The organism is Spirochaetota bacterium (genome assembly GCA_040756435.1).
GTDB lineage: Bacteria > Spirochaetota > UBA4802 > UBA4802 > UB4802 > UBA4802.
In genome coordinates this window covers 1-57,671 of the sequence record JBFLZD010000016.1, presented here as the reverse complement: position 1 = coordinate 57,671, position 57,671 = coordinate 1, and the positions used below count along the sequence as shown (strand labels likewise).

Below are 57,671 nucleotides of genomic sequence, written 5' to 3'. Positions count from 1 at the left end.
AGTATTATTACCAGCAAAGATATTGAGCAGGGAGGCTATCGGTTTGTAAGTGATGTGCTGCAAACGGTTTCCGGACTTACGCTTGTACAAAATGGAACGTTAGGTGGCACTGCAAGCGTATTTATTCGGGGGGCAAAGACCGGTAACACAGTGGTGCTTATTGATGGAGTAAAGGTTTTAGACCCATCAACTATCGAACGAACATTTGATTTTGGAACCCTCACCACCGACTCAATTGAGCGCATTGAGATTATCAAGGGGCCTCAGAGCGTACTGTACGGATCAGACGCAACCGGAGGCATTATCAACATTGTGACAAAACGGGGTCAGAGCAAATCACAGGTTACCGTAAACCTTTATGGTGGTTCATATTACACCACACAGCTTTCAGCAAATATTTCAGCAGGCGATAGTTCATTCAATTATTCCATTACTGCCGGACAGCTTTCCGCTGAAGGGTATTCACGTGCAACAAAACCTTCCTCTGCCACTACCCCGTATGATAAGGATAGCATGTATCAGCGCTATGCATTGGGTAAATTTGGTTATACGCCATTTACTGCATTGAGCATTGATGCCGGCTTCACAGCAAAGGAAACTGATCTTGATTTAGATGATGCTGCCTTAACTGATGATGCAAACTCTTACGAAAACCGCAAAGAGGTATCCGGCTACATACAGTTTGAGCACACAATTGCATCATTCTGGAAACACAGCTTAAGTGCCAGCGTTTCCCGCACAATACGCTCATATGATGATTTTGACGATGACGGTAGTGTAGGTTTTGCCGATTTTGGAGCAAAAAACCGTTACACAGGAACTATCGCCCATACTGAATGGCTCCATACATTCACACTTAAAGACAGTAACATACTGAATATAGGTATCAGCTTTGAAAAAGAATTTTCAAACCTGCAGGATTACCTGACTCCATCAAAAACCACCAATGATACTGATGTTATTGGCTTCTTTGCTCAGGATCATATAAATGTAGGTAAAATGTTTTATCTAACTGCAGGGGTCAGAGCCGATAAAAATGCTATCTTTGGCTGGCAGCAAAGCTATACAGTTTCACCGGCTGTTGTTTTCCCTGTGGTAAAAACAAAACTTAAAGGTAACTGGGGCAAAGGCTACAAAGCACCAAGCCTGTATCAAATCTATGGTGATGGCGGCGTATATACTGATGAAAATAAAGATTTAAAGCCAGAAGAAAACACCGGTTACGATGTCGGTATTGAACAACCATTGTTTGATATCCTTACCGTTGGTGTTACTTATTTTGAAAACAACTATCACAATATGATAGACTATGATTCCAGCACCTGGCCGGGAAAATATATTAACATTGGCAGGGTTACCACTAAAGGCTTTGAAGGATCTTTTACACTGCAGCCGTTTAAGGCTCTGACCCTTGGAGGTGGATATACGTATACCCAAGCAATTGATGAAAGCACTGATACACAGCTTTTGCGCAGACCCAAACATCAGGGCTACGCCACTGTAAATATATACATTGGGAAATTCAGCATATCATATACTGGCACCTACGTGGGAAAACGTAATGATTCTTATTTTGATGCTGCTACATTTTCCACTGTGGCTGTGACGCTGAAAGGATATGTAAAATCAGATATTGCAGCACACTATGCTCTGACCCCACAGGTTACCATACAGGCAAAAGCTGAAAATATAACCAACAAACACTACCAGCATGTGTACGGGTACAATATGCCACAGCGTAGCTTTTATGTTGGATTAAAGGCAACGTTGTAAAATATTTAATTATTATTACACACAGAGGGTGTTCTAAAAGACCCCTCATTACAATTACTTTACACCCACGTCATTGCAAGGAACAAAGTGACGAAGCAATCCCATAGTTGCGAGCGCTGCAAGCGCGTGGCAATCTCATCCTCTGTGACATTGAGATTCTTCGTTACGCTTGCAATGAGATTGCACTCACGTTATTGTGTGCACCAAGGTTTTTTTGAGACAGCCCCGATAATTTTTTTATGGCATTACACCCACCCCGCAATTGAATAGCGCTTGCGGTATATTTCATCGTAGTGCATAAATCTTTTTACCCTTTCGGCAAATGTTTTCCCTAACTCTTTAAAATAGTCATGGTAATCTATTGGCACTCCTACATCGGCATCCTCCTGTAAATATGCTTTTATGCTGCTGTAGTGGTATTTTGTAGGGTCAGAGCATAGGTTTTTCCGTACCGGATTATACGCCAAATACCACAACAACCACAACAAATAGTGAAACCCATCACGGGCAAACTCTACAATACTATCCTTATAGCGCTCATTCCAGAAAGGGCCGGTTCTACCAGTCATTTTATTATAAATTTCAGCAAACCGTGCCTTAATATACTGCATAATGCGCCCTATAGGTGCTCCATCATCTACTGTGTGAATAACCAAATGGATGTGATTGTCCATAATACAGTAGGCAATAAGCTTAAACCGGTATTTTTCTTTTGCTCTGCGTAAAATTTCCACAAAACAGGCTTTAAAGTACTCTTCTTCTAACATATTTCGCCACTCTATGCAGCGAGAAGTAATGTGATAGGTTAACCCTGGCATCTGTACACGCAATTTCCGTGCCATACGTATTCCTCCATTGATGTAAAATATTGTGTGAAAAAGGGTATTTCTTACTCTATACAACGCATGAAGCAGAAAAAATTAAAAGGATGTAGGAAAAAATTTGTACTTTTTGATAAAAAAGTTATAAAAAAATTGCAAACCATGGGGTCAGAGCATATTATCTTCATCACAACATCATCAAGAAACCCCGAAGGGGTGATACATTGTAAGGGATCAGAGCCTAGACTCTAGAGACAAAGTGATGCATCACGCAGAGTACGCAGAGTTATGTGAGAAATAGTGGGATTTGGGGTCAGAGCCTCACCCTCCCCATCTCTGCGGTCTCTGCGTGAGACAAACCGATGCATCACGCAGAGTACGCTGAGTTATGGGAGAGATAGTGGGATTTGTGGCAGATCCTTAATGGATAGGATGATACGTAAGATCCTTAGTGGGGTCAGAGCATATTATTTTCATCACAACATCACACTAACCCCGAAGGGGTGCTATTATTGTAAGGGGTGAGCATTGTGATTGGATCCTGAATCAAGTTCAGGATGACTTGTTGCCTATCTGTCATTCCGGTCATCTCTTTTTGTCATTTCGAGCAATTGTTTATGTCATTTCGAGCGCAGCGAGAAATCTTTGCCTCCTACTTTAAGATTTCTCAGCACTTCGTTCCTTCGAAATGACAAAGTAATACGTCATTCCGGGCTTAACCCGGAATCTTTATCCTCACCATTGAGATCCTGAATCAAGTTCAGGATGACTACACTGAATCGATCCTGAAATAAATTCAGGTCATGGTTCAGGATGAATCCCTGGTATTCAATATATAACCCCGAAGGGGTGATACTATTATACTATTGTAACAGGGTCAGAGCCTCACCCTCCCCATCTCTGCGGTCTCTGTGTGAGACAAACCTATGCATCACGCAGAGTACGCAAAGTGTGCAGAGTTATTGGAGAGATAGTGTATTTGGGGGTCAGAGCCTTATAAGTAGATCCTGAATCAAGTTCAGGATGACTTGTTGCCTATCTGTCATTCTGGTCATCTCTTTTTGTCATTTCGAGCTATCCTTTATGTCATTTCGAGCGCAGCGAGAAATCTTGCCTCCCACTTTAAGATTTCTCAGTCACTTCGCTCCTTTGAAATGACAAAGTAATACGTCATTCCGGGCTTAACCTGGAATCTCTTGTTCCCACTAATGAGTTCCTGAAACACGTTCAGGATGACATGCTGTTATTAACTAAAAAACCCCGAAGGGGTGATATTATTGTAAGGGTCAGAGCCTTATATCCCTATACATCAAAATATTTTGCACAAAATAAATTGACGACGGTATATAAAAACAATATCTTGTTAAAAAGAGACGTTATGTGTGACGACTTTGCAGGATAAATGTCTTTAAAACATTTACCCTATAAAGACACCATACATTACGTCTCTCATAGTGTGAGTACATGTGTTATAATGACACTATGCCTGGCGTTTTTTGAAATGCTTTGAGACCTATGCATTGCTTGTATACTGCACTTGGATTGTATATACTCATAAAGATGCCATGCCGGGCATCTCAAAGTTTTGTATTTTAACTACGATACTATACATTGTTTACTAAAAATTGGAGGATCTTATGAAAAAATCACTTGTAACAATAACAATTATAAGCATGATATTATATGCAGGCATAGGATGTAATCAGGATAATCCCACAGAGCTTGCATGGATAAATGATGCGGGAAATCCTATAAATGATATTATATGGGCAGATGGAGATGCAAAATGGAGTAAAAGTGGTGGATATGCCGATCAATCTCAAACAGAATCCAAAGAGGTTAATAAACTTGAAGGAACAGTTGTTGCAAGTATTGATGAAGGTTCAGGATTTCAGGAAGGAACTGTAATTATTGAAGAAACAAATTCAAGTTCTCTTACATTAAACGAAGGCTCTTCTGAAGTATATACTATTGACTCGGTAACCCCATAGTAATAAAAATTAAACCGTCATTGCAAGGAGTCGCATTGGAACGACAAAGCAAGCCCTTGATGCATACAACTGAGATTGCCGTGCTTTGCTCGCAATGACAGAAAAGATATAGCCTGTCTCAACGAAATTTAGACGTGGCAATCTATATCATCAACTATTAAAATAGAGGGATAATTGTAAAAACGTCAAAAATTGAAAAATAATGATCAATGCATATTCAATACAAACGGAATATAGTATACCTGTAATGTATTTATGAAAAGAATTTAAAGATAAAGGCAATACATTACGTTTAATTTTTTAGAAAAGAAAAGGCATTTTCATAATAAAGATGGAATTTATTTTATACAAAAAAAGTAAATATGATGTGAAGTCATTTGAAAATAAAATACTGTTTGTAACATCACTTTTTAATTGCAAAAATTCCCTTTGTGTGATAGTCGATTAATAACGAATTCTACACGTTTTACATTGAAAATATCGCTACACTTTAATTTTAAAAGTGCAATTTTTTTATGGATAATGCCATCTCAAAATTTTATAAAAATTGGTATCAGATTTAAATTCAAAATAGTGGAGCAAAGCATGAAAATCAATAAATTAATGAACGCAATAATACTAACTAAAATTACGCTATTACTCTCCATTATTTTCTCCTACTCCCAGAGCACACCCCCGTATACCTGGCAGCAGATTTCAGGCAACTGGTCGGTGGTATCCGATAATAAAGAATCATACCTGCGCGAAAACAGGAGCAAATCGTATTCCTTTGACTACAGCCCGTTAATAAACTTAAATTCACTTATCAGCACCAGTGACTATGATTTCACTTCCATTACCCACACCGTTGCCATTTACTCACCTGCGGATGGTGCCACCTATCTCACATTTTTTGCTGCATCTGATTACCGACAGTTTTACGCAGTTCAATTTACCGGTACTACCAACAGTATCACCACCATACAAATCATAAAATCCGACATCAAGGACACCACACTGCCAAAGCAGGCAAAGGGTAATTTTACCATAACTACTCTTGCCACAAAAGAAATAAAGCTTGAATATGGCAGAGTGTACGCACTGACAATCACTGCTGAAGGCAAAACAGTAACTGTAGCAATAGACAATGCACAGGTACTATCGCACACAATTGATGAAGAGCTTGAAGGTGGGAAAATTGGCTTTGCTTCAAAGAACTGCATCCCCATCATTGATAACCTCAAAGTGTATAAAGGTAAAGAAATTATCTTTGAAGATGACTTTTCCAAAGAATCAATTCGCAAAATAGTACTACAGGGCAAAAAACTCACACCCCAGGAAGTTGAAGAGCGTAAAAAGAAAGACAAGAAATAATATTTACAAAAAAATACTTGCAACTTTTTACCACAATTTGCAACGTATAAAATAGAAAAAAATCACGTGCAGGGTATGGCATGTATACCATTCATATCTTTTTTTTATTTGCTTTTGGGCTTTTTATTGGATTTATTTCATCAATTCCTGTTGGCGCTGTCCAGCTTGAAGTCATAAAAAAAGCCATTAACGGCCATTTAAAGCCGGCAATATCGGTAGCAATGGGTTCGGTTACTTCTGACTTTATCTATGGTGTGCTGGTGCTCTTTGGCATTGGCGGATTTTTACATTACCCCAAGGTTCAGATCTTTACCTATTCACTTGGTATTCTTGTTATCATAGCGCTTTTGTACCGTTCATACCGTGAACACAAGCACATACCCCCTGCGCACAAGCCTCATATTCAGTACAAAAAACGCACATCGTTTCTTACCGGATTAACCATTGCCATTACTAATCCCGGCATGATTGTATGGTGGGTTATTGGCTATAAACTTCTTTTAGATTTGCAGCTCTTTGAAACTATGTCCGTCCCGCTAAAAGTCACATTTCTTGTATCCTGCTGCACGGGACTTGCAGGCTACCTTACATTGATTGCATTCATGATGAACAAATTGCAAGAATCAATTTCTGACAGGCTTCTTGACAAAATGAATATCGTCATCATGATTTTACTTGTGTTTGTTATCATATATTTTTCATTCAAACTGTATGGGTTATTTACCAACTCCACAATTGAAATTTTATATAATTTTTGAGCGATAGTTACCAGCAATATACACTGCTATCTGCACAGGCTTTATACTTTAAAAAATTTTTTATAGGCGATAGTTACTGGATATGGACATCATTGCAACGCAACAGTTTATTGATGCATTACGAAAACTTGCGGACAACTCTACTCTTGATAAAGAGTTTTTTGCCCTGCTATATGATTTTTTTGACGATGCGGGTGCATCACTGCTATTGTCAACCCCTGATGATTATTACCTTTTATATTTTGATTTACCCGAAGCCATTGACGATATTTTGCCAACCAATGTTTCATGGCTGGTAGAAAAAGATGAAAAATCAACTTCACTCACCATGTTTGCTGATGGCAACCAAATTCAAACGTACCATACATTTCATTTTGCTAACAATCCTGTGAACGCCTATTTTTTCAAATCATTACAGGACACCAAAACATTAACAATTAATTTTTTTGCAATGCTGTATGGCTTTATGTATAAACTAAAAACCATAGAATTTACCCTTCCCCAAGCAATACTACAACAGATAGAATAACACAATGCAGGAAAAAGCAAAGGAATATATTGAATACATCAAAAAAGGTGAAATGCCTCCTGACACCAATCAGCGAAAAAAGAAATTTTCACGCATCTTTTTGCTCATTAACATTATAGTGTTCATCATCCTGTTAACACTCATTATCCAGAAAAAAGAGCCAACTGATTATATCTATCAAACCGTTGCAGTAAACGGCGTTCAGGTGCGCTTCTCCATTATTCATACCATCAACCAGCCAATCCTGGCATCGGTAACATTTACCAGTAACACATCATCTCAGCTTTCAGTAAAAAAGCCACCTGTTACAGTAACTATCGCCCATAACAATGAAGAAATACTGTCACAATCTTTTGAATATACATCCACAGCGCTTGCCATAACACCACAAAAACCAGTAACGCTGACAGCCGCAATTCCTATTGAGCCAGTCAAAGAATATGCAAAAAAACATGATTTACTAAAACCAAAGCGATATGTTTATCACAGTGTAATTCCATTAACAGTGAAATTTACACTGCACACGGTTATGGATTATTCAGTTGATTTACAGCTACAATGCAAAGTGAGCGCAAAATGAGACCAACCTGGGATGAATATTTCATGATGATTGCACATGATGTTTCCACACGTGCAACATGTATACGTCGCAAAGTTGGTGCAGTCATTGTGAAAGATAAACGCATATTATCCACCGGCTACAACGGCGTACCAACGGGTATAACACACTGCACTCCTGAAACTTGCCTTCGCAACATCTACAACGTACCATCAGGCGAACGCCATGAGCTGTGTCGTGGCTTGCATGCTGAACAGAATGCCATTATACAGGCTGCTTTCCACGGTGTTTCAATAGCTGGTGCCATTATCTATGTTACCCACCAACCATGTTCCATATGCACCAAGATGCTGATAAACGCGGGTATTAAAACATTTATATTTGAGCACCCCTACAACGATGAACTGGCAAAAGCCATGATGGATGAAGCAGGTGTTGAAGCAATAATTTTCAAGCGATAAATTATTTATTTTTTGCCATCTCTATTTTTATTGCCATTTCCAATATATACGCTGGGGGGATGCCTGGTCTTAATTTTGTGTTGTTAATGATGATTGTGGGGGTTGCATGAATTCCAAGTTTACCGCCCAATGCTATATCATCCTGCAAAAGTTTGTTCACTTGTGGTGTATTTGCTTTTGCTTCAAGCTGCGTAAAGTCTTTCTTTAATCCAGTAATAACTTCTTTTATTACATCATCATCAACCCTACCCGTGTGGGTCATAAGCTGCATAATATATTCGTGGTATTCTTTGTCACCATACAGGGCATAAGCAAACTGTGAAGCAATGCATGAAGCGCCATCTTTTGCATGTTTAATAAACGTATTGCAGGTTCCATCCAGCGGAAAATGCCGCAGGTACAGGGCAACAGTTCCTTCATATTTCATTGCTAATTCGTTAAGAAGTGCAATAGCTCTGTGACAGGCCCCACAGTTAAAATCAAAGAATACAACAATATGCACAGGATTTTCTTTTGCTCCTGCAAAAGGTTCTATGTCGTCAACTGGTATGTTTACTTTTTCATATTGTTCATAATCTTTTTTAAATTCTTCTATAAGCTTACTTTCTCTTTCTTTTTCTTTTTGATTATATGCATATTTCAGTGAAGCATTAAGTCCATACCCCAGTCCCAGTGAAATGATACCAGCTATAGAAACTATAATCATAATTTTTTGTACTTGGGTATCCTTCATCAACGCAATGACATCAAAATCATGTATTGTATTAACGGCTCTTTTAAAACCATTGTACAAACGGCGTATATGCATACCCACCAGCACAAGCAATATACCGTTGCATAACCACAGTATCATGCAAAATGAACAAAATTTTTTAATTTTACCAAATGATATAAATCCAAGCACAACTGAAAGTAGCACAGCAAATATGGTAAGCCACAGCATACCAAATTCAATTATACTATGACGCCAGTATTTAAAATACACAATGAGTATAGCAATAAAAAATAGATAAAACGAAAGCCCCCATGCTGACAAAGGAAGGCCAAATAACACTGCATACGCACTGGTATTGACAGCATTACAATCAAACATGGTGCCAGCAGTGCATAACGCAAACAGTGGTGCATCAGGCACAAGTGGGAAGTAATGAACATATAATAAATACAATGAATCAATGAAAGCAACAATACAGGTAATAATCATTGCAAAAAATATATTTTTATTTTCCATACAGCACTCCTCAAAGAATAGTCTTTTCTATAATATCTTCAAAATACAATCACAATGTAATAGGGAAGCAATCTCTATTATGATATGAGATTACCGCGCTTTGCTCGCAGTGACTTTTCCCACCCAGTCATTGCGAGGGGCCGTCTCAAAAGAAACGGCAGGTCACGCAATGAAGCAAGTGCAATGTCATTGCAATTGTAGCGCTTGCACTGAGCATGTCAAAGTACCTGTACTGAGTGCTTCGACGAGCTCAGCAACCACTTGTCGAAGCGAAAAAATCTCAATGCTGCAGAAGGCAAGATTGCCACACGCCTACGGCACTCGCAATGACGGGCTTGGCCGATGTGTCATTGCGAACGAAGTGCCTGTGCTGAGTGCTTCGACGAGCTCAGCAACCACTTGTCGAAGCGAAGCAATCTCATTGCCGCAGAAGGCAAGATTGCCACACGCCTGCGGCGCTTGCAACTATGGGATTGCTTCGTCACTTCGTTCCTCGCAATGACAGGAATGCAAAAGTCATTGCAAAGAGATGTCTTTTGGGACACCACCGCAGCAATCCATTGTTGGCTTTATAAGAGTGCAACCCTTACATAAAGGTTGCCAAGCACTTTGGCTGAGTTCAGTAACCGCTTGTCGAAGCATGAATGCTTAGTCCCAAAGAAATATTCAGGGAAAGCGCTTTGCTCGCAGTAGCAAAATGTAATTTCGTCATTGCAAGTCCTGAAGCACTCAGAACACTTGACGACCTTATTGTGAATATCGGTCACTGGATGCATGCTAAGTATGTGTATCAAACTGACCGATTACCCCCTCTTACAAAAAATAGCATTTCACCAGAACCTTTTACCTATGTCAACTTTTATACAATATGGCTGATACTCTAATGGATTCATATATACTATGTACCACTGCTTGCCTTCTTGCAGAATAGCCTTTGCCGAATAATACATCATACTTGTACCGTGCAACTTTGGTGGCGTATATACAATTTCCTTTTTGGCATATGGCAATGCTTCTATGGTTTGTGCTTTGCACATTACGATATTGCCGGTAAAAAGCTGGCAATACACTATACAGAATGCCTGTAACCCATCGTCATACGTCAGCGAACATTCGCCAGCGACATCACCGTAAAATCTTTTTGCGGCAGCAAGTTCCTTATCCCAGTTGCTATCGCCTTGTAAAAATTCATAATGATTTTGCTGTAGTATATTGTCCTTATGTACCCGTGCAATAACCAGTGAACTTTTACTTTTTTCACTGATGTGGCCCACTACATAAACATAGTCATCATGCAAAAGAACCGATGCACCCAATGCAGGGACATTGCCCACAAACATATTTTTTTTACGGATAAAATGAACGGGTTTCCCAATTTCCCATTGGTTGGGAACATTCCAGTATGCAATTGAACTTTCTTTTGTGGTAAATGATAACGGTTTACCGGGGTCATGTATATATACATGAGCATAATACACATATACAGTATTACCAATACGAATCCCATCAAATGCCCATAATCGGTCCCTGGATGGATTTTCATCAAAGGTGTTTTTTATGAATTGTGCTATCTTCCCATGTTCCCTGTAATATTCAAATTGCAATTTGGTCACATTGGTAGCATTAATCTTTTTGGTAAAAGCTAAGCTATTAGAAATCATCCCTTCATCAGTAATAGTATCGCCAAATGTCCATACGGTATACTGCCTGTCAAATTCAATTGGCGTACAGCCATCCTGCCCTTTAACAAATTGCAGGCGCGAAGGTGCAAAAACTCCATACTCAGTAACACTTGAAATTGTACCACATTGAGTATACCACAATACACTGAGTATAACAGTAAGCACAATACAAAGTGTGCAATATTTTTTTCCCAAAAAAATCACCTTTGGAAGTTACTGTTATTCCAATCCATACTTTCGTGGCTGTGAAAACCTGTAATACCCGCTTTCTTCTTCATTCTTTATTGTTTCTGCTTCATCGCCAAAATATTTAATCCTGAGACTATCAAGCTGCTTTTCAAGCTCGGCACCCTTGTATTTTTTTTCAAGCTCAGCACATTGCTGCATGTACTGCATTCCAGCATCCCAGCGCTGATCGCGTATTGTATCTAACTCTTCCCAGCGTTGCAGTGCAGCACTGTCAAGCCCCATAGCTTTACGCACTTCTTTCAGGCTTTCCTTTCTTTCCTGTGGTGTCATGTTTGAAAGATCCTTCTGTACACTCTCAACATCAAGGAATGAATTCATCAACTCCTGCTGTTTGCGTGCTACAAATGTGTCAGTGTTGCTTTTATATGCTTCCTGAATACTTTGTTTATAAAGCGATAGTTTTTCATGAAAGGGCATATTGCCTTCCTGAATTGTATCCAGTGCAGTATAAATTGGTTCAATTCTTTTTTCTGATTCCCATACCTGATCTGCATCCTTACCAAAAATTTCGTATCTCTTTTCCCACAGTGCGTTCCGTTTATCTTTTGAAGACAATTGTGCCAGATCTTTTTCATTTTCTTCTAACCATGTGTTATATTTATGTAATTTTTCAAATATATCAAATATTTCATTTTCCATGCCGGGAAATATTTCGCGCAGCATTGCATACATATATACAACCCAGTCATCCGGATACATTTTCATAAGGTAACCCATAAGTTTTTCAACAAGCATCACCTGGGTATGCTTGTGATGAATGGTTTTTCCATACTTGTCCCTGAAATATTGTACAACATCCTGCATATCAAAGTCGGTTTGCAGGCGCGCACGTAATTCCTCATCTGCTTGAAAAGCCTGCAGTAACATATTTACCGGTGGTACAACGCCACCATTTTTTATATAATCAATACGTGACTGGATGGTATCGGTTTTATGGAAGAATATAAAATAGATAAAAAGTAGTGCTACAATAGTCCCCAGAATATAGTATCTTTTTTTCATAGATTAACCACTCCTTTTTATAAAATTATATATTGTATACCCTGTCATTGCGAAATGTCCCATCTGGACGACAAAGCAATATCTTGATGTATACAACTAGGACTGCCACCCTTCGACAAGCTCAGGACAAGCGCTTTGCTTGCTGTGACGGAAAAGTCATTGCCAAAAGCCGTCTTAAAAACAAACCATAGAGCTCACAATGACGTAAGTGCAATGTCATTACGAGCGTAGCGAAGCAATCTCTATTGCATCATAAGACTGCTTTGTGAATAGTTGTAACCTATTGCATTCAATAACTTTACTCTTCCACCATTACATATTCTGTTTATAACATTTTTTTTCAATAATTATTTTAATATATATCATGACAAAAAAAATCCTTCCCCAATAGCTTGAAGAAGGATTTTTTATATTTAACTAAAAATTATATATCAATCATAGTATGCTATATAGTCAAACACCGCTGCATAAAACTCCATCTCGTCAAACATATCAGGACCAAGCCCAATAACATCCATATGATCCTGATTTATTAAATCAGCTCCAGAAGTCATTTGGAGCGCATTGGGATAGTTGATATTGCCAACATACCCCAATGAAGTATCAGTGGTAAGATAATCCTGGCCCAAAAATACTTCATGATATTTCAGTCGATATCCCATCTGCTGTGCATTGATACCAACCATTCCATCATCATCAAGGTCATCTTTAATCCCATTGCCACAGCCTGCTACACCATCATTATCACAATCATCAACACAATAGCCATTGCCATCAATGTCATACAACACCTTGATAATCAGAAGAAGTGGGTTAAGATCCAATCCTTTCTGTGCAGTCATTACCGAAACATATCGTGATGCATATAATGATGACACAGGATTATTTTCATTAAATTTTTTTGCTCCTGTTATTTTGCCATCATTGGCATCATAATCTTCATATACAAACTGTTTTAACGCTTCTACTGTATCATTCCCTGGTTTATATATAATATCTCCATACAGGTTAAATATGAATTTGATAATGTCACCTAATGTCCCCATTTCAAGAACATATTTACCCAGTGGTGATCCTCTATGAGGTGAAGAAATGCTCATAAGCACTTTCACAACCTGATACCCTTTTCTTTGATACAAAACTTTTGCTGCTTTGCGGATATCCATGCCACCCTGAGAATGCCCTACTAAATTTACATATTTTGCACCACTTGTTGCCATGTAACCTTCAATCTGATCAGCTAACTGAGCACCACGATATTCTGAATTATGCAGAGGCTGTACCTTGGCCACAAATGATTGCTGACCATTATTAATATTGGAATTACATGTTACTTCAAGAAAGGCATCACATGGGTCACCCACAAACACACCAAAATCATCACCCCAATAATTGTAACCTAAAATAGTATCAAAACCACCCATTCCATGAGCAAATACTACTGGATATGTTGTTTTATCAACAGCAGCAAAAGAAGTCTGGATAAAAACAAATAAAAACATACATAAACTTGCAGTTGTTATTAATACCCTTTTTAACGACATGCCAACCCCCTTTTTGTAATATTTAGTTTATTGATACCGACTATTCGGTATTTAGATTAATGCCACTTTTTTGTCAATAAAAATTACATCCAGCAAACAAAAAAAACCCTTTCCTGCACAAGAAAGGGTTTTTTAAATCATAGCTTTACAAATATATTAATCGTAGTATGCTATATAGTCAAACACTGCTGCATAAAACTCCATCTCGTCAAACATATCAGGACCAACACCTATAACATCTAAATGATCTTGATTAACTATATCAGCAGCTGAAGTCATCTGAGCACTATTAGGATAATTTATGCTGCTTACATATCCCAATCCCGTATCGGTTGATAGATAATCCTGGCCTAAAAATACCTCATTTAATTTTAACCTGTAGCCCATCTGCTGAGAGTTGATGCCAACAAGACCATCATCATCTAAATCGGTACGTGTCCCATCACCTTTGCCTGCAGCACCATCATTGTCACAGTCATCGGTGCAGTAACCATCGCCATCAATGTTGTAAAACCCATTTCGAAGCAGGAATAATGCAGGATTTACATCAAGACCTGTTTGTGCAGTAATAATTGATACATAGCGTGCAGCATACGTTGAGCTCACAGGATAAGAATTATTAAATACCTTCATACCGGTTGTTACACCATCACTGGCGCTATAATCATTATAGACTATCTGCTTTGCTGATGCGTAACAATCATTCCCCGATTTATAGACCACATTGCCATAAATAGTTGCAAGTGCAGCCATAACACTGGTTACACCAGGCCCTAAATCCAGAATATACTTTGCAAGTGGCGAACCACGGTGGGGGGAAGAAATGGAAAGTGCCACCTTAACCACCGTATATCCTTTGCGCTGATACAATACTTTTGCAGCTTTTCGCAAATCCAATCCGCCCTGTGAATGACCAACAATATTTACATAACGCGCACCACTGGTTGCCATATAACTTTCTATCTGGTTGGCAAGCTGTGTACCACGGTATTCAGAAGAATGGAATGGCTGTACCTGAGCAACAAATGATTTCTGACCACTGTCAATATTGCCATTACATGTCACTTCTAAAAATTCATCGCAGGGATCACCAACAAAGACACCATAGTCATTGCCCCAGTAGTCATACCCCAGAATGTTATCAAAGCCAGCCATACCATGAGCAAATACTACTGGATACGTTGTTCGTGGTACTGCTGCAAATACCCCATACGGGGTCAGAGCAATAGTAACAATAAATACTGCTATTAATAGCAAATCTCTTTTCATAAAGCCCCCTTAATAATATACCGTCTATATGGTATAATTAAATAGGATATATCAAAAAAGTCAACTATTTTTATACCGACTGGATGATTTTTATATGTTTTTTGAATATATTTTTAAATTCTCATTTCCAAATTTTTAAAATCATACTACTGTAGAAAAGGAGAACAAGGGATGAAATACATTTCATTACAATCTCTATTTTTAGCTGTTCATGATTCTTTTTTTGAGCAAAACACCATATAATTTCAATACTATTCAATCAATGGAAGTGACATCACCATATTTTTTTTTTCAAAAAAGCTTTAGCCTTGTTATCAATCAATAGTTTATCTGGATAGTATTTTTCTAAAAAAGCCACTACGCGGGGTGTCTCTTCTAAAAATAAATTTTGATTAATTGATGTTTTTTTCCCATAAAAAAATTTTTTTAAACCTTTTAGATGCAGATCAAAATCTTTTTTATATATGAAATTGAAAACTATTTTTGCGGGTTTGTTCCTATTAAAAAATTTCATTGCTGGAATATATACAATTGTAATAATTTCGATATTATCTTTTGTAATTACTATAGTTTGTTGTGCTTTCCCTATTTTTATCATTATATATTCCGGAGTGATTTCAAAATAACGGATACCTACAATCCTGAAAATAATATATACAGGCACAAATATTTGTATCATACTATATACAAAAATGGCAAACCCAGTAAAGCCATTGAGCTCTTTCCAGTATAATACTAAAAAAAGCCCACAAAAAAATACAACGATAAACCAGAAATCAAATGAAGTTTGTGTAAATGTTAAACGTTCATGAGAATTAGCAATATTATTATCCCTGTCTACCATATCTACCAAATCTTAAAATCAACAGTTATATTTTCTTTTCGGCTTGTGGGGTTTTGCCTTCCACCGGTTAAATCCCTTGTTCGCTGTGCTACATAACTCATTAGTTCACTCACTGTTACAGTACCATCTTTGTTGCCATCTGCTTTTTTCTTTGTTAAACCTTCAATAATGCTAAAGGTAAACACTCCATTTTTCCATTGTGGTGATTCATACGCATATTCTTCTCCGCCAGCAGAAGATATCACCACTGCACCATTATTCCGTCTCAAATCTGCAAATAATTCCTTCATTAAAGCAAAGCTATTATTGAGTCCTATTGTATTTTCTTTGGTTTTCACAACAGCAAATCCTCTTGTTTTTACATATTTATCTACATTTTCCTGACTTTGCTCTAATTGCATTTCATCGTTATCAAGCTCACCTGAATGACATGCATCTATAAACAGTAGCTTTTGCCGTGCGGGGATCCCATCAAGAAGATCCTCTAATTCTTCATAGCGCAAACCTCTATTCTGTGGGTTGGCAAAGTCAATATCATGGGTAGCTATATAATAATTAAGATTATCATCAAGAAGCCCATGAGATGCTACAAATACTATTACCTGATCATCAGGCATTGTATTGTTTAATGCGGATTTTACTCCCAGTATCTTTTCACGTATCGCATCTTCGTTTAAAAATAAAGCAACCTTAATTGAGTTGTATTTGTCCTTTTTTAACTCAAAAAGCTTTACAATATTCTGTGCATCTTTATCCGCATAGGTAAGGTTATACGCTTCCTGTTTAAATTGTGATACACCAATACCTATTATATATAAATCGGGCTTGGATAAACGAGTAGGATTATATACTACTTCTATTCTTTCAGCCAGCGATTCAACTCCTTTTTCATTAAGCACCGATATAGAGATTTCATTTTTACCAATAGACAATGGAATGGTAACAATTTCTTTAATAGTATTGCTTTTTTCTTTGAGAAGTTTACCTTTTACACCAAAAAGAGGAACCCCATTAACGTTAACAAATACACGTTCAATACCATAACGCACATCCCTTGCAATAAACTGCAATGTAAAATCAGGTTCATTAGTTTTAATTGGCCCACCAGTGGGAGAAGTTATGGCAACATACGGCATATCGGAAGTAAAAACTTTTTCAAAGCGTGATGGATCAAAACTCATTTTTTGTAATCGCTTTTCATAGGCTTTGCGGTAAGCAGCAACTATCTTACCAGGTGCCTTCCCTAAACGCTCCAATACTATGTCAGGTCGATTAAACTGCAGATCAAATTGATCAAATCCAAATACAAAAACTTTCAATTCTTTTTCATATTTTTGAAATTCTTCTGAGTTTTTATTGTTGATTTTATCACCTCTAATAGGTTTCGTTTGTCGTACAAATTTTTCAAATTTAACAAAATGTATATTTTTAAGTGTACCTTTGTTACAAAAGTAATAGTTATCCGGTGTTACAACAGCCCATTCGTTATTTTCCGTTGCAATACATTGTGCTATTTCATTACTGTGCACCAAATCCCAGATCCTTACCGCACAATCTTTGCCACCAAAAACCAGGTATGCATTATCCTTTGAAACTGTTACTGTAAAAACATCACTATTTGCATACAATACTTTTAATGGCAAATAGGTATGTAAATCCCATACTCTAATAGTAGTATCCTTGCTTCCCGATAGTATGGTTTTACCATCCGGTAAAAATGTAACACAACGTACTTTGTCTGAATGCCCGGTAAATATCTTCACGCATTTCCCACTTGCAACATCCCACAAACGCACAGTAGTATCCCCGCTTCCCGAAACCAGCAATTTTCCATCAGGAGAAAATGCTATTGATGACACTCTTAAATCATGCCCTTTCAGCCTTTTGACTTCTTTTCCAGTTGCTATCGCCCATAGTATTATAGTCCTGTCATATCCAGCTGAAGCTATTAATTCCCCATCTGGAGAAAAAGCAACAGTATCCACTGTACCTTCATGCCCCGTAAACGTGTGGACTACCACTCCACGCTGTACATCCCACAGTTTAACTGTTGTATCATCACTTGCTGTCACAAAATATTTCCCGTTGGGGGAAAAGGCAATTGAATTAACAGCCTGTGTATGACCTTTATATGTTTTTAGTAATGTTCCACTGTGTACATTCCACAACTTAACCGTACCATCATAGCTTCCTGAAGCCAGCACATTGCCATCAGGGGAAAATGCTACGGTAAACACACTATTGCGATGACCGTACAGCAACCGCATGTCATTCAACTTTGATACGTTCCACACCTGTATAGCTTTACTTTCAGTTCCTGCAGCAACATATAAACCATCAGGTGATATGGCAACGGAATATATCCAATCACTATTTTGTGAAATTGGTATAGCTTCATTGCCGTGTGCCACATCCCATACTTTTATTTTATTATCCCATGCACCTGAAACAAGATATCCGCTCTGGGGCAAAAATGCAATGGATGACACAACATTTTTATGCCCCAATAACGTTATAAACTCCTTTTTAGTATCAAAATCCCATACTTTAATTGTATAATCCAAACTTCCAGAAGCAATAAGTTTTCCATTGGATGAAACGGAAACAGAAGATACACCGCCTTTATGCCCTTGAAATGTATGAACCAACTGTTGAGCATATACATTCCATACTTTTACCGTTGCATCACTACTTCCTGAAATCAGAAATTTCCCATTGGGCATAATTGCAATAGAAGTAACTTCACCTGTATGCCCTATAAATGTTCGCACCGGCTCACCAGTACTTATTTCCCATAGTTTAATAGTGCCATCTTTGCTTGCTGATACAATATATTGATCATTAGCAGAAAAAGCTAAAGAAGTAATATCTGATTTGTGCCCATAAAATTTTTTTAATGTTTTACCTGTTGTCACATCCCACAACGTTATTTTTCCATCTTCTCCACCTGAAGCAATAATTTTCCCGTCATGAGCATATGCAACCGCTTTTACATAAGACGTAGTGTCAAAACGTTGTACAATTTCCCCTGAAACAACATCCCAGAGCTTTATAGTTTTATCTGCACTTGCTGATACAAGGATAAATCCATCAGGTGAAAATGCTATTGCTTCGACAGTATCGCTATGGCCCGCTAATGTACGCAACAACCGTCCACTTGCAACATCCCAGAGCTTTATTGTTGCATCAAGGCTTGCTGATGCAATTAATTTCCTATCAGGTGATACAGCTACTGATGTTATCCATTCACTATGACCAAGCTGCACAACTACTTGAGGATTATCGATAGTTAGCGAGTAGGCGTGAAGAAAAAATAAATGAACAAAAAGAGTAGTTACAATCATTTTCTTTATGTTCATGGCTGACCTCATTGAATATTTTTTCCATTAAAAGAACAATTTATTATGAATGTCAACTTTTTTGTACAGTAAGTTTACCTGCCTAAGGGAGATTCAAGAATAAAGTGCAACACAAAATTAAAATAATATAGCGTCAAATGTAAAACATCATTAAAGTAGATGTAGTCAAAAATAAAAAATAAAAGGAGGTATGATAAAAAGGTCAAACTGGTTACGTCAGAATGAGGATCTCTAAAAAATAGCACGATGAACAGGCAAGTTATCGTTCGTCATAGTATGTGGTCATATAGTCCGGGAAGTAGACAGTATGCGGATATACTTTTACCAACGTAAAAGTTTAGTTATGTCTTATGTTAGTCAATTACCTTTAGCTATGACGGCTATTGGGTGGCTAGTTTCACCAATTCTGGGGGTGGTCCCCAATAAAATTGACAACACGGGATGCCTTCTTCTAAATAAAATGAAAATGTGTAGCCGCTAAAACGATAGTTATCGGTATTTTCATCACTGTCTAAGGCAGCAAGATAATCATACAGATAATTCTCTACACAATAGGCTATAATCTTAGCCAGTGACATCTTACAGACTTTCCTCACATCCATCACAAACTCATATTCATTCTCATACAAATACAGATGCACCCGCTTCCAGGTGTGATATCGCTTTCTATACTGTAACCTTTTATAGCTTTTTACAGGGATCTTTTTATACGAAAACACATAGTTTATGAAATTTATAATAAACGTATGAAGCGATAGTTTACGGATAGCGGCATTTTCTTGTAAAAGCTCTACGTGTTCATAGGCAATACAGGTGGTAGTTTCTATATTCATACATTTCCTCCAAAGTATATACATGACACAACAATACTGCTATGTGAACAAATTGCAACAACTAATTGAATATTTTAAAAAAATGATTTAAAAACACATCCAAGGTAGTCTAAAGGATGGAAATCTTCATATGAGATTTTACAGGGATGGCTTAATATTGCCCTTCAAAATTGAACTTGCACTTAAATAAAATTGGATTTATTTAAAATGGCTTGATTTATTATATACTCAACGGCATCGTGGCATTAGCTTATGCATAAAGGATTTATCCCCATGAAAAATATTTTTTTCTATTCCGAAGATCTTGCACAGGTTGAGTACTCGCCAACACATCCGTTTAAGCCAATGCGTGCAAAACAGATGATGGATTTATTGAACCGATATGGGCTGCTTGAAGATACACAAATACTAGAACATCCCTTCCTTGAAGAAGATTTGCTATATCTGTTTCATACCCCCGATTACATCCAGGCACTTAAAACATGCGAACACGGTGAATTTGACATTAACCTGTTAACCTATGGACTGGGAACTCACGATAACCCTATTTTTAAAGGTGTATATAGTTTTTCACTACAGGCCTCTGGTGGAACGTTTTTAGGTGCAAAGAAATTAGCAGAAACGGGTGCAACATTTGCTTTCAATCCCATTGGTGGCTTTCACCACGCCATGCGCGACCATGCTGAAGGTTTCTGTTATATTAATGATCTTGCCATAGCATTGCATTATCTTATCAAAAAGGGACTCAAATGTGCCTATATAGACATTGATGTTCACCATGGGGATGGTGTGCAAAGTGCTTTCTACGATGACAACAGGGTGCTAACCATATCCATCCATGAAAGCGGACAGTTTTTATTCCCCGGAACTGGTTTTGAAAATGAAATTGGTGAGGGCCCCGGATACGGGTATAACGTTAATATCCCTCTTTTAAAAGATACCGACGATGAAATTTATCTTTATGCCTTTGAAGAAATAGTACCACCACTACTTCAGAGTTTCAAACCTGATGTCGTATGTGTTCAGGTGGGTGGCGATAGCCACAAGGATGACCCACTGGCGCATCTTAACCTCACAAGCAACGGGTATGTAAAAGTTCTTAATATCATTAAGCAATACTCTACTAAAATATTAGCAACAGGAGGTGGTGGTTATAATCTGTATAAAACAGCAGCACTGTGGACACTGGCATGGTCCACATTTGCAGGTGTAAAACCTGTGGATAATTTTATGGGTGTCGTTGGCGGCATGATGTTTGGACCAGAAATGGATGCAGGTTCACTGTACGATACACCGTATCACATTGGCGGATTGACAAAAGAACAATGTTTTGCATATGCACGCGATGTTGTGGATTATATAAAACAGATGGTATTTCCCATTCACAACATATAAGGAACTTCTAAAAACTGTTTTTTTGGATGTTCCCTTGTGGGAACAATATACTACAAACGTTTGACGGTAGCCCGGGCCCCATTCAATGCCACCAGAATAGAAGCATAATATCCGCTTTTAAACGTTCCTGCATTAACCACGGTGGTATTGCCCAACTGAGCCACACCATGCGCTTCATGTATGTGCCCGCAAATACATAAATCTATATTATTTTCCACACAGAACTTAGCAACTGCTGTACTTCCAGCATTGGTTTTAAAGATAGTCCTATCGCACACATTCTTTGGTGGATTATGCGATATAAGCACCTTAATTGGTTGATTTTTTATATGTTCAAAACCTTTAGATAAAAAGGTATATATTTCATCCTCAGTGTATTCAACAGGAGTATGCAGTGGTGTTTTAATGGAGCCACCTACACCAAAAAAGCCAATATCATCAACTATCGCAAAGCCTGCATGAATGGAATACGGTGCAAGGAATTGCTGGATTTTACTCCCATCCCAGTTGCCATGAACTGCTAAAACAGGTTTATTTATATGGGCGATAGTATCTTTATAGGCATCCCAGCGTGTATACCACTTTAGTGGACCAATGTCCCCTGCAATGACAACAATATCGCTGGATTCAATCTCAGGCTGCAAGCAATAAAAATTCTTATATCCTCGATGGATATCACTGATAGCGCAAATTTTTAGCATTTTCTTTTATCACAATAGATTTTTTTCAGGCAAACTTTAATGAGGAATCCTGGTAGGATATGGATAAATGTCAAGAACTATACACCATACTGTGGAATTTATAGTGTACTATGAATAATTATATACCTCTGTCCTCGTCAAATATTTCAGCAGGTATTAATACCCCAAAATATTTGATTGCAGCTACAAGTCTGTCACATTCGTCAACCTGTGGCAGCGTTGCACATTGAAAAGGTTCTTCATATTCCCTGTAGATGAATAATTGTGCATTTTTCATGGTAATAACCCTGTATTAATCATCGTAAACTAATATAGCATAAATTACCTTAAAATCAAGCTGAACTTTACAAAAATTATTTAAAATATATTTAAATTTGAATTTACAAAATATGAACAAAATATAAATTAGTGTACAGAGGGTGTCCCAAAACAATCCGTGGAGTTCTCAATGATGCGGGTGCAAAGTCATTGCGAGCGTAGCGAAGCAATCTAAATACCACAGGAGACAAGATTGCTTCGTCACTTCGTTCCTCGCAATGACAGTATGGCAAAAGTCATTGCAGAAGATGTCTTTTGAGACAACCCCGTACACTATATTCATTATGAAATTTTTTAAGGAATTATTACCGTATACTTTTATTTCCACACTGTTTCAATATTTCTTTAATGGATCAAATTAATTTTTTTGAATAATCCAAATATCACTTGCCATACATCTTTATTTTTTCATAGTGTATATGTTATTATGGCAACAGAACATACATATATGGAATTTATATTTATTACTCTTACGGTATCCCTTTCAGGGGTTATGGCTCCGGGACCCATGAGTGCAGTAACCATTAATCACGGTACACGCTCCAGGCCGGCAGGATTAAAGGTTGCTACCGGACATGCAATTATTGAACTGCCGGTAATCTTAGCTCTGTTTTTTGGTATCAAGCTCATAACACAGTTCACCGACATCACAACGTATATTACATTGGCAGGAAGCATTGTGTTATTCATACTTGCCACACTTACAGTAAAGAGTTTACGGAAAAACAATAGCTCTGTACAAACTTACACACCAATGATTGATGGAATTGTCCTTTCAGCATTTAACCCTTATTTTTATGTGTGGTGGCTTACTATTGGACTATCGCTTATACAGAAGGCAATTTTATTTGGTGCAACGGGACTTGCTTTATTTTCAGTATTGCATTTAGCATGCGACTATATCTGGCTTTTACTGTTATCAATTATTTCATTTGCCGGGGCTTCTTTTTTAGGCACAAAATTCAAAACAGCAGTAAGCATCATAACTGTGGTAATGCTCTACGGATTTGGGATATTTTTTATGTATGATGCACTGAAGCAACTGTGAAATGGTTGAAGAGTTTATACAAAAAAAGCACATTACGCATAAAAGAAATAACACCGCAAGAACACATGCCAGGTGGAATGGAAACTAAACGCATAAAAAGATACACTGCTAACGAGGGATAATCCTTTTTACTGAGCGGGTGCTATCAAGCGTCAGATCTACCGTAAACGGACGGGTAATCTTTTGCTGTTTGTCGTTTGTCAAAATTTTAACTATGGGCCGCAAGTCTCCGGTTGAATGCAACTCTTCAACCTGTGCCACCTCACCTGTGGTAAGAAGCACAAGCGTCCCTACAGGTATTAACGGTTCTTTTTGTAAAACCGGCGTCATATCGCGCACAAACCGTGAAACCAGAATCGGATTAAATTTAACCCGTGATTCTTTCATTATAGAAAGTATTGCCTCACGTGACGAGTAAGCCCTTTTGTAAGGGCGCGGAGTAATAAGCGCATCATACACATCACAAATTGATGTAATCCTTGCCCCTATTGGGATTTCCTCATCCTGCAAATTCTTTGGATACCCTTTACCATTATAATTTTCATGATGATGCAATATCACATCAAGAGCATTGGAAGGTATATGATCATGTTTAGCTACATATTCATAGCCATATTCAGGGTGCTTTTTAATAACCTCAAATTCATCACTGGTTAACTTTTCCTTTTTGTTAAGAATCTCTTTTGGAATCATTAGTTTACCAACATCATGTAAAAACGCACCAAGCCCAATTTCACGGACCAGTTTTTCTTCAAGTCCATGTTTGGAAGCCATAGTCATGGCAAGTATTCCCACATTGACCGAGTGGGTAAATGTATAATCATCATAATCCTTGATCTTCATTAAGTAAAGAAATCGATCTTTATTCTGTTTCACATACTTGTGCAATGATAACACAAAATCTTTTGTTTGCTCCAGATCAGGTCGTGCATTTGTTCTAACTGCTTCAAATAACGATTCCCATATATCCTGCGCCTGTTCAGTGAATGCTGTTGCATCATTATTTTCAACTGGCGTATAGTATATACGCCTAACCCCTTTTGCCTTCAGCGTATCAATAATCTCGGCTGTATACACAGTATACGCAGGATATAAAAAATTATTTTCAGAATCAAAGGTGTCTCCAGAAAGTGTTGCACCCGGAACCATAAATTCAACAATGACCTCTAAACGTTTAGCACTATCTTCCATACTTACAACACCTTATTTATGGTAAGCTACTGCATCTCCAATTGCAATAATGGCATCATTGTTCCCTCGCACCTCCAGTCGCCAGGAACTTATTTTCCTGCCCGCATGAACCAGCATGCATTCAGCAAATATCCGCTCGCCATCCATTGCCGCCTGCAAATACTGCAATGTCATGGTAAGGGCAACCGCCATAGTCCCCATTGAGTTACTTGCCACGGCAAATGCCTGATCAGCCACTGCATGAATAATACCGCCATGTGCTCGCTCAACCGCATTGAGGTATTCCGGCTTTACAGTTAAACCACAGCGTGCATACCCATGCTTAACATCCTCCACTTCAATTCCTAAAAATGTTGCCAGGGGGTCTTTCCCTACAACATCCTTAGCATAGCCAAGGGGATCCTGAACCATCTTTTCCATTTGTACACCTCAAATTTGTTCATTAATTAATCACACAACCTATCACAAATCAAATTTTGTGATAATCCCAAACTCCTCTTTTGGAGGATTGTAATACCCTAATTTCAGCTTAGGATATTTTGTTTGCAAAAGTTTTAGTAACTGTCGCACACCTATTGCTTCTTCATCCTCAAAACCAATATTGTCCAGATAATAATCCGGATCAATATTAAGATTACGCGTTTGTATCATATTCACCGGAAAGCTGTCAAGAAAAGTACATAATTGTTCAACCTCTGACTGTGCATCTGTGAAACCAGGTAAAAAGAAAAGATTAATTGAAACAAAAATACCAGCTTTTAAAGCTACCTCAATACTGCGCAATACATCCTTAAAGCCATAGTTTTTTTGGCGATAGTACCTGATATAAAAATGCTCCGTTGGCGAATTCATACTGATACGCACAGAATCAAGTCCTGCATCTATACATTGCTTCAGGGCTTGTGGCAATGAACCGTTGGTGTTCAGGTGGATGGTGCCTTTCGAAGTTTTACCTCGCACAATAGATATTGCTTTTGCTAAATCTTTTGCACGTAACAGCGGCTCACCTTCGCAACCCTGACCAAAGCTAACCACTGCTCTGTCAACCCGCTCAATGTGATACAGCATCACTTCAGCTATATCCTGAGGAGATGGTTGGCGGGCAAGCCTGTACTGTGACACATGCACACCGGTATCCTTTTGAAATGAAAAGCAACCCAAACATAATGCATTGCATGATTTTGTTGTTGGCAGCGGTGCCTCATAGCGGCTTAAGAAAAAATTACGTGCACACAGGCACCCATACTGTGTAGAACATTTAGCAAGCTGGCGTACCAGGCTGTTTGCAGGATACTGCTCTTTAACAGCTTTTATTTGTTTAAACAGTTCAATGTCATTGCGGTGTAACGCGGGGTCAGAGCGTGGATCAGGATCAATGCGAAGTGCTGGCACATAAAATGAATCCCCCACAAACACAAGACCACAGTAAGCCCATAAAGAAAGAACAGGCGCATCCTTAGCAGGTACATAGGCTGGCAGGTATGTGCGTAAATACCCCGAACTTAAAAACGAAGCAACTGCCCAGATTTCATTGCGGTTATACTGCGTTATTGTCTTAAAATTCTTCCCTTCAACAGGATAGCGTTCTGGCAATAGGTACAATGTACTGCCATCAGGAATCGGTATAAGCTCGTTTTCATCCACCTTTACAAACCTGCGTCCTGACCGGAAGGCTGGCAGCGCTGCAGGATGTTTGTATACATTACCGTCAGTGTCAGAAAATGCTAAATATAATTTTTTCATACCATTGCGCATTACAAATCCAGTATACCAATCCGCTTTATGCATGCAGATAATTTTTTATTATATTCTTTTTCTGCATGGCGCATGCAAGTGCGCAATTTATCCTGCTCTTTTTCTAGCTTTTTGTATTGTACATCTTTTTTTATTGCAGCTTTGTCTTTGCCCTGTTTCATCAGGGTTTCTTTATAGTGCAACCGTTTGTCACGCACACTACGCCATTGCTGTTTTAAAGACTGCATCTTACTTTTTATGGGCGATAGTTCATTGTCAAAATATTGCTTGAAGACTACATTGCTTGCAGCATGAAACTTTGCCAGCTTCTGCACCAGATGATCGCGGTATGCTATCCCCTTAGCGGTTAGTGTGCAGCAATTGTCCTTTATGGATATATATCCATCTTTGATTAATTCTTCAGGCAACTGTTGCCAGTTACTATCGCCACAGCAAAACAGCAGGAAAATAATGTGTTTAACCTCCTCACCTGAAAGAGAGGATTCCATTAAAGCAGTACGTATTTTTTCTATCATCCCCCACCAACAAACCGTGCTATTTCAAGGACATCGCCATCCTGTAACGTTTCGGTGGCATAGTTTTCCTTTTCCACAATACGGCCATTCTTCTCCACCATGATTTTTGAGGGATTAAAGCGGTATAAATCAAGAAGCTCTTTTAATGTGGTTTTTTCAAATTCAATATCTATGCCGTTTACCCTGATCCTCATACTGTTTCCTTTTTTTACATGTAGCCCCACTCATAAATAATAATCGCGGGTAATACTATAGCCGCCGTTTCAGCTCTAAGCTGTGTTGCTCCATAATATAATACAATCCAACCAAACTGTCGTGCAATTTCAACCTCTTTTTTTGAAAAGCCACCTTCAGGACCCGTCAATAGCATAACCTCGTTATGCTGCGAACTATTTTTCAAAAACTCCCGCAAATTCTGTGCCCGGGGATCAGCATGTGCCAGTATACCAACACCCTTAGATAATTGTAGCACATCAGTATATTCCATCACAGGGCTAATCCGGGGAACATCCTTCCGTAAACACTGCTTTGCGGCTTCACTGGCAATTTTTTGCCAGCGTTCTACTTTTTTTTCTTCTTTTTCCGAAATATCCGGTATTGTACGCTCAGTCACAACAGGGATTATGCTGCGCACCCCTATCTCCACTGCTTTTTGAATCATAAGATCAAACTTTTTACCTTTTAGCAGTGCTACACATAATGTCAGGTTTAAAGAAATTTCCGGATAATTAATGGTTTGCGTTATAGTAGCAATAATTTTTTGTTGTTCTATGTGTGCGATAGTAGCCCTGTAGCGTACACCTTCTGTGTCAATAACATCAATACTATCACCAACACGTGCACGACGCACCCTCACCAGGTGATAGTAATCATTGCCTTCTATTACTACTGTATTATCATGACGTGCACTGACAAAAAATTGTGCCACGCTAATCCCCTAATTTTTCAGGTCTGAATATTTCTGTATTAATGGTTGCCCCATCTTCTATTGAAGTAAATTCAAGTACGGTCATGGTGCCTCTTTTAATATTTAGCATATCATATCGTATAGGGAATGATCTACTGCCTTTTTGCCCAATCTTTGCAATGGAAAGGGTTTTAAATATTACTTTATCCTGATCGTGATAATCTATACGTAACGGAATATAATTTTGTTTGATAACATATAATGTAAGTTTGCCATACGCACCTGTTTTGTCAATGGGGTCCAGTGTCAGTTTATAGCAGTCCTGGTTTTTCAAAATAACCGATCCGTCAATGCGGGCAACATAATTACTCTGCAAATCTGCATTGGATAAATCTACATAAAAAAAGTTGGTTGCCAGTATATCATCAAATTTATCAATACCCATTTTATGGAAAAGTGCCCGTGCAGCCATATCATATACCCACAGGTCTTCACCGCCTATACGGTACAGTATCTTCTGCATACTTCCCCGTGCAGGTTTTACAATATCAAACAAAAACTGATTTTTATTAACGTACCCGGTTATCTGTAGTTTTTGCGACGATCCATCAGGTGTTATATGCATCATGTACCCTTTCAGTATCCCGTCAGGATACTCCATAATACGGTCAACGCGAGCTAACATTTCCTGTGCGGTCAGTTCTATTTCCCTTTCAGCCTGGGCAGCACCATGACCGTGTGCAAAAAAGATTATACTGATACCTAAAAGGATTACTATGATTAAAGTATGGCCATTTTTCATTACATATTCCCGGCACACATCGTTATGGATAACACTTTGTATAACTTCCGCAGCTTTATAATTAGAAAACCTTTATCATTCCGCATATGACCAGTGTTTAAAACAATAGTATAAGGATATAGCATACAGCATACTATTTGCAAAATATTTTTTACGCATGACTATCTGATACATAATATTTGTCCTGTACAGGCGTTCCTATATCAGGCCGTAATTTTTTTGCTTCCCGCAGATAAACATGAACTATCTCTTCAGGATTTTTATCAGTATTGATATGCAGCAATACCCTCACACACATCCCTAACGATCCTGGAACAGGAATCTCACGGGAACACAACAGTGGTATATGAATCCATCCTAACTTACGTGCTGCAACCGCGGGGAATTCTGCATTGAGGTCATCGGTCACAGTAAAAATGGCTGAAGCTATATCATTGGTCTGGATTTTATTCACAGTAATTATCGCCTGTAAAAGTTCTTCAGTTCTATGAACTATCTCTTCTTTTGAATTTTCGTCTACAGTAATTGCACCGCGCACTCCCCGTACTACCATTATTCCTCCTTGCGTATGCTGGCACCCAGTGCCTGCATAAGCTCTACAAAATTGGGAAATGTAACCCCTACTGATTCTGCAGTATCTATGATGGTACTACCCTCTGCAGCAAGCCCTGCAACGGCCAGTGACATTACCACCCTGTGATCATGATGACCGTTAACATGTGCACCACGCAATGCGCTTTTTCTAATGACAAGGCCATCGGGCAATTCTTCAATATCCGCGCCCATCTTTTTTAATTCAGCACACATCACAGCAATCCTGTCAGTTTCCTTTACCCGTGCCTGAGGCACATTGACAAGGCGCGTTTCACCATCTGCAAAACACGCACACACTGAAAGTGCAGGCAGTGCATCAGGCATGGCGTTGAGGTCAAACACACCACCTTTCAATGGTTTTCCGGTAATGGCGATAGCATCCGGCAAAATATCAACCTCGGCACCCATTGCTCTTAAAATGTTCACTACCTCTTTGTCGCCCTGGGTGTCATTAAAATCAAGTCCCTTTAATACAACAGTGCTTTGCGTTATGGCTGCAGCTACCATGAAAAACGTTGCCGATGAAAAATCAGCCGGAATGTATTTGGTGAAAGGTTTATAGCTTTGCCTGCCTTTGACAATAAATTGCTCATAGCCGGTATTGTGATACTCTATACCAAGCTCATTAAGCCACCACAGTGTCATTCCAACATAGGGGGCTTCGTTGAGCAGGGGCACATCTATGATGGTATTGTTCTTTGCCTTTGGTGTTGCCACCAGCAGTGATGAAAGGTATTGAGAGGTAATAGCTCGTATGGAAACATGTCCGCCAATGATTGGCCCCTGTACCACAACCGGGGGTTTGCCATTGAAACGGGTTGAAACAGCATATCCACCCAATTCCGTAATTGCATTGAGTAAATCTTCAGCAGGGCGGTTACGTATCTGATGATCTCCCGTAAATACTGTCATTCCAGGTATAAGGGAAGCCACTCCTATACCAAAATACAGTGATGTACCGGAATTGCCAACATCAATAACATCATCAGGCAATTGAGGCCCACCATTACTTTTAACAACCCACTCATGCTCATGTTCTTCAACGGTTGCACCAAACTGGCGTATCATGCCAAGACATGAGCGCGTATCGCTTGAATCAAGTGGCATCTGGATGGTAGATGTTCCATCAGCAAGCAGTGCACACACCAGTGCCCGTATGGTATGCGATTTTGAACCTGGAATAATTACCTGTCCGTGTAATGATGATGGAGTTACTATAAATTGCATTGTTTACACTTTCACATTTTTTTTAACGAATACATGTATACACCTACCTCAGGCAGGAGTATACCTATCATTCAATTATATCATTGTTTAAAAATTAATTATTTTTGTGAGTGATAATTGAATCAATTACTGTAATTTTTTGTCAACAGATTTTAAAGAATATTTTTGGATAAGTTCTTCCTTTTTTTCTCCTGATAATGATTTCATATACATTTTCCAGCCCGGGCAAAAGTTAATATGCCACCGCCAGAATCTACCTACTAGCGAACCAGGATTCTTGTCATAGCGTGCCCGTAGAGCACATGTTTCACATTTCATCGCTTTTGAAGTAGCCATTGTTTTTACCTTCTCAAAATTACTTTAAAGAATTCTATTTTATTGAATTTTAAATAAACACTTTATTTATCATCCTGTCAAGCTAATAACACCAAACGGTATTTGACGTATGAATCATCATGCAAACTGCATCGGTTTTTTTCTAAAAAGAACAGGTCATTAAAATAGGAATAATCTAATGGTTTTTTTGGATTAATGAAGATGCAGCATACACTTTGAATACTATACTGTTATCCGGGAATAAATAGCAATGGTACTAAATATTAAAAATGCTAACCACAATCAGGCCATTGAAGTACCTGATGTGCGCAATCAATTAACAGGACATTTTAATCCTGGTTCTATGAAACCACAATTACTTATCAGATTTGGTAATGCAAAACCTTTGCCATATTCACTAAGGCGCCCAATTAATGTAATAATAACTATGTAGTAATAGTACCCCGCTGTCTTCGTCCGAATTAATATAGAGCATTTCTTATCTAAAAATACGTACGGAATTAATTCTGTATACCAATATAAAAACCTCTTTTTTAATTGACACCACCCGTATGCAATATAGTAAAAAATCTTTTATACGTGGAAATTTATATATCAGAGTTTTAATAGTATGAAAACAAAAACAATTGCTAATCCATCACCTGATGGATATGTTACTGTACTTGATGGTATCCAGCGTAAAACTCTTGTCTATGGTACCCATACATTAATGACCCAGTTTAGATTACAAAAAGGAAAAATATTACCCATACATAAACATCCCCACGAGCAAACGGGATATCTGGTAAAAGGGCATATTATCCTGATCATGGATGGGCAAACATATGATATGAAACCTGGTGGTAGCTGGTCAATACCCGGCAATATAGAACACGGAGCAGAAGTACTGGAAGACTCAATAGCAATTGAAGTATTTTCCCCCGTACGGGAAGATTACGTGCCATAATGCCGATAATTATCACAAAGTAAAGCCGGTATGAATATTTCAGATATTATAACAGCAATTGGCGGCATAGGGATACTCCTTTTAGGCATTGTCCTTATGTCCGAAGCAATACAAAAATTGGCCGGTCCTGGTTTTAGAAAAATCCTTGCAAACCTTACCGGTGGAAAGTTTAAGGCACTGTTCACCGGCATGTTGGTAACCACCATCATACAGGCATCCAGTGCAACAGCCATTGCCACAATAGGATTTGTCAGTGCAGGGCTTATCACCATACCACAAGCTCTGGCAGTCATCTTTGGCGCAAATGTAGGCACTACTGCCACCGCATGGCTTGTTACAATTTTTGGCATTCAATACAGCATTGGGCAATTTTCGCTACTTTTTGTTGCCTGTGGTGTCTTCTTAAAAATACTATATACTGACCATCGATCTGATTTTGGTTCGCTTTTGGCTGGCTTTGGCCTCCTTTTCTTTGGCATTACCATTATGCGTCAGGGGCTTGCACAGTTGCCGCAGTCAATTAATTTTACTGCTATCTCGGGACATGTCATTACCGACAGGCTGCTTCTATTTGCAATAGGTTTTATACTCACAATTGTAATGCAATCATCCAGTGCCGCAGTGGTGCTGGCACTGGTGGCATTGAGTAGTGGGACTATCAGCCTTTTTCAGGGGCAGGTTCTTGTTATTGGCATGAATGCGGGGAAATCGGTACCAATACTTTTTGCAGCCATTGGCGCAACTCCCGATACCAGGCGCATCATTGTTGCCGATGTTCTTTTTAACACAGTAACTGCGTTACTTTTATTTGTGTTATTACCACAACTATCGCCACTACTTTCTTCATTAAGTAATGCCTTGGGGGCGATAGCTCCTGAAATAGAGCTTTCAGTGTTCCATACACTCTTTAACGTCATTGGCGTGTTGCTGTTTTTCCCATTCATTACTCCGTTTGTGCGATTTTTGAAAACATTATTTGCCGATACCACGTTTTACCTTACCCAGCACTTAGACGATGCCATAGCCACCTCACCAGCTATTGCGGTTGAAACAGCACGCCGCACAGTGGTAGACATTGCGTTGTATATTATCCAGATACTCAAAGACATGCTGCAGAAAAACGGCAGCGATATTACTCACAGACTTAAAACAGCACTCATAGCCCTTGAAGAAACAAAACATTTCATGAGCAAGGTAAAAACTCCACCTCAGCAAAAACAGCTCTACGATGAGCATATTTCGGTACTTCATGCCATTGATCATTTATCAAGCATCATTGAAGCCTGCCAGGAAGCACACACTATTGCCCTTTTAAAAAACAGCACAAACTTTTCCGATATGAAATGGAATTTTAATACTGAGCTTGCTGAATCGGAAAAAGCCTTAAAATCAGAAAGTTCAATAGATAGTGTTGAAAAGATACAGGAACTATCGCAATATCTGGCAAACGCCCGCAAACTGGAGCGAGTGGAAGTACTTAAAAAAACTGCCACAGGTCAACTTGATTCTCATACTGCACTTGATTATATTGAAGCAATACGATTTATTGACAGGTTGGGGTACCATATTTGGCGTGTGGTTCGCCACTGTATAGCACCTGGCGATAGTAACTATTAAAACATTGGCTCATTATCTAAATCTTTATATAGAAATAATACCATTCACTCATCACCCTTCACATTTCACGCTACTTACAAATTCGACATACGACAACTATATCAAACCCCAGCGGGGTGCATTATTGTAAACATCAGCGAAATATCACCACCCCACTGAACCCCAGAGGGGATGACATTACTGTAACCTCAGGCTGAGTAACACACCATCCAACCCACTGAGTGGGTGACATTACTGTAACAGCGATATACAACCACCTCACCAATCCCCGGAGGGGATGATACTATTGTAACCACCATCGGCATATCACCACCCCATCAAACCCCGGAGGGGTGACATTATTTTAAACATCAGCGAAATATCACCACCCCACTGAACCCCGGAGGGGTGACATTATTGTAACAGTACCATACAACCACTACATCAATCCCCAGAGGGGATGACATTACTGTAACCTCTGGCTGAGTAACACACAACCCAACCAATGGAGTGGGTGACATTACTGTAACAGCGATATACAACCACCTCACCAATCCCCGGAGGGGATGATACTATTGTAACCACCATCGGCATATCACCACACCACCAAACCCCGGCGGGGTGACATTATTGTCTTAAGGCTACCTTGATTGTTTCGTAAAATAATATACGGTAACAAGTAATGTTTTATTATTGTTACCCTCACATTAATGGTTTTATTATAAAATTTTTTCAAAAATTTTAAAAAATTTTTTAATTTTTTATTTTAAAAGCGTTGTATAGATATGAAACACTGTGATGAAATGCAAGATGTATGTATGTGTACTACAATAGCATTTTTATTTTATGCTACACGGTATGGTAAATATCATCTTGACATTTCATTACCTATGTGTTACACTTAATAAATGGAAGGAGATAAAAAAAATGGGTCAACATTTCTCAGCCGATGTATATGACATCTTTGAACAGGCGTTTCATGGTAAAGAATATGCCAAAAAGGTACTATACGCACTGGAAGAGGTTATAGTGGATACAGTACATGACACCTGGTATAAAACAAAAGAGGAATTAAAGGCAGAAGTTTTAAGCCATTATGCTACCAAGCAAGATTTGGAACAAGTACGTATTGAACTGGTAGGAAAATTTGATACATTGTATCAAAAAACAGAAAAAGATAAAGCTGAATTGTTGGGGGCTTTACAACAAACCAGAGAAGAACTCTTAGGTATAATGAAACAGGATAAAGCTGAATTACTTGGTATAATGCAACAAAATAAAGCTAAACTGTTAGGAGCTTTACAACAAACCAGGGAAGAATTACTGGGTATAATAAAGCAGGATAAAGCTGAATTACTTGGTATAATGAAACAAGATAAAGCCGAATTGCTGGGAAAATTTGATGCATTGTATGAGAAAACAGAAAAGGATAAAGCTGAACTGCTTGGAATCATGAAGCAGGATAAGGCTGAAATCTATTTACGAATAGAGCGTTTGGACAAAAAATTCAGTATTTATTTTGCAGCATTATTTTTTATTGTCATTTTCCTAAATCAGAACGCATTAGAATTTTTGGTAAAGGTGATAGGCTTGGTTAAATAGATTGTTTATTGTGCATATATTTATAAAAAAACACAGGTAAATTTACTACCTGTGTTTTTTTATTATTTATATTGAAGTTTAAATTTATCATACAATATTTAAATGACTTTCTATTACAATGTAGTCATATTTTTTTTTATACGTCGCTGCCAACAGGACCACAAACCCATCAAACCCCAGTGAGTATGACTCACCATAAATCTTAGGAAGGTTAACATTACTATAACCCTAAATGTCTGACACATCCACACAACCCCAGCGGTGTGATATTATTTTCAAGGCAATAACCCGCCAAAATAAAAAACCCACAGAGTGGGTGACATTATTGTAAACACCAGCGAAATATCACCACCCCACTAAACCCCAGCGGGGTGACATTATTGTAAACCCCCTATCAGCGGGGTGCTTCGACTAGCTCTTACGTTACCCATCAATGTGTTCAGCAACTGTACTTATTGCTATTCACCGTCTCAATCCACGGACTAGGTGACATTAATTTCAAGGCATTAACCCGCCAAAATAAAAAACCCACAGAGTGGGTGACATTATTGTAAACACCAGCGAAATATCACCACCCCACTAAACCCCAGCGGGGTGACATTATTGTAAACCCCCTATTAGCGGGATGCTTCGACAAGCGCTTACTCTATCCCATAAATGTGCTCAGCAGCCGTACCCATTGCTATCAACCATTATAACTTGCAGAGAATACACCCTTCACCCATCACCCTTCACATTTCATGCTTCTTACAAATTCGACATACGACAACTATATCAAACCCCAGCGGGGTGACATTATTGTAACCCCCCTATTAGCGGGGTGCTTCGACAAGCGCTTACTCTATCCCATAAATGTGCTCAGCAGCCGTACCCATTGCTATCAACCATTATAACTTGCAGAGAATACACCCATCACTCATCACCCTTCACGCTTCTTACAAATTCGACATACGACAACTATATCAAACCCCAGCGGGGTGGCATTATTGTAACCACCTATTAGCGGGGAAGTTTTCCTACAGAACAAGGATTTATTGGAGTATATGAACGGTAAGCAAGAAGTCTCAATCCCCTATTAGCGGGGAAGTTTTCCTACGAGAAATTGAACGTCTTGCAATTCAATATTGCGAAGACGTTGTCTCAATCCCCTATTAGCGGGGAAGTTTTCCTACTTTTTCCAGGAGGTATCGTAAAAGTACAGTATATATAATAGTCTCAATCCCCTATTAGCGGGGAAGTTTTCCTACTTATTTCTCACGGAAGATATTTTCGAGAGCAAAGGGTTTGGCGTCTCAATCCCCTATTAGCGGGGAAGTTTTCCTACGCATTGTAGTTGTATTGAAAGATTACAGCTATGACAGTCTGTCTCAATCCCCTATTAGCGGGGAAGTTTTCCTACAGGCTATGAATTACAGGAAGAAGTTAAGCAGTAATCTTGAGTCTCAATCCCCTATTAGCGGGGAAGTTTTCCTACGTTTATGAAGTTATTAGTTTCGAAGTTCATAAAGTAAAAGTCTCAATCCCCTATTAGCGGGGAAGTTTTCCTACTAAAATTCAAGCCATACAACGTCATCTTGAAGTACAAGCGTAAGTCTCAATCCCCTATTAGCGGGGAAGTTTTCCTACACACACAAGCAGAATTACTTATTCATATTATTTAATGGGGGTCTCAATCCCCTATTAGCGGGGAAGTTTTCCTACGGGGCTAACTTGTAAAAAACAGGTTAGCCTTTTTTATTTGTCTCAATCCCCTATTAGCGGGGAAGTTTTCCTACTACTCCCATAAACAGGATAACAATCATACCAGTTTGTACCACGTCTCAATCCCCTATTAGCGGGGAAGTTTTCCTACCATGCCACTACTTATTCGTAATTTCCCGGCAATCCATTCGGGCGTCTCAATCCCCTATTAGCGGGGAAGTTTTCCTACACTTCTGTTGCTCAATTAGCGAATTTCTGCGGGATAAGTTCTGGTCTCAATCCCCTATTAGCGGGGAAGTTTTCCTACTCTTGGGGTTGTAACCTCTGGAATTTCCAGCGTTTTCAAGCCATTTTCCGCCAACCTCCCCAACAAATTGCAAAAAAATGTTGGCCCTTTTGATACAACACTTGTAAAGCCTGGAATTTCCAACACTTTCGTCGCCGCCAACCTACCCCAAAAATGCCCGTTTTATGTCACTTTAGTAGGTTCGCGGAAGCCAAAACCCCCTCTATTTATACAGTTTCCAAAGAACTGTTCAGTTTGATTAGCTTTTTAAAGCTTTTTAATATTTCTATCACTATCTTTTCTATTTGTCAATCACTTTTTTTATCGCATACAATTTTGATTTGCAAGTTCAAGTTTGATGTGCACCATTTAATTGCTCCTCTAAAACCTCATACAAAGATTTCCATCTTTTAAAATTAGATGGTGGTGTATTGATTTGTATAGGCATTTTCAAGATTAATTTTCCTTTTTCCTATCTAACGAAATCTTTTAGAATTACCCCTATCACAGTGCACTTTCTTTTTCCAAACGACAACAAAAGAAACTACCAGAAAAAATCATCAAAACCAATATTTAATGAAGTCCTTTCCAATTTAGCGTGCTTGACACAGTGAGTAATTAATAGGGACTATTTTTGTTTTGCTACAATTTATTACAAAAATCCTGTTATAAATAGTAAGAGTGTTAGATAGAATTCTGTTTTTTTCAATACCACATACTTAAAAAAAAAGCCGTCCCACAGTTTGTTTTGAGACGGCCTGTATGTACATTAAAACAATAAAAACCTTGTTTAAGTAACGTTATTTACTATAAACCCTGAAAGCAATCCGCAATATGATCGTCAGAAAGCTTCTTTGTAAATAATGAAACAACAAGCGTTACAACAAGTGAAGTTGGGAAAGAAATAAACATTGGGTCAACCATTGTCCATGGTGACGAAAGCAGTGTGGGTTTCCCAAACAGTGCCTGGCAAAGACCTATGGCCATTGCCTCCTTTTCAAGAACAAATACCAGCCAGAAGAAGGCAACCGTAAATCCCGAGAGCATTCCTGCAACCACACCTGCTTTGGTAATCCGTTTTAGGTACAGTGCACTTATGTATGCTGGTAAAAATGTTCCTGCACACAATCCAAAGAAAATAGAAGTACCCCGCGCAATAATAGCTTCACCTTTGGAATATATAACCGGCAGAAAATATGCCAGCACCAAACTCACAAGAATTGTTACACCAATACCCATCTTGTTGATGAAGACACTTCGCTCTTCTGCAGCCTTTTTATCTTTAAGTATCTGCATGTAAAAGTCGCGCCCTATTGCAGTACCCATTGCATGAAACTGTGAGCTCAATGTTGACATTGCAGCAGCAAGTAATGTCAGCATGAATAATACCGCAAACCAATGGGGCATTGCCTGTTTTACAAACTGCGGGATAATATTTTCAACAACCCCTCCCGCAGCTACTATCGACAATGAGCCTTTTATGGTTTCCTTATGGGGCACATCTTTATGAAGATCAATCTCATCGCCTAACTTTATGTCTTTGAATTGGGCTTTAAACTTTTCAATATTCTTTTCATCAATTTTCACAATCTTTTTGCCGGGACATACTTCTAAAATAGCTCCACTGATCTCACAGTACTTGACGCCTTTCACATTCTTTGTAAACCATACATTGGAAAGTGCACCGGAAGTAAATGCAACGCCAGTCATAAGTAGTATAAATATTCCACCAATGGCAACAGCGCGGTTAAGTTCCCGGTTGCTTTTTACCGTCATAAAGCGCACCACAAGCTGTGGCTGTGCCAGTACGCCAATACCAACACCCATAATGATAGTTGAAACCAGTGTCCACCATAAGTCAGAACCAAATGCTGGCATGGATGTCCATCCCATATGCCCTTTTGCAGCCAGTGGTGGTGGAGGTGTAAGCTTTGTAAGCTCGGCATGTCCTTTGATAATACCGCCCACATCATAATAGGTAAATATAATGAGTGCGAGCATCCCTATTGCCATTATGCTACCCTGGAATGCATCAGTATACATAACGCCTTTTAACCCACCCATAATAACATAGACAGCAACAATTACAGTAAAGAAAAGCAGTGCTGTGGCATAATCTATTGCAAACTGTTGTTCAATGTATTTTGCCGCACCTATGAGCACTACAGATGCATACAAAGGCATGAATAAAAAGATTATAATCCCCGCAAATTTTTGAACAAACGGTGATTGAAACCTTCTTCCTAACAATTCGGGGAATGTGTGTGCATCTAAATGATATCCCATGCGGCGGGTACGTTTGCCAAAGAAAATAAACGCAATAAATATCCCCACAAAAATATTTAAAAATGTCAGGTATAAAAGTCCCATACCAAAGACACCTGCAGCACCTCCAAATCCAACAATTGCTGATGTGCTTATAAACGTAGCACCGTACGATAGTGCCATAATGAAAGGATGTACCTTACGCCCTGCAACAAGATAGTCTGATGCTCCTTTTGTGTGACGATATCCCAAATATCCTAAAAATGCAACAATGCCCAAGTACACAAATACCCAGAAAATAGTCATAGCTCACCTCACCATGTTATAATGATTTTTCAATTTCGGCTTCTTCTTGTGCCCATCGTTTAGCCTCATCAGTATACGGCTCTTCATCATCATTCCATTTTACAAACCCATATAAAGCACAAAGAATTGCACTTATAATACACAACAGGTAAGCCATAAATACCCATACATCACCTAATCCCAACATGCAAACCTCCTTAAATGATTATCTAACATAGTTCACTCAAATTATTCGTTTCAATAATTTTAAAATTAACTATGTACTACATTAATAGGGTGTTCCCAAAGACACCCCTTTGCAATGACTTCTGCCCTACTGTCATTGCAAGGAACGAAGTGACGAAGCAATCCCATAGTTGCGAGCGCCGCAGGCACGTGGCAATCTCGTCTTCTGCGGCATTGAGATTGCCACCCTTCGACGAGCTCAGGGCAGGTTCTACGCTCTCAATGACTTTGCACCCGCGTCATTGAGAACCCCACAGTTTGTTTTGGGGGACCCTTATAATAATGTAATTTTGTACGGTAACTGAAATTATGAAAAAAAGTGGAGATAATTATAGTATAGCAACATATATTGTCAAGTGTTTATTGCTACTATGTTATCAAATTTTTAATTTTATTTAGTATATTCTAATTAACATATATATCGTAATCCCAATAATTATTACTTACATAAACACCAAAAATAAGGGAACTTATAAAAGTTTCTTTTTCAGATGTCCCCTTGTGGGCACAATATAATGAGATAATAACCACTTTCTATTTATATTAATAATATTTGAAAAAAAGCAGTTTTTAGATGAGACCATAATATTTGGTATTAAAAAAGTTACTGTAACCTTGATGCAATAAAACTTGCTATCCTATGTTACTGAGTGTTAATAAGCATATACTAAAGATAGGTATTGATACTGTTACAATACTTTTTGTAAAAATTGCTTCTGAATCTGTATGTTTTTATCAAACATCTCTCCATCATACGGGTCAAAGTGTCCACAGGGTAATGTATGGAAATCAACATGCTTAATTCTTTTTGCTGTTTTTTCTACTGCTTTGATGGGTATAAGTGAATCAAGCTGTGCTCCAATAATACATACCTGACATTGTATCCTGTTTGCTACAGCAATAGGCCGGTACATGGGAAGTGTAAGGCACACCCGTGCAGGACACCAATTTTCATCAGCTGCTTCGGGTGGCACCAGTTTCATATAGCCATCATAACATTCAGGGGTGTTCATAGCGGCAAAGGTATCAGGAGTTGCCACCAGTGGTATGGTAATAGGTTTTGCTTTAACTAATGACAGCACTACATCCAGACTACCATACCATAGACCACTCAATATATTTTTAACAGGTAAATTTAAAGCTGCTGCAACACCATCAACAAAGGGAACCTGAGCAATAACCCCCGCTATAGAGCTATCATGTGAAGCTACAGTCAATACATGTCCTCCACTGAATGATGTACCCCACAACAATACCCTGGAGCTATCAATGCTGGGAATTGTTCTGGCGTATGCAATAGCTGCATGATAATCCTCAATATGGTGAACATGATACACCAATTTACGAATAGTACCTTGGCTGTTTCCAAACCCACGATAATCAAACATCAATACAGCACATCCCATCTGTGCAAAGACATCTGCAAATGGGTGCAAACCCCAATCCATACGGGCGCCAAAGCCATGAGCCATAACAATAACAGGTGTTTTTTTACCGCTATCAGGAAGATACAGTCTTGCATCTAATTTACAATTGTTGCTGTAAAATTGAGTGGATGTTATTTTGTACATATAGCTACTCCCCAAAAAATTAATTAAAAGAGTTTTTATTACACCATGCAAAGGAAATTCTTTACGATATATTTTATTCAGTTAAGTCTTTATAGTCAATATAATAACCAACTAAACCCACCTTCAGTTGCAATAGTGTAAGCTTTTCCATTGCAATGCTGTTTTCAGTATTAATCAAATACTGCAGATCAAGCCGTGCCTGCTCATATTTCTTTTGTTCAGTCTGTCGTTGTGAAATCAGAGCCTGTAAATTTTTGTTATGCGTTGCAATAAGCTCTTTATAGCCGTTCAAAGATTGTATAATTGACCGCAAGGACTTATAATAACTATTCTGTGTAATTAAAAGATTGTTCTCCAATTCTTTCAGCGATAGCTCATAGTCTTTAAGTTGTGCATCTGCATCGTGGTTACCCAGGGGATAACTGAATTCAACCCCAACTGAATAGTCCGTATCGGGTAACTTGCTCAAAGCTTCGCGCTGCCTATCACTATAATTTTTCCGTGATGCCGATAGAATCAAGTTCATTTGTGGAAGTGTGCTATTATCAGCCACTTTAATAGAATACTGCATAACATCCATGTTCTTTTTTACAATAAGCCATGAACGCGTTTGTTCAAACGGCACTTCGATATATTCTGCTGAAACTATAGAATCAAACATGATATTCATATCATTAATGTGCGGAACAATGGATTTGTCAAAGTAAAGCGATAGTTCATCACAAAGAGATTTATAGGCAATTTCATATTGTTTATACTGTGCCTGGTAGCTTAAAAGTGATGATACTGCTCGCTGTACGTCATCATTTTCTGCTAATCCCGCCTTAGCTTTACGTTGTACTGAATCCACCAGCGACCTTGCATTGGCAATACTTTCCTGCCATATATCAAGCGCCAGTTTATACAAAACCCAGTTAAAATAAAGCTTTTTATAATAATTCAATACAGATTGGTCATCCTGTAACTGTTGAAGCTTCTGTATTTCTAATTTCATAGCTGCACTATTTTTCCCATATCGGTCAATTATGCCAAATGCATTTTTTAAAAGAGGTTGTGTGATAGTGGCTGTAATAGAAGGCCTGTATTCGTCAACGGTATAGGCCTGTGGTGGTATTGTGAGATTACCCGTTATGGATGAAGAATTATACTCAAGACCCAATGATAGGCGTGTTCCGGTTGAAGATAAAGTTTGCTCAATGCCCGTATATCCATAATACGATTGTTTGTAATCAGGTTCATAAAGGCTTTTACCAGTTGTGTACATCTTCTGCCGTGCATATTGTCCCTTTGCAGTGAGATTGGTATCATCAATGCTTTTAGCTTTTTCAACTTCATTGTATGCCTTTTGCACCTGAAGAACATTATTTTTAATCTGAGGTAATTTTTGTGTAATTGTAGATATAAACTGCTCGTATGAAATGACAGTAGCATTTTCCTGCGCAAAAACGGGATACGAAGACAAATGAATACAATATAGTATGGTAAAAATGCTATACAAAACACAAATCATGGTTTGTTTCACAGTTTTGTTTACTTCCAACACATTATTCAGTTTCTTCATCATCTTCATCCTCAGAAAATTCATAATACAGTGGCCCCACTGTTAAAGAATATTTCCCTGTATCGTCGTTATATCCTTCATACGAGCCACTGGTTACCGATGTTAATTCAACACTATCTTTCCACAAGGATATAGTCACCGATGCCACCTCATTTTCCTTATATGCATATACCTTAATTGATGTAATTGAATCACCTTCCACATCCAGTCCTTTCTCATAGTAATAATGGCTATTCCCATACTCATCTGTATAATCTTTCTTGCCCTCAAAGGAATCTTCATATTCCCCATTAATATAATAGTACCCATAAAAATTAGTATAATATGAATCAACTACAAGATAGTATTGATATTCCTTTTCAGCATTACAGGCAATTAAAACAATAGATATAAGAAAATATGGTATTAGTTTAACCTGATACACATCCTTCCCTAAAATTTTCCCATGATCAAAATATAGTTTTTGCATAAATTCCCTCCTAAATTGTGCAAAAAACCGTTTGTGTACCGCGCATCATAATTTTCCCCTCCGATTATGAGATATGTCCGACTCAATCTCACCATCTTTTAAACGGATTTCTCTGTCGGCCAGATGGGCGTACTCATCATCATGTGTAATTAAAATAATGGTGGTGCCGTTCTTTTTATTTATCTCACGGAATATATTCATTACTATCTCACTGTTGATTGAATCTAAGTTGCCGGTGGGCTCATCAGCAAAGATTATATCCGGACTCATGATGAGCGAGCGGGCAACAGCAACACGCTGCCTCTCACCACCGGACATCTGTGACGGCAATTTGTTTTTACAATGAGCTATCGCAAAATAATCTAAAAGATAGAGAGCATAATCATATTTTTCCTTATGCAGATTTTTCTTTTTAGCAGGCAATAAAATATTTTCAAGTCCCGTCAGCTCAGAAACAAGATAATGAAACTGAAACACAAAACCCATTTTTGTGTTCCTGAAATCATGCAATTCTTCTTCAGTCAAACTGTGAATATTGCTCCCAAGAACCGTTACATTGCCGCTGTCAATCACATCAAGTCCGCTTAATGAGTAAAACAATGTTGATTTACCCGAGCCTGATTTTCCAGTGATAGCCACAAACTGGCCTTTTTTGATTGCCAGCGTTAATGATTTCAATGCAGTGAAATCACCAAATCTTTTCACCACATTATGTGCTTCTATGGCCAGCATTATTCGGTTCTCCTGATAATCTCAATAGGCGATAGGCGGCCTGCATTCTTTGCCGGTAAAAAGCTTGCAATAAGCGCAGAAGTAACTACCAGCATAAACCCCCACACATAGATTGCCACATCCCAGGCCACCATCATGGGCCTTCCGGGTAATTTTATGGTCTGGATATAACTGCAGGCAGCATACCCAATAATAAGCCCAATAATTCCACCCACCACACTGATAAGCGCTCCCTGCAATAAAAATAAAATCACTGTATCACCACTGGTATAGCCAATAGATCTCAGTATTGCTATTTCACGCTGTTTTTGATGCACCATCATGTTGAGCACATTATAAATACCAAAAGAAACCACCAGAATAAAAGTGAACATGGTTATTTGGCGAATAAGCGACTGTTGCTTTGTCATACTTAAAAAATTGACGTTGACCTGATCCCAGCTTTCCACTTTATCATAACTATAGTGCGATAGCTCCTGAGCAAATAACGCTGCTTTGTTGGCATCAATCGTTTTAACCACTATCTTTGTGATTTTACCTGGGCTTTCTAAAATATTCTGTACTGTGGTAATGGAACCTAAAATCAATGATTCATCGTTGCGCCTGTCACCTGACGAATAGATTCCCACTACCTTTACAGGATACACATGTCCATTGGGATTAATGATATTAATAGTATCATTTACTTTTGCACCTAAAAACTTTAAAAGCTCAACCCCCACAATGACCATGTTATTGCCACTTGAAAGCATTTGCAATTTGCCTTCTAGTATATCTTCTGTTATATTGGTTACCTTTGGCTCATTAACAGGATCTATCCCGCGCAAAGAAACAGAACGTGAAAACGAGCCCCGACTACACGTGGTGGTTGCTTCTATACGCCGTGTGTTTGCCACAACGTAGGGAAGCTTTTCCAGGCGCTTTTGCCAGTACCATGCGCTCTGAAGATAATCATGGGAACGCTTCCCTGAGGGCTCTGCAATCCAGAAGATATATTTGCCTTTAAAAAATACTCCTTCTAACGACTCAGGCGTAATGTAATCTTCCCTGCTACGTATGGTTATATGTCCGTTATTTTCTATCAATCGCTCTTTTAAAAAATTCTGAAAGCCTGTCTGTATGGACGTAAACACAATATACCCACCACATCCAAACGCTACACCAATGAGCATGAGCAATGATTGCAGTTTTCGGGAAAAAATATATTTTATGGCTAATTCAAACATGGCATTATTTACCGTATAACAATGATATCTTCAGGCTTTACATCACCTTCAAGTACCTCAAGCCAGCCATCTTTACATTTCCGCGTTGTAACCTTTACTGTATATTCCTTCCCATCTCTTAGTATACGCACCATGTTAGCTTTAACCGCATTTTCCGGCACAAACAGTGCATTTTCTTTTTCCCTCACTACTATTGCCACATCACAGGTCATATACGGAAGCACCCCTTCCGGGAAACTGTCCACATCAACAGTCACCACAAATTCGCCATCCGAAGGGTAAATACGGCTTACATACCCGGTAATTATCGTGCTACGCAAATTTTCAAAACTTACCTGCGTCTTTTGCTTTTTCCTGACATTGATGATGGATTCCTGGTCAAGTGAAAGGCGCACATACATTTTATGCGGGTCAACAATAGTCATAATGGATTCCTGTGCGGTAACTATCTCATTTTCTTTACGGTTCAGTTTGGCGATAGTTCCTGTAAATGGGGATCGCAGTACAATACCGCCATCAAGTTGCACCAGGGGGCTACCTGCACTCACGGTATCACCTTCCCACACAAAGAGGCGTTCAATTTTAGTGCTCATCCCCACTCGCAGGCTATACTCTTTATACGGAGTTACTATCCCCAATGCATACACAGCTTCTACAACTGGTCCAGTTTTTGGCTTTACTGTTTTCCCATTTCGCGAACAGATTATAAAACCACCCAGTACACTCAAAATGAGTATAACAGTTGCTGAAATCAAAATATATGTTCGTTTCATATATACATTCCTTTGTGGTGCTTTAAAAAACTTACTTGCTTTTTTATTGCTTTGACATAACTGCATCTTCACCCTGTAATAGAAATCCACGCACTATAAAACCGTATACACTATAACGAAAATGCCATAATAAAATTCCACCGTAGCTTTTTTTAGACCCCATATACTACCATACCGTTCCACAATATTTCATTATTCACGTATACAATTACATTTTTGCGCAATCATCATTCCCTGTAAAATCATTTTACAAATATACTTTTGAGGACAATGCAATTGCAAGGAATTCTGATAAAGAAATTGCGTTATTATGTCATATTCATCAGCTTAAGCAATATTCACAGTCAGAAGTATATCACGGGGACCGGTTATAAGTACCAAACCATTAAAAAGTAATTTTTGGAATAATGATTGAAAATTCATGACTATGCAACTACAATTTAAAAAAAACAGATCATCTAATAAAATATGTGAGGTTTACTATGATGTTGTATCAGCGAATAACCCTTACAACACACTAACCCTTTTAGCTTTTTTCATGTGCTACTGGATATAATAATTGTACCTTTTTGTATGTATGTTCTGGTACAAAAAAATGCGGGGCGATAGTTACCGGGAATAAACAATGTGCCCAAGGCCGGACTTGAACCGGCACGGACTTGTAAGTCCAAGGGATTTTAAGTCCCTTGTGTCTACCTGTTCCACCACTTGGGCCTATAGGCGCCGAGCGGATTCGAACCGCTGAATAAAGGTTTTGCAGACCTCTCCCTTAGCCACTTGGGTACGGCGCCGCTTTTCATATTACATAGTATACACAATCACCTATAGAAATTCACACTTTTATTGTCAACAGAAAATTTTTTCTACTGTAATCTGTTTTTGAAAGCTCACGTTAGAAGTGCACCATTTAACTGCTCCTTTAAAATTTCCTAGTCATTGCGAAGCACGTAGTGCCGTGGCAATCCATCTTCTGCATCCTGGGATTGCTTCACTTCGTTCGCAATGACATTTACCCTTACGTCATTGCGAGGCACGTAGTGTCGTGGCAATCCTTCTCCATATCCTGAGATTGCTTCACTTCGTTCGCAATGACATTTACCCTTGCGTCATTGCAAGAAGCGCCAGCGACGAAGCAATCTCTCTTTATCATCGCACCGGGATTTCTTCGCTTCTCTCGCAATGACTGACGGGATGCATGGCTTGCAAAAAATTATATAAATTAAAGCCATAAAAATTAATTATCTATACAGCTACCGGGAAATGAAGTAATAACATATTACATTATATGTATATTTTAAATAAAATAAACTAAATTTTATATACTTAAAATATTAAATTAATCCCTGATTTTTAATAATAAATATTGACAATTTAATTTGTTATTTCATCATTGGATTATGTTGTATATTTATGCAGGAGTATGCAAATTTTTATTTAATTATTACATCTCAGTAGGAGGTTCTTATGGTTAGAAGAATCGAAAAGGCAGCCGTCATAGGCTCCGGTATCATGGGTGGTGGTATCGCGGCTCTATTGGCTGACGCAGGTGTGGAAACTCTCCTCTTCGACATCGTTCCATTCAATTTAACAGATGAAGAGAAGAAGGATCCCAAAGCACGGTACCGCATTGTTCAGGCTGGTTTTGACAACATGATGAAGGCTAAACCAGCTCTTATTATGGATAAGAGCAATGCATCGCGAATCAGTCTATGTAATCTTGAAGATGATTTTGACAAGTTAAAAGACTGTGATTTAATTGTTGAAGTTGTTGTTGAAAATCTTAAGATCAAACAGGAATTATTCCAGAAGATTGACAAGATTCGCAAACCAACCGCTGTTGTAACATCAAACACTTCAGGATTGCCCTTAAAAGAAATGTCAAAGAATTGCAGCGATGCATTCAAAGAACATTTCATGGGTACCCACTTCTTTAACCCTGTTCGCTATATGCATCTTTTAGAGCTCATCCCTGGCGAAAAGACCAAGAAGGAAGTTCTTGATTTTATTGCAGAATTTGGTGAAAAACGCTTGGGTAAAGGTATTGTTTGGGCAAAGGATACTCCAAACTTTATTGGTAACCGTATAGGTGTACACGAAATCATGACAGTTATGCAGCTGTTAGAATCTGAAGGCATCACCATTGACGAAGTTGATGCTATCATGGGACCAGCAATGGGCCGTCCAAAAACTGCTGTATTTAAACTGTCTGATATGGTTGGTCTTGACACAATTCATCACCTTGCAGAAAACTCATACGAACTGCTTAAAAACGATGAGCGTCGTGATGTATACAAGGTTCCTGCATGGTTCAACAAGATGATTGAAAACAAATGGCTTGGCGACAAAACCAAACAGGGCTTTTACAAGAAGGAAAAAACTGCTGATGGCAAGAAACTTTCATTAGTACTTGACCCTGCTAAATTAGAATACCGCGAAGCTACAAAACCAGAATTTGAATCAGTATCAGCTGCAAAGAAGCTCCCCACTGCTGCTCAAAAGATCAAAGCCATTGTATGGGGCAATGACAAGGCAGCAAAATTTGCATGGAAGCTTTCTGCATTAGGTGCAATCTATGCAGCAAACCGCATCCCCGAAATAGCAGACTCTATAGTTGAAATTGACAATGCAATGACATGGGGTTACAACTTAGAATTAGGTCCATTCCAGGCATGGGACGCTATCGGCGTGAAAGAGTCTGTTGAAAGAATGGAAAAAGAAGGAATGAAGGTTCCTGAAAACGTTAAGAAGATGTTAGCATCAGGCGCAACTTCATTCTACAAAGTTGAAAATGGCAAAGAATTCTACTATGATTTAGTAAACGGCGGCTACAAAGAAATTAAGAAGAGCGCTGCAGCTATTTCTCTATTTAACCTCAAAGGTGCCGGAAAAGAAATCAAAAAGAACGAATCAGTATCACTTATTGACTTAGGTGATGATGTATTCTGTATTGAATTCCACACCAAGATGAACGCAATCAACGGACAGATAGTTGACTTTATAGCCGACGCTACAGACTTTGTATTGAAAAATGGTGCTGGTATTGTTATAGGCAACCAGGCAGGTGGCATGCCAGGTGCATTTTCAGCTGGTGGCGACTTAGCTTACATGGGTAGCCTTGCAAAAGAAAAGAAATGGTCAGAAATTGACAAGTTTATTGCTAATGTACATGCCGGGTTGATGAAAGCCAAATATGCTCCAATACCTGTTGTTGCAGCTCCTTATGGCATGACATTAGGTGGTGGTTGCGAAGTATGTTTGAATGCTGACCGTATTGTAGCACATTCTGAACTCTACATGGGTCTTGTTGAAATAGGTGCTGGATTACTTCCTGGCGGTTTAGGTATGCTCAACCTTTGGAAGAAATACATCAAGTCAGTACCAAAAGCTGCTAAGATAACTGACCTTGCAGGATTATTCCTGCCATGCTTCATGGCAGTTGCACAGGCTCAGGTAACAATGTCAGCATTTGAAGCCCAGAAAAAAGGCTTCCTGAGTGCAAAAGACCGTGTAGTATTCAACAGAGACCTTCTCATTGGTGAAGCTAAGAAAGAAGTACTCAGAATGATTGATGAAGGATATGCTCCACCAAAGAAAGAAAAGTTTGTAGTAATTGGCCGTGAAGCTATGGGTATGGTAGAAGCTGAAATGCTCAACATGAGGATTGGTATGTACATTACACCTCATATGGAATTCATTGCCAAGAAGATTGCGTTTGTCATGTCAGGTGGCGATGTTCCAAGCGGTACTGAAATTACCGAAGAACAGTGGATGAAACAAGAGCGTGAAGCCTTTGTTGAACTGTGGCAGACTGAAAATACCCAGAAGATGGCAGCGCATATCTTACAAACTGGTAAACCATTATTTATTTAGTCATATAATCTTTCGCAAACAGGAGGAAAATTATTATGAGAGATGCATATATTGTACAGGCTGTCAGAACACCTGGGTGCCGTAGAGGCAAAGGTGCTTTTGCTCAGACCCGACCTGAAGACCTGCTTGTAACTGCTCTTCAGGGCTTAATGGAAAGAGCAAAAGTTGACAAGAAGGTTGTAGAAGACGTTATGGTTGGTTGTGCATTCCCAGAAGCTGAGCAGGGTTTAAACGTTGGTCGAATTGCAGCACTTATGGCTGGATTCCCAATAGATACCTGCGGTGCTACAGTTAATAGATTCTGTTCATCTGGTCTTGAATCAATAGCTATTTCTGCTGCACGAATTCAGGCAGGATGGGCTGATGTAGCCATTGGCGCAGGACTTGAATCTATGTCAATAGTTCCAATGGGCGGGAACATGCCTCGTCCACACCCATACTGGGCAAAGCAGAAACCTGATGTCTATATTTCAATGGGTATCACTGCTGAGAATGTTGCAAATCGTTACAAAATTTCCCGTCAGGATCAGGACGAATTTGCATACCACTCACAGATGAAAGCCGCTGAAGCACAGAAAAACAAGATGTTTGATGAGATAGTTCCTACTAAAGCTGTTCGCTATGTACCACAGCCAGATGGAACACTCAAAAAAGAAGAATTTATCCAGGACTTCGATGACGGAGTACGAGCTGATACAACAATCGAAGGTCTTGCAAAATTAAAACCAGCATTTGCAGCATTTGGTTCAGTAACAGCAGGTAACTCTTCACAGACAACTGATGGTGCAGCAGCCGTTCTTTTAATGAGCGAAGAAGCTTGCAGAAAATACGGCGTAAAACCATTGGTAAAATTAGTTGCCTATGTTGTTGCAGGATGTGAGCCAGATGAAATGGGTATTGGACCTGCAGTAGCAATACCAAAACTTCTTAAACTGACCGGCAAAGATATTAAAGACATTGGCCTGTTTGAAATCAACGAAGCGTTTGCTTCTCAGGCTATTTATTGTGCCCGTCAGTTGGGTATTGGCGACAAGAAAGAGTGGGCAGTTGATAGCAAAGACCGCCGCATCAATGTAAATGGTGGAGCAATTGCATTAGGGCATCCATTAGGATGTACTGGTTCAAAATTAGCTTCACAGCTTGTTAACATGATGGTAAAGAAGGGCGTGAAATACGGTATTGAGTCAATGTGTATTGGTGGCGGTATGGGCGCTGCAGCATTATTTGAATTGGTAGAAAAGTGGTAAACCACTATACCTTTTAGAACAAAAAAGGCTGTTCATACTGAGCAGCCTTTTTTATTGCTTTACATTTGGTGTATATTCTAATTTCCTTGACATTTGATAAATTATGTTATTAGATTTAAGCAATACATTTTATTACATCTTAACACCAGCACATTGTCATTTATGGATACCATAGTTAAAACATTAAAAAAAATATTTCCCTTTGAAATAATTATACTTGTCACGGCAGTACTTACCATCAATATTCTTAAATATCCTGAAGACATTGGTTTTCTTTCTATACACTACAACCCCTATCTCTTCGTTATAATCTTCTTTACTTCGTTTTATGGCAAAAAATCCGGTCTTCTTACATTCCTCATAGCAACGATAATCATAGCATCATATAATATAATCAGTGATCTGTATTATTCAACCGACATACTATATACAACGATCACTACACCGGCTGTTTATCAGCATCTGTCTTCATTATTATTTCTATCGCTCATTGCTATCATTATTCTTGGAGAAATACGCGATAATTTAGGCCGCATTATACAGAACCAGAAAGCAACAATTAAAGAACTTGATGAGCAGGCTGCCAAACTTAAACGAGAACTTGAAGCCGTATCATTGGTAAATCAGGAATATCAGGACCGCATTTTAGGCCAGCAAAATTCGCTCATATCATTATATTCAACTATTATTGCGTTAAATACATTAAATTTAGAAAATATCTATCCTAATATTTTGAATGCGGTGGTACAATTCACCGGAGCTTTGCAATGTTCATTATGGCAATATGATCGTGATAATAATTCTATACATCTTCTTGCATACAATGGGTGGACACCGGAAATTATTAATAGCACCCCTTCAAACCTTGATACGGAAAACCTTATTGGCTGGTCGGTTCGGAACAATACCATGTTTTCTATTAAAATGCTTCAGAAATATCAAAACTTAAAAGCACTTGATAAAGGCAATTCTATCATTACTGTTCCTATCACTATCGACAATCAGGTATGGGGAGCGCTTAATATTGAAAAAATACCTTTTATAAAATATAATCTTTATACCGAGCAATTATTACTTATGATTGCAGACCTTGCTGCCCCAATTATTCGCAATGCCATACGATATAGCTCACTAGTACACAAAGAGGTTGACCCGATAACGGGCTTTAATTCAATAAGCGAATTTTATGAGGTTATCAAAGAAGAATTTGTCAATGCACAGCATAACAAATTGAACATGTCATTACTGATAGTTGAATGTATCAATAGTGCCCAAATAGTTGAAAAATTTTCAATGAAGGATGCGCTTTTAGTTTTAAAGGAGATAGCCGGATTAGTACAGCAGCTTGCAAAAGGTAAGGTTTTTATTTTCCAGTATAAGGAAACATTCCAGTTTGCAGCTATTTTACCCAACATGGATTTTGATGGCACGGCGATGTTCAGTTTATCACTTATTGAACAAAACAGCAAAAAAACATATTATGTAAAAGGCCAGATAGTTAATCCTGAAATTGTTATTGGATACAGTAGCTTAAGGCCCAATCATCAGTCTGAAGAAGACCTTATACTACTGGCCGAAAATCTACTGCTTATGCAGAAAATATAGGTGACAGCATGAGTGCCATTCTTCCTCATGATGATTTTATTGTTGATTATACTGTATCAAAGAGCAGCAACGATATAATTAAGCTCTATTCTTTTGAAAACCCTTTTGATTTTTTCAGGCATGATGTTGTAGAAAATCCTTATATTGTTAAAACTCAACATAAATTACGCAAGGCTTTTTCTGAAGGCTTGCTGGGTATAGAACATTACCTTATGGCAGCAACTTCATTACGCCCTTTAATTGACGAAGCTCAGGACCTTGATGAAATTACGCGTCTATTTTCTCAGCAAAAATTAGCCATGCGCCCCAATCCACATTCTGTTAAAATTTTACGCACCATGATTAAAGATCCCAATCCAGAAATAGCCTTGTATGCTGCTGAAGGATTAAACACAATTGAAAATTCATTTTTAACAAAAATTGAGAAAGTTAAGAAAAAGCTGGAAAAAGCCACTCATAACATCTTCATTTACCATTATTTGCTTGGGCTTCTTTATACACAATTTGCTGCGCTTCTGGAAAGCCAGAAGCTAATCCAGAAATTTTATATTAAACAGGCAATCGGGAATCTGGTAAAAGCATATGCACTACAACCAAAAAACAAAAGGATAAAATTAGCTCTGGCTGACAGTTATTTGCAGGACGAGAATTTTGAATATGCACTATCGCTCTATGCCTATTGTTGTTCTTTACAATACAAACCTGTATATTGCCTGCTCAAAATGGCTCAATGCCATTATAATTTAAAAAATTATGACAGGATTAAAACAATTGCTTCAATCATTTCTCAGTACGATGTTAGCGATATAGAATATGCTGAGGTGTTAATCTATCAATGGATTTTGTAGCAATTAATAAACCTGACCCATCAAAAAAAACAATATGTATTATAGCAGAAGGGTCATACCCATACATAACAGGAGGGGTATCAGCCTGGATACAGGATATAATCTCGGGGCTTACCAACTACAACTTTATCATATTTGCCATCTCTGCAGAAGAAGACGAACCAAAATATTCATTTCCACCCAACGTCATTGGACTGGTTAACAGGCTTCTGACAGCTCCGGTTGCAAAACCCCAAAAGTCAATACAGCCTTCGTTTTTTAAAACAATTGAATTATTTCACAATGATATGATGCAGAAAAAAGATTTTTCAAGATTCAGTGATATTTTTAGGCTCATTAATAAACATCGCTATGATCCATCTTCTCTGCAGCGACATATTACAAGTTTTAAAATTGTAACTCAGTATAATGCAATACGCAATCCCTTATATCCATTTTCCGACTATTACTGGGCATGGCGGTCATCACACGAATACATGATGAAGATAATGACATGGGACCTGCCACCGGCTGATCTGTACCATACCATATCAACTGGCTATGCAGGCCTTTGTGCTGCCAGTGCAAAGATTAAATACAATAAACCCGTAATCCTAACCGAGCATGGTTTATACAACAAAGAACGCGAGATAGATATCAAGCGTGCAACCTGGGTTAAAGGCTACCAGCGGGATATGTGGATTAACATCTTTAATGATTTAAGCGCTATTACGTATGAATACTCTGATTGTGTTATATCCCTTTTTGAGGTTAATCGTAATATTCAAATTGCACAGGGAGCAAAGCGTGAAAAAACACTAGTTATACCTAATGGAATTGAAATTGAACGGTATTTAGATTTAAAAACTGAAACACGCAAAGAATTCAGCATTGGTATTGTAGCACGAGTTGTCCCCATAAAAGATGTTAAAAATTTTATCATCATGGCAAAGATTGTTGCAGAAACAATCCCTGATGTTAAATTTTACATAATTGGCCCAACTGATGAAGAGGAAAGTTATTATGAAGATTGCGTTAAGCTTGTTGAAAACTTCCAGATTCAGGATAAAGTAGTTTTCACCGGTAAGGCTGATGTACGCCAGTATTACAAATTTTTAGATGTTGTGGTACTTTCCAGTATCCGTGAAGCTCAACCACTAGTTATCTTAGAAGCTTATGCTGCAGGAATACCCGTGGTTTCAACACGTGTGGGCAATGTTCCTGAAATGCTTGATTACAATGATATTCTTTTAGCCGATCCAAAAGATTCAGAAAAATTAGCACAGGGTATTATATATTTATACAACAATCCTGATTACCGTAATAAACTGATAGCTACAAACAGGAATAAGGTTATCCAGTTTTATAATAAAAAGGACCTTATTGCAACGTATGACAATCTTTATGCAAAATATATTGGCATGTATACACAATGAGGATATATGGCCGGAATAGGATTTGAATTATATAAAATTTTACACAAAGGAACGTTGTCTTCCATTATACAGGCTTTCTTTCTGGGTATGATCATTGTTGCAGGCCCATGGATATTATCAGTTCTTACAATATATATTATTCAAACATATACATTTGGAGCAATTGCAGACAATCCGGCACTGTTTACTGTTTCCATAGTGTATGTGTATGCGTTTTCACTATTTTTATCAGGTGGTTTTCATTACGTATTCTCCCGCTATATTGCTGATCAGTTATATATTGAAAACTATGAAACCATCCCTTCAGCACTGCTGACAGCAATAATTCTTATAACCATACTTTCAATACTGCCTGCCCTTGCTTTTGTGTTTTTTAACGATTTTTCATCCATACCATTTCATATGCTTTATATACTATCGTTAGTTTCACTCTTTGTTGTGATTAACATCCTGTGGATCATGCTGGTATATATTGCGCTGCTCAAAGCCTATTACAAAATTTTCTTCAGCTATTTAACAGGAACTATCGCCAGTATTTATGGGGTCCTTTATTTAGGTAAAATGTATGGAGTTGCAGGTGCATTGTGTGGATACACAATTGGTCAGGCTGTCATAGTCCTTCTTTTGATAACTATCTCCCAGATTGCATATCCCCTTAAAAAACTTACTGTAAATAATGAATTCATTGTTTCTTTTAAAGAACACAAACGGATTTTTTTAATGGGATGGTTCTTTAATATGGCCATATGGTCAGATAAAATGCTTTACTGGTTTTTGCAGGGCCAGCATATTCCTGGTACACTCTATTACTATTATATACCCTACGACATACCTGTATTTTTAGCCTACCTGACCATGATACCCGGGCTTGTGTATTTTTTGATCATAGCTGAAACAGATTTCCATAAAAAATTTTTTGAATTCATATCACAAATTTTGGAAGACCCTTTCCGCTACATACAGATTAAAAAAAATAAAATGCTGCTATCACTTAAAAATGGCATAAAGGGCATTGTATTTTTCCAGTCAATATGGACCGTTGGCATTTTAATCAAGCTTCCCCAGATACTGGATTTTTTAGGATATTCACATACCATTAATATTCACATCATGAGGATTTTGCTTATAGCTGTATTCTTTCACATGTTGACTCTTAATCTTATGATTTATCTTTTGTATATGGAATTGCAATTTGAAGCTGCAATGGCTGCATGTTTATATTTGGTTTTAAATATTGCGGCTACTTTATTTTCAATACATTATTTTCAATTACTGCCTGGCACCAGTTACATGCTGGCATCCGTAGCAACAACTCTATACTGTACCTATCACCTGTATAAAAAAGCACCAATAATTGATTTTATTATTTTTAGCAGGACATAAAAAAGTTTAGCCAATCAAAGATGTGCTCATTTTATATAATTCATCGTTTTGCAAGGTATTGACAATTTCACCAGTAAGATAATTATAATCTTCATGGGTAATATCTAATGCCTTGCTGAAGGCGGTAAGCAATTCCCTATCATTTTCTGAAAGATTTTCCTTTTCAATAATTTTTGCACATATATTGGCCAGTCCTACTATCTGAACAGTGGTCTTGTATTTTGAGTCAACCTGAGCAACATGATGCTGTGCTACCACATCTACCAGTTCATTGGGGAAATTCCATTTTTCCAGTACTATCCTGCCAATATCCTGATGGTTGATTTCAAATATTTTTTCTTCAATTTCACATATATCTTTATATTGCATCTGGTTGAGATATGCAATATATTGTTCATACTTATCCTTAAAATTAAACATCATGAAAAGCCTGCCAATATCATGAAGCAAGCCAGCAACAAATACATCCTCTTTCTTTTCATCATTTTTAATACGGGTAGCCACATATTTTGAAATGAATGCAGTAACTACAGAATGTCGCCATATCATTGCTGTTGATGTTTTGGTAACTGTGGCTGCAGTAGTTTGTTGTTGAGATTTCACGTTTTTGCTATAAATATTGGAAGCTGAAACCAGCAACACAAGGCTTTTTACCATTTTGAAGCCAAGTAACGTCAGAGCCTGTTGCAAATTGGTGATCTCACGTTGCCTGGCATAGAGTGCTGAATTAGCCACTTTTAGTATCTTGGCTGTTAATGCCGGGTCAAGTAAAATAATGCTTTCCAGCTCCTTGAAGCTGATGTCAATATTATCTTCCTGTATTTGCAATATTTTAATTGCAACCTGCGGAAAAACTGGTAAATCTTTTATATCAATACTATCTCTATTAATCATGGTTTCTTATTTATCAATTAAAAGTAATTTTACCACATCATATCATTATACTATCGTCATCATATGTTATCATTATCAACAAAAATTAATGTATCTTTCTGTA

At 38.3% G+C, this 57,671-nt stretch carries 49 protein-coding genes, 2 tRNA genes and 1 CRISPR repeat array (1 of these 52 running past the window's edge); of the genes, 19 read left to right on the top strand and 32 right to left on the bottom strand.

Translation table 11 applies throughout. The features are described 5' to 3' along the window. Positions 1-1,773: the 3' portion of a TonB-dependent receptor gene (locus AB1444_06455; protein MEW6526294.1), read on the top strand. It extends 141 nt beyond the left edge of the window; 1,773 of the gene's 1,914 nt are visible here — the last part of the coding sequence; its start codon lies off the left edge, out of view; the stop codon is at positions 1,771-1,773. 245 nt (positions 1,774-2,018) lie between these two features. Here the strand turns inward: AB1444_06455 and AB1444_06450 are convergent, their stop codons facing one another. Beyond that, positions 2,019-2,615: a transposase gene (locus tag AB1444_06450; protein MEW6526293.1), complete on the bottom strand. Its 597-nt coding sequence runs from the start codon at positions 2,613-2,615 to the stop codon at positions 2,019-2,021. A 1,616-nt stretch (positions 2,616-4,231) separates the two neighbouring features. Here AB1444_06450 and AB1444_06445 point away from each other — a divergent pair. The 6 genes from AB1444_06445 (at position 4,232) to AB1444_06420 (ending at position 8,245) form a co-directional block, all read left to right on the top strand. Then, positions 4,232-4,585, top strand: coding sequence for a hypothetical protein (locus tag AB1444_06445; protein MEW6526292.1), 354 nt, complete (start codon positions 4,232-4,234; stop codon positions 4,583-4,585). Between the two features lie 585 nt (positions 4,586-5,170). Further along, the gene (locus AB1444_06440) at positions 5,171-5,938 is read left to right on the top strand and encodes a hypothetical protein (protein MEW6526291.1); all 768 of its coding nucleotides are present in this window, start codon (positions 5,171-5,173) and stop codon (positions 5,936-5,938) included. 80 nt (positions 5,939-6,018) lie between these two features. After that, positions 6,019-6,696 carry a LysE family transporter gene (locus AB1444_06435; GenBank protein ID MEW6526290.1) on the top strand — a complete coding sequence of 226 codons (678 nt, stop codon included), beginning with the start codon at positions 6,019-6,021 and terminating at the stop codon, positions 6,694-6,696. A gap of 82 nt (positions 6,697-6,778) precedes the next feature. Further along, positions 6,779-7,225, top strand: coding sequence for a hypothetical protein (locus AB1444_06430; protein MEW6526289.1), 447 nt, complete (start codon positions 6,779-6,781; stop codon positions 7,223-7,225). Between the two features lie 4 nt (positions 7,226-7,229). Then, entirely contained in the window at positions 7,230-7,805 is a 576-nt protein-coding gene (locus AB1444_06425) for a hypothetical protein (GenBank protein MEW6526288.1), read from the top strand. Further along, the gene (locus AB1444_06420) at positions 7,802-8,245 is read left to right on the top strand and encodes a dCMP deaminase family protein (GenBank protein MEW6526287.1); all 444 of its coding nucleotides are present in this window, start codon (positions 7,802-7,804) and stop codon (positions 8,243-8,245) included. Before AB1444_06425 ends, AB1444_06420 begins: the two co-directional genes overlap by 4 nt. 1 nt (position 8,246) lies before the next feature. Here the strand turns inward: AB1444_06420 and AB1444_06415 are convergent, their stop codons facing one another. The 8 genes from AB1444_06415 to AB1444_06380 form a co-directional block, all read right to left on the bottom strand. Beyond that, complete coding sequence (locus AB1444_06415) at positions 8,247-9,476, bottom strand: vitamin K epoxide reductase family protein (protein ID MEW6526286.1); 1,230 nt, start codon at positions 9,474-9,476, stop codon at positions 8,247-8,249. 830 nt (positions 9,477-10,306) lie between these two features. Next, positions 10,307-11,353: a DUF4185 domain-containing protein gene (locus tag AB1444_06410; GenBank protein MEW6526285.1), complete on the bottom strand. Its 1,047-nt coding sequence runs from the start codon at positions 11,351-11,353 to the stop codon at positions 10,307-10,309. 24 nt (positions 11,354-11,377) lie between these two features. Further along, complete coding sequence (locus tag AB1444_06405) at positions 11,378-12,409, bottom strand: hypothetical protein (protein MEW6526284.1); 1,032 nt, start codon at positions 12,407-12,409, stop codon at positions 11,378-11,380. Positions 12,410-12,840: 431 nt separating this feature from the next. Then, positions 12,841-13,953 (bottom strand): acetyltransferase, encoded by a 1,113-nt coding sequence (locus AB1444_06400; protein MEW6526283.1) that lies wholly within the window; start codon positions 13,951-13,953, stop codon positions 12,841-12,843. A gap of 156 nt (positions 13,954-14,109) precedes the next feature. Then, positions 14,110-15,222 carry an acetyltransferase gene (locus AB1444_06395; protein ID MEW6526282.1) on the bottom strand — a complete coding sequence of 371 codons (1,113 nt, stop codon included), beginning with the start codon at positions 15,220-15,222 and terminating at the stop codon, positions 14,110-14,112. Positions 15,223-15,496: 274 nt separating this feature from the next. Next, positions 15,497-15,901: a hypothetical protein gene (locus AB1444_06390; protein MEW6526281.1), complete on the bottom strand. Its 405-nt coding sequence runs from the start codon at positions 15,899-15,901 to the stop codon at positions 15,497-15,499. A 167-nt stretch (positions 15,902-16,068) separates the two neighbouring features. Beyond that, entirely contained in the window at positions 16,069-19,425 is a 3,357-nt protein-coding gene (locus tag AB1444_06385; protein ID MEW6526280.1) for a caspase family protein, read from the bottom strand. A gap of 380 nt (positions 19,426-19,805) precedes the next feature. Continuing rightward, entirely contained in the window at positions 19,806-20,258 is a 453-nt protein-coding gene (locus AB1444_06380; protein ID MEW6526279.1) for a hypothetical protein, read from the bottom strand. 273 nt (positions 20,259-20,531) lie between these two features. Here AB1444_06380 and AB1444_06375 point away from each other — a divergent pair, with 273 nt between their 5' ends. After that, on the top strand, positions 20,532-21,653 hold the full coding sequence (locus AB1444_06375) for an acetoin utilization protein AcuC (GenBank protein ID MEW6526278.1): 1,122 nt from the start codon (positions 20,532-20,534) through the stop codon (positions 21,651-21,653). Between the two features lie 50 nt (positions 21,654-21,703). On the opposite strand, the gene AB1444_06370 is transcribed toward AB1444_06375, so the two are convergent. Together AB1444_06370 and AB1444_06365 are read right to left on the bottom strand one after the other, a co-directional pair. Next, the gene (locus AB1444_06370) at positions 21,704-22,354 is read right to left on the bottom strand and encodes a metallophosphoesterase (protein ID MEW6526277.1); all 651 of its coding nucleotides are present in this window, start codon (positions 22,352-22,354) and stop codon (positions 21,704-21,706) included. Positions 22,355-22,472: 118 nt separating this feature from the next. Further along, positions 22,473-22,631, bottom strand: coding sequence for a hypothetical protein (locus AB1444_06365; GenBank protein ID MEW6526276.1), 159 nt, complete (start codon positions 22,629-22,631; stop codon positions 22,473-22,475). Positions 22,632-23,099: 468 nt separating this feature from the next. On the opposite strand from AB1444_06365, the gene AB1444_06360 reads away from it, so the two are divergent. Beyond that, positions 23,100-23,720, top strand: coding sequence for a LysE family transporter (locus AB1444_06360; GenBank protein ID MEW6526275.1), 621 nt, complete (start codon positions 23,100-23,102; stop codon positions 23,718-23,720). 108 nt (positions 23,721-23,828) lie between these two features. On the opposite strand, the gene AB1444_06355 is transcribed toward AB1444_06360, so the two are convergent. The 10 genes from AB1444_06355 to AB1444_06310 all read right to left on the bottom strand — a co-directional run bounded on the left by AB1444_06355 (position 23,829) and on the right by AB1444_06310 (position 31,047). Then, positions 23,829-24,911: an HD-GYP domain-containing protein gene (locus tag AB1444_06355; protein ID MEW6526274.1), complete on the bottom strand. Its 1,083-nt coding sequence runs from the start codon at positions 24,909-24,911 to the stop codon at positions 23,829-23,831. 12 nt (positions 24,912-24,923) lie between these two features. Beyond that, positions 24,924-25,331, bottom strand: coding sequence for a hotdog fold thioesterase (locus tag AB1444_06350; protein ID MEW6526273.1), 408 nt, complete (start codon positions 25,329-25,331; stop codon positions 24,924-24,926). A 42-nt stretch (positions 25,332-25,373) separates the two neighbouring features. Next, complete coding sequence (locus AB1444_06345; GenBank protein MEW6526272.1) at positions 25,374-26,654, bottom strand: radical SAM protein; 1,281 nt, start codon at positions 26,652-26,654, stop codon at positions 25,374-25,376. A gap of 11 nt (positions 26,655-26,665) precedes the next feature. Beyond that, positions 26,666-27,181: a hypothetical protein gene (locus AB1444_06340; GenBank protein MEW6526271.1), complete on the bottom strand. Its 516-nt coding sequence runs from the start codon at positions 27,179-27,181 to the stop codon at positions 26,666-26,668. Beyond that, complete coding sequence (gene thiS / locus AB1444_06335) at positions 27,178-27,375, bottom strand: sulfur carrier protein ThiS (protein ID MEW6526270.1); 198 nt, start codon at positions 27,373-27,375, stop codon at positions 27,178-27,180. Before thiS ends, AB1444_06340 begins: the two co-directional genes overlap by 4 nt. A gap of 14 nt (positions 27,376-27,389) precedes the next feature. Then, positions 27,390-28,109 (bottom strand): RsmE family RNA methyltransferase, encoded by a 720-nt coding sequence (locus tag AB1444_06330; protein MEW6526269.1) that lies wholly within the window; start codon positions 28,107-28,109, stop codon positions 27,390-27,392. 1 nt (position 28,110) lies between these two features. Further along, entirely contained in the window at positions 28,111-28,890 is a 780-nt protein-coding gene (locus tag AB1444_06325) for an outer membrane lipoprotein-sorting protein (GenBank protein MEW6526268.1), read from the bottom strand. A gap of 151 nt (positions 28,891-29,041) precedes the next feature. Continuing rightward, the gene (gene aroH, locus AB1444_06320; GenBank protein MEW6526267.1) at positions 29,042-29,443 is read right to left on the bottom strand and encodes a chorismate mutase; all 402 of its coding nucleotides are present in this window, start codon (positions 29,441-29,443) and stop codon (positions 29,042-29,044) included. Further along, positions 29,443-30,711 carry a 3-phosphoshikimate 1-carboxyvinyltransferase gene (gene aroA / locus AB1444_06315; protein MEW6526266.1) on the bottom strand — a complete coding sequence of 423 codons (1,269 nt, stop codon included), beginning with the start codon at positions 30,709-30,711 and terminating at the stop codon, positions 29,443-29,445. The genes aroH and aroA overlap by 1 nt, the downstream gene beginning before the upstream one ends. Positions 30,712-30,837: 126 nt before the next feature. After that, positions 30,838-31,047, bottom strand: a complete 210-nt coding sequence (locus AB1444_06310) for a hypothetical protein (GenBank protein MEW6526265.1) — start codon at positions 31,045-31,047, stop codon at positions 30,838-30,840. Positions 31,048-31,297: 250 nt separating this feature from the next. Here AB1444_06310 and AB1444_06305 point away from each other — a divergent pair, with 250 nt between their 5' ends. From AB1444_06305 to AB1444_06290, 4 genes are all read left to right on the top strand, one after another. After that, positions 31,298-31,480, top strand: coding sequence for a hypothetical protein (locus AB1444_06305; GenBank protein ID MEW6526264.1), 183 nt, complete (start codon positions 31,298-31,300; stop codon positions 31,478-31,480). A 177-nt stretch (positions 31,481-31,657) separates the two neighbouring features. After that, on the top strand, positions 31,658-31,993 hold the full coding sequence (locus tag AB1444_06300) for a cupin domain-containing protein (GenBank protein MEW6526263.1): 336 nt from the start codon (positions 31,658-31,660) through the stop codon (positions 31,991-31,993). 30 nt (positions 31,994-32,023) lie between these two features. Further along, a complete protein-coding gene (locus tag AB1444_06295) occupies positions 32,024-33,610 on the top strand; it encodes a Na/Pi symporter (protein MEW6526262.1) in 1,587 nt (528 codons plus the stop codon). 906 nt (positions 33,611-34,516) lie between these two features. Beyond that, complete coding sequence (locus AB1444_06290) at positions 34,517-35,191, top strand: hypothetical protein (protein ID MEW6526261.1); 675 nt, start codon at positions 34,517-34,519, stop codon at positions 35,189-35,191. Positions 35,192-36,176: 985 nt separating this feature from the next. Continuing rightward, positions 36,177-37,199: direct repeats of the CRISPR family, unit length 35 nt; unit sequence GTCTCAATCCCCTATTAGCGGGGAAGTTTTCCTAC. A gap of 786 nt (positions 37,200-37,985) precedes the next feature. Here the strand turns inward: AB1444_06290 and AB1444_06285 are convergent. From AB1444_06285 to AB1444_06240, 10 genes are all read right to left on the bottom strand, one after another. After that, entirely contained in the window at positions 37,986-39,749 is a 1,764-nt protein-coding gene (locus AB1444_06285) for a sodium:solute symporter family protein (protein ID MEW6526260.1), read from the bottom strand. Between the two features lie 16 nt (positions 39,750-39,765). Beyond that, the gene (locus AB1444_06280) at positions 39,766-39,936 is read right to left on the bottom strand and encodes a symporter small accessory protein (protein MEW6526259.1); all 171 of its coding nucleotides are present in this window, start codon (positions 39,934-39,936) and stop codon (positions 39,766-39,768) included. Positions 39,937-40,663: 727 nt separating this feature from the next. Beyond that, complete coding sequence (locus AB1444_06275; protein ID MEW6526258.1) at positions 40,664-41,545, bottom strand: alpha/beta hydrolase; 882 nt, start codon at positions 41,543-41,545, stop codon at positions 40,664-40,666. 73 nt (positions 41,546-41,618) lie between these two features. After that, positions 41,619-43,106, bottom strand: coding sequence for a TolC family protein (locus tag AB1444_06270; protein ID MEW6526257.1), 1,488 nt, complete (start codon positions 43,104-43,106; stop codon positions 41,619-41,621). After that, the gene (locus tag AB1444_06265) at positions 43,090-43,575 is read right to left on the bottom strand and encodes a hypothetical protein (protein ID MEW6526256.1); all 486 of its coding nucleotides are present in this window, start codon (positions 43,573-43,575) and stop codon (positions 43,090-43,092) included. The genes AB1444_06270 and AB1444_06265 overlap by 17 nt, the downstream gene beginning before the upstream one ends. A 45-nt stretch (positions 43,576-43,620) precedes the next feature. Continuing rightward, positions 43,621-44,307, bottom strand: coding sequence for an ABC transporter ATP-binding protein (locus tag AB1444_06260; protein ID MEW6526255.1), 687 nt, complete (start codon positions 44,305-44,307; stop codon positions 43,621-43,623). Continuing rightward, entirely contained in the window at positions 44,307-45,533 is a 1,227-nt protein-coding gene (locus AB1444_06255) for an FtsX-like permease family protein (GenBank protein MEW6526254.1), read from the bottom strand. The genes AB1444_06260 and AB1444_06255 overlap by 1 nt, the downstream gene beginning before the upstream one ends. A gap of 8 nt (positions 45,534-45,541) precedes the next feature. Next, positions 45,542-46,306 carry an HlyD family efflux transporter periplasmic adaptor subunit gene (locus tag AB1444_06250; protein ID MEW6526253.1) on the bottom strand — a complete coding sequence of 255 codons (765 nt, stop codon included), beginning with the start codon at positions 46,304-46,306 and terminating at the stop codon, positions 45,542-45,544. Between the two features lie 628 nt (positions 46,307-46,934). Further along, positions 46,935-47,020, bottom strand: a tRNA-Leu gene (locus tag AB1444_06245). A 4-nt stretch (positions 47,021-47,024) separates the two neighbouring features. Then, positions 47,025-47,097: transfer RNA gene (locus tag AB1444_06240), tRNA-Cys, on the bottom strand. A 673-nt stretch (positions 47,098-47,770) separates the two neighbouring features. Here AB1444_06240 and AB1444_06235 point away from each other — a divergent pair. The 6 genes from AB1444_06235 (at position 47,771) to pelG (ending at position 56,674) form a co-directional block, all read left to right on the top strand. Next, positions 47,771-50,176: a 3-hydroxyacyl-CoA dehydrogenase/enoyl-CoA hydratase family protein gene (locus AB1444_06235; protein ID MEW6526252.1), complete on the top strand. Its 2,406-nt coding sequence runs from the start codon at positions 47,771-47,773 to the stop codon at positions 50,174-50,176. 35 nt (positions 50,177-50,211) lie between these two features. After that, on the top strand, positions 50,212-51,423 hold the full coding sequence (locus AB1444_06230; GenBank protein ID MEW6526251.1) for a thiolase family protein: 1,212 nt from the start codon (positions 50,212-50,214) through the stop codon (positions 51,421-51,423). A gap of 162 nt (positions 51,424-51,585) precedes the next feature. Beyond that, on the top strand, positions 51,586-53,028 hold the full coding sequence (locus tag AB1444_06225; protein ID MEW6526250.1) for a GAF domain-containing protein: 1,443 nt from the start codon (positions 51,586-51,588) through the stop codon (positions 53,026-53,028). 8 nt (positions 53,029-53,036) lie between these two features. Beyond that, a complete protein-coding gene (locus AB1444_06220) occupies positions 53,037-53,876 on the top strand; it encodes a hypothetical protein (protein ID MEW6526249.1) in 840 nt (279 codons plus the stop codon). Further along, the gene (gene pelF / locus AB1444_06215; protein MEW6526248.1) at positions 53,864-55,291 is read left to right on the top strand and encodes a GT4 family glycosyltransferase PelF; all 1,428 of its coding nucleotides are present in this window, start codon (positions 53,864-53,866) and stop codon (positions 55,289-55,291) included. Before AB1444_06220 ends, pelF begins: the two co-directional genes overlap by 13 nt. Before the next feature lie 6 nt (positions 55,292-55,297). Further along, positions 55,298-56,674: an exopolysaccharide Pel transporter PelG gene (pelG, locus tag AB1444_06210; GenBank protein ID MEW6526247.1), complete on the top strand. Its 1,377-nt coding sequence runs from the start codon at positions 55,298-55,300 to the stop codon at positions 56,672-56,674. Positions 56,675-56,680: 6 nt separating this feature from the next. Here the strand turns inward: pelG and AB1444_06205 are convergent, their stop codons facing one another. Next, on the bottom strand, positions 56,681-57,568 hold the full coding sequence (locus AB1444_06205; GenBank protein MEW6526246.1) for an HDOD domain-containing protein: 888 nt from the start codon (positions 57,566-57,568) through the stop codon (positions 56,681-56,683). Between the last annotated feature and the right edge of the window lie 103 nt (positions 57,569-57,671).

Coding starts and splice junctions, on each gene's coding strand:
- AB1444_06350 (MEW6526273.1), bottom strand. CDS start 25,331: ATGGAAAAGATGGTTCAGGATCCCCTTGGCTATGCTAAGGATGTTGTA.
- AB1444_06445 (MEW6526292.1), top strand. CDS start 4,232: ATGAAAAAATCACTTGTAACAATAACAATTATAAGCATGATATTATAT.
- AB1444_06265 (MEW6526256.1), bottom strand. CDS start 43,575: ATGCAAAAACTATATTTTGATCATGGGAAAATTTTAGGGAAGGATGTG.
- AB1444_06440 (MEW6526291.1), top strand. CDS start 5,171: ATGAAAATCAATAAATTAATGAACGCAATAATACTAACTAAAATTACG.
- AB1444_06385 (MEW6526280.1), bottom strand. CDS start 19,425: ATGAACATAAAGAAAATGATTGTAACTACTCTTTTTGTTCATTTATTT.
- AB1444_06280 (MEW6526259.1), bottom strand. CDS start 39,936: ATGTTGGGATTAGGTGATGTATGGGTATTTATGGCTTACCTGTTGTGT.
- pelG (MEW6526247.1), top strand. CDS start 55,298: ATGGCCGGAATAGGATTTGAATTATATAAAATTTTACACAAAGGAACG.
- AB1444_06370 (MEW6526277.1), bottom strand. CDS start 22,354: ATGCTAAAAATTTGCGCTATCAGTGATATCCATCGAGGATATAAGAAT.
- AB1444_06400 (MEW6526283.1), bottom strand. CDS start 13,953: ATGTCGTTAAAAAGGGTATTAATAACAACTGCAAGTTTATGTATGTTT.
- AB1444_06360 (MEW6526275.1), top strand. CDS start 23,100: ATGGCAACAGAACATACATATATGGAATTTATATTTATTACTCTTACG.
- AB1444_06205 (MEW6526246.1), bottom strand. CDS start 57,568: ATGATTAATAGAGATAGTATTGATATAAAAGATTTACCAGTTTTTCCG.
- AB1444_06310 (MEW6526265.1), bottom strand. CDS start 31,047: ATGGCTACTTCAAAAGCGATGAAATGTGAAACATGTGCTCTACGGGCA.
- AB1444_06425 (MEW6526288.1), top strand. CDS start 7,230: ATGCAGGAAAAAGCAAAGGAATATATTGAATACATCAAAAAAGGTGAA.
- AB1444_06270 (MEW6526257.1), bottom strand. CDS start 43,106: ATGAAGAAACTGAATAATGTGTTGGAAGTAAACAAAACTGTGAAACAA.
- AB1444_06220 (MEW6526249.1), top strand. CDS start 53,037: ATGAGTGCCATTCTTCCTCATGATGATTTTATTGTTGATTATACTGTA.
- AB1444_06375 (MEW6526278.1), top strand. CDS start 20,532: ATGAAAAATATTTTTTTCTATTCCGAAGATCTTGCACAGGTTGAGTAC.
- AB1444_06305 (MEW6526264.1), top strand. CDS start 31,298: ATGGTACTAAATATTAAAAATGCTAACCACAATCAGGCCATTGAAGTA.
- aroH (MEW6526267.1), bottom strand. CDS start 29,443: ATGGTAGTACGGGGAGTGCGCGGTGCAATTACTGTAGACGAAAATTCA.
- AB1444_06340 (MEW6526271.1), bottom strand. CDS start 27,181: ATGATAGAAAAAATACGTACTGCTTTAATGGAATCCTCTCTTTCAGGT.
- AB1444_06325 (MEW6526268.1), bottom strand. CDS start 28,890: ATGAAAAATGGCCATACTTTAATCATAGTAATCCTTTTAGGTATCAGT.
- AB1444_06300 (MEW6526263.1), top strand. CDS start 31,658: ATGAAAACAAAAACAATTGCTAATCCATCACCTGATGGATATGTTACT.
- AB1444_06290 (MEW6526261.1), top strand. CDS start 34,517: ATGGGTCAACATTTCTCAGCCGATGTATATGACATCTTTGAACAGGCG.
- AB1444_06450 (MEW6526293.1), bottom strand. CDS start 2,615: ATGGCACGGAAATTGCGTGTACAGATGCCAGGGTTAACCTATCACATT.
- AB1444_06345 (MEW6526272.1), bottom strand. CDS start 26,654: ATGAAAAAATTATATTTAGCATTTTCTGACACTGACGGTAATGTATAC.
- AB1444_06260 (MEW6526255.1), bottom strand. CDS start 44,307: ATGCTGGCCATAGAAGCACATAATGTGGTGAAAAGATTTGGTGATTTC.
- aroA (MEW6526266.1), bottom strand. CDS start 30,711: ATGCAATTTATAGTAACTCCATCATCATTACACGGACAGGTAATTATT.
- AB1444_06390 (MEW6526281.1), bottom strand. CDS start 15,901: ATGATACAAATATTTGTGCCTGTATATATTATTTTCAGGATTGTAGGT.
- AB1444_06405 (MEW6526284.1), bottom strand. CDS start 12,409: ATGAAAAAAAGATACTATATTCTGGGGACTATTGTAGCACTACTTTTT.
- AB1444_06415 (MEW6526286.1), bottom strand. CDS start 9,476: ATGGAAAATAAAAATATATTTTTTGCAATGATTATTACCTGTATTGTT.
- AB1444_06395 (MEW6526282.1), bottom strand. CDS start 15,222: ATGAAAAGAGATTTGCTATTAATAGCAGTATTTATTGTTACTATTGCT.
- AB1444_06355 (MEW6526274.1), bottom strand. CDS start 24,911: ATGGAAGATAGTGCTAAACGTTTAGAGGTCATTGTTGAATTTATGGTT.
- thiS (MEW6526270.1), bottom strand. CDS start 27,375: ATGAGGATCAGGGTAAACGGCATAGATATTGAATTTGAAAAAACCACA.
- AB1444_06380 (MEW6526279.1), bottom strand. CDS start 20,258: ATGAATATAGAAACTACCACCTGTATTGCCTATGAACACGTAGAGCTT.
- AB1444_06430 (MEW6526289.1), top strand. CDS start 6,779: ATGGACATCATTGCAACGCAACAGTTTATTGATGCATTACGAAAACTT.
- AB1444_06435 (MEW6526290.1), top strand. CDS start 6,019: ATGTATACCATTCATATCTTTTTTTTATTTGCTTTTGGGCTTTTTATT.
- AB1444_06230 (MEW6526251.1), top strand. CDS start 50,212: ATGAGAGATGCATATATTGTACAGGCTGTCAGAACACCTGGGTGCCGT.
- AB1444_06250 (MEW6526253.1), bottom strand. CDS start 46,306: ATGAAACGAACATATATTTTGATTTCAGCAACTGTTATACTCATTTTG.
- AB1444_06365 (MEW6526276.1), bottom strand. CDS start 22,631: ATGAAAAATGCACAATTATTCATCTACAGGGAATATGAAGAACCTTTT.
- pelF (MEW6526248.1), top strand. CDS start 53,864: ATGGATTTTGTAGCAATTAATAAACCTGACCCATCAAAAAAAACAATA.
- AB1444_06255 (MEW6526254.1), bottom strand. CDS start 45,533: ATGTTTGAATTAGCCATAAAATATATTTTTTCCCGAAAACTGCAATCA.
- AB1444_06235 (MEW6526252.1), top strand. CDS start 47,771: ATGGTTAGAAGAATCGAAAAGGCAGCCGTCATAGGCTCCGGTATCATG.
- AB1444_06295 (MEW6526262.1), top strand. CDS start 32,024: ATGAATATTTCAGATATTATAACAGCAATTGGCGGCATAGGGATACTC.
- AB1444_06225 (MEW6526250.1), top strand. CDS start 51,586: ATGGATACCATAGTTAAAACATTAAAAAAAATATTTCCCTTTGAAATA.
- AB1444_06420 (MEW6526287.1), top strand. CDS start 7,802: ATGAGACCAACCTGGGATGAATATTTCATGATGATTGCACATGATGTT.
- AB1444_06285 (MEW6526260.1), bottom strand. CDS start 39,749: ATGACTATTTTCTGGGTATTTGTGTACTTGGGCATTGTTGCATTTTTA.
- AB1444_06275 (MEW6526258.1), bottom strand. CDS start 41,545: ATGTACAAAATAACATCCACTCAATTTTACAGCAACAATTGTAAATTA.